Source organism: Desulfovibrio sp., assembly GCF_047607245.1.
In the GTDB taxonomy this organism is placed as follows: domain Bacteria; phylum Desulfobacterota; class Desulfovibrionia; order Desulfovibrionales; family Desulfovibrionaceae; genus Desulfovibrio.
Map to the genome: position 1 here is coordinate 1 of NZ_JASGDK010000104.1, position 57480 is coordinate 57480.

53 protein-coding genes and 1 tRNA gene (1 of these 54 only partly in view) are annotated in these 57480 nt (G+C 55.7%); 27 read left to right on the top strand and 27 right to left on the bottom strand.

Annotated features, from left to right (window positions below):
- From QM579_RS08400 to QM579_RS08415, 4 genes are all read right to left on the bottom strand, one after another.
- Window positions 1-236: nucleoside-diphosphate kinase (locus QM579_RS08400; protein WP_414998719.1), on the bottom strand; the 236-nt coding region annotated here is incomplete at its 3' end.
- Between the two features lie 185 nt (window positions 237-421).
- Window positions 422-2011: a divergent polysaccharide deacetylase family protein gene (locus QM579_RS08405; protein WP_414998720.1), complete on the bottom strand. Its 1590-nt coding sequence runs from the start codon at window positions 2009-2011 to the stop codon at window positions 422-424.
- Between the two features lie 22 nt (window positions 2012-2033).
- Window positions 2034-3377, bottom strand: coding sequence for a S41 family peptidase (locus QM579_RS08410; RefSeq protein ID WP_414998721.1), 1344 nt, complete (start codon window positions 3375-3377; stop codon window positions 2034-2036).
- Between the two features lie 501 nt (window positions 3378-3878).
- A complete protein-coding gene (locus QM579_RS08415; RefSeq protein ID WP_414998722.1) occupies window positions 3879-4382 on the bottom strand; it encodes a rubrerythrin family protein in 504 nt (167 codons plus the stop codon).
- 294 nt (window positions 4383-4676) lie between these two features.
- Here QM579_RS08415 and QM579_RS08420 point away from each other — a divergent pair, with 294 nt between their 5' ends.
- On the top strand, window positions 4677-5282 hold the full coding sequence (locus QM579_RS08420) for a cupin domain-containing protein (RefSeq protein WP_414998723.1): 606 nt from the start codon (window positions 4677-4679) through the stop codon (window positions 5280-5282).
- Window positions 5279-5914 (top strand): YigZ family protein, encoded by a 636-nt coding sequence (locus QM579_RS08425; protein ID WP_414998724.1) that lies wholly within the window; start codon window positions 5279-5281, stop codon window positions 5912-5914. Before QM579_RS08420 ends, QM579_RS08425 begins: the two co-directional genes overlap by 4 nt.
- Before the next feature lie 58 nt (window positions 5915-5972).
- On the opposite strand, the gene QM579_RS08430 is transcribed toward QM579_RS08425, so the two are convergent.
- Window positions 5973-7139 carry an efflux RND transporter periplasmic adaptor subunit gene (locus QM579_RS08430; protein ID WP_414998725.1) on the bottom strand — a complete coding sequence of 389 codons (1167 nt, stop codon included), beginning with the start codon at window positions 7137-7139 and terminating at the stop codon, window positions 5973-5975.
- A gap of 256 nt (window positions 7140-7395) precedes the next feature.
- Between QM579_RS08430 and speA the strand changes: the two genes are divergently transcribed.
- Window positions 7396-9312 carry a biosynthetic arginine decarboxylase gene (gene speA, locus QM579_RS08435; protein WP_414998726.1) on the top strand — a complete coding sequence of 639 codons (1917 nt, stop codon included), beginning with the start codon at window positions 7396-7398 and terminating at the stop codon, window positions 9310-9312.
- A gap of 394 nt (window positions 9313-9706) precedes the next feature.
- Here speA and QM579_RS08440 read toward each other — a convergent pair whose 3' ends face one another.
- The 6 genes from QM579_RS08440 to pyrR form a co-directional block, all read right to left on the bottom strand.
- Window positions 9707-11116 carry a diguanylate cyclase domain-containing protein gene (locus QM579_RS08440; RefSeq protein WP_414998727.1) on the bottom strand — a complete coding sequence of 470 codons (1410 nt, stop codon included), beginning with the start codon at window positions 11114-11116 and terminating at the stop codon, window positions 9707-9709.
- Between the two features lie 1012 nt (window positions 11117-12128).
- Complete coding sequence (locus tag QM579_RS08445) at window positions 12129-13016, bottom strand: NAD(P)H-hydrate dehydratase (protein ID WP_414998728.1); 888 nt, start codon at window positions 13014-13016, stop codon at window positions 12129-12131.
- The gene (locus QM579_RS08450) at window positions 13004-13672 is read right to left on the bottom strand and encodes a DUF3343 domain-containing protein (protein WP_414998729.1); all 669 of its coding nucleotides are present in this window, start codon (window positions 13670-13672) and stop codon (window positions 13004-13006) included. The genes QM579_RS08445 and QM579_RS08450 overlap by 13 nt, the downstream gene beginning before the upstream one ends.
- 218 nt (window positions 13673-13890) lie before the next feature.
- Window positions 13891-14109, bottom strand: a complete 219-nt coding sequence (locus tag QM579_RS08455) for a sulfurtransferase TusA family protein (protein WP_183718005.1) — start codon at window positions 14107-14109, stop codon at window positions 13891-13893.
- A complete protein-coding gene (yedE, locus tag QM579_RS08460) occupies window positions 14109-15203 on the bottom strand; it encodes a YedE family putative selenium transporter (RefSeq protein WP_414998730.1) in 1095 nt (364 codons plus the stop codon). Before yedE ends, QM579_RS08455 begins: the two co-directional genes overlap by 1 nt.
- A 301-nt stretch (window positions 15204-15504) precedes the next feature.
- Entirely contained in the window at window positions 15505-16044 is a 540-nt protein-coding gene (gene pyrR / locus QM579_RS08465; RefSeq protein ID WP_414998731.1) for a bifunctional pyr operon transcriptional regulator/uracil phosphoribosyltransferase PyrR, read from the bottom strand.
- A gap of 138 nt (window positions 16045-16182) precedes the next feature.
- Between pyrR and QM579_RS08470 the strand changes: the two genes are divergently transcribed.
- The 12 genes from QM579_RS08470 (at window position 16183) to QM579_RS08525 (ending at window position 29701) form a co-directional block, all read left to right on the top strand.
- The gene (locus QM579_RS08470) at window positions 16183-16497 is read left to right on the top strand and encodes an IscA/HesB family protein (protein ID WP_183718008.1); all 315 of its coding nucleotides are present in this window, start codon (window positions 16183-16185) and stop codon (window positions 16495-16497) included.
- A gap of 98 nt (window positions 16498-16595) precedes the next feature.
- Window positions 16596-16916 carry an IscA/HesB family protein gene (locus QM579_RS08475; RefSeq protein ID WP_414998732.1) on the top strand — a complete coding sequence of 107 codons (321 nt, stop codon included), beginning with the start codon at window positions 16596-16598 and terminating at the stop codon, window positions 16914-16916.
- Between the two features lie 228 nt (window positions 16917-17144).
- Window positions 17145-17492: a hypothetical protein gene (locus tag QM579_RS08480; RefSeq protein WP_414998733.1), complete on the top strand. Its 348-nt coding sequence runs from the start codon at window positions 17145-17147 to the stop codon at window positions 17490-17492.
- A gap of 176 nt (window positions 17493-17668) precedes the next feature.
- A complete protein-coding gene (mfd, locus tag QM579_RS08485; protein WP_414998734.1) occupies window positions 17669-21124 on the top strand; it encodes a transcription-repair coupling factor in 3456 nt (1151 codons plus the stop codon).
- Between the two features lie 77 nt (window positions 21125-21201).
- On the top strand, window positions 21202-22458 hold the full coding sequence (locus QM579_RS08490; protein ID WP_414998735.1) for a SurA N-terminal domain-containing protein: 1257 nt from the start codon (window positions 21202-21204) through the stop codon (window positions 22456-22458).
- A 94-nt stretch (window positions 22459-22552) separates the two neighbouring features.
- Window positions 22553-23488 (top strand): SurA N-terminal domain-containing protein, encoded by a 936-nt coding sequence (locus QM579_RS08495; protein ID WP_414998736.1) that lies wholly within the window; start codon window positions 22553-22555, stop codon window positions 23486-23488.
- 136 nt (window positions 23489-23624) lie between these two features.
- Window positions 23625-24620, top strand: a complete 996-nt coding sequence (locus tag QM579_RS08500) for a helix-turn-helix domain-containing protein (RefSeq protein ID WP_414998737.1) — start codon at window positions 23625-23627, stop codon at window positions 24618-24620.
- Window positions 24617-25369 carry a DNA repair protein RecO gene (recO, locus tag QM579_RS08505; RefSeq protein WP_414998738.1) on the top strand — a complete coding sequence of 251 codons (753 nt, stop codon included), beginning with the start codon at window positions 24617-24619 and terminating at the stop codon, window positions 25367-25369. The genes QM579_RS08500 and recO overlap by 4 nt, the downstream gene beginning before the upstream one ends.
- 615 nt (window positions 25370-25984) lie before the next feature.
- Complete coding sequence (glyQ, locus tag QM579_RS08510) at window positions 25985-26863, top strand: glycine--tRNA ligase subunit alpha (protein ID WP_414998739.1); 879 nt, start codon at window positions 25985-25987, stop codon at window positions 26861-26863.
- 4 nt (window positions 26864-26867) lie between these two features.
- Entirely contained in the window at window positions 26868-28952 is a 2085-nt protein-coding gene (gene glyS, locus QM579_RS08515) for a glycine--tRNA ligase subunit beta (RefSeq protein WP_414998782.1), read from the top strand.
- Window positions 28953-29166: 214 nt separating this feature from the next.
- On the top strand, window positions 29167-29433 hold the full coding sequence (gene rpsT / locus QM579_RS08520; RefSeq protein WP_183718017.1) for a 30S ribosomal protein S20: 267 nt from the start codon (window positions 29167-29169) through the stop codon (window positions 29431-29433).
- 191 nt (window positions 29434-29624) lie between these two features.
- Window positions 29625-29701 (top strand) — tRNA-Arg (locus tag QM579_RS08525).
- Window positions 29702-29954: 253 nt separating this feature from the next.
- On the opposite strand, the gene QM579_RS08530 is transcribed toward QM579_RS08525, so the two are convergent.
- From QM579_RS08530 to QM579_RS08555, 6 genes are all read right to left on the bottom strand, one after another.
- A complete protein-coding gene (locus tag QM579_RS08530; protein WP_414998740.1) occupies window positions 29955-30758 on the bottom strand; it encodes an ABC transporter ATP-binding protein in 804 nt (267 codons plus the stop codon).
- Window positions 30737-31501: an ABC transporter permease gene (locus QM579_RS08535; protein ID WP_414998741.1), complete on the bottom strand. Its 765-nt coding sequence runs from the start codon at window positions 31499-31501 to the stop codon at window positions 30737-30739. Before QM579_RS08535 ends, QM579_RS08530 begins: the two co-directional genes overlap by 22 nt.
- Before the next feature lie 201 nt (window positions 31502-31702).
- On the bottom strand, window positions 31703-32797 hold the full coding sequence (locus QM579_RS08540) for an ABC transporter substrate-binding protein (protein ID WP_414998742.1): 1095 nt from the start codon (window positions 32795-32797) through the stop codon (window positions 31703-31705).
- Window positions 32798-32928: 131 nt separating this feature from the next.
- On the bottom strand, window positions 32929-33876 hold the full coding sequence (nifB, locus tag QM579_RS08545) for a nitrogenase cofactor biosynthesis protein NifB (protein WP_414998743.1): 948 nt from the start codon (window positions 33874-33876) through the stop codon (window positions 32929-32931).
- Window positions 33873-34649, bottom strand: coding sequence for a 4Fe-4S binding protein (locus QM579_RS08550; RefSeq protein WP_414998744.1), 777 nt, complete (start codon window positions 34647-34649; stop codon window positions 33873-33875). Before QM579_RS08550 ends, nifB begins: the two co-directional genes overlap by 4 nt.
- Window positions 34639-35493 (bottom strand): substrate-binding domain-containing protein, encoded by an 855-nt coding sequence (locus QM579_RS08555; RefSeq protein ID WP_414998745.1) that lies wholly within the window; start codon window positions 35491-35493, stop codon window positions 34639-34641. The genes QM579_RS08550 and QM579_RS08555 overlap by 11 nt, the downstream gene beginning before the upstream one ends.
- Between QM579_RS08555 and QM579_RS08560 the strand changes: the two genes are divergently transcribed.
- Window positions 35459-35794 (top strand): hypothetical protein, encoded by a 336-nt coding sequence (locus QM579_RS08560; protein WP_414998746.1) that lies wholly within the window; start codon window positions 35459-35461, stop codon window positions 35792-35794. The two genes, QM579_RS08555 and QM579_RS08560, sit on opposite strands and share 35 nt — an antisense overlap.
- Window positions 35795-35866: 72 nt before the next feature.
- Window positions 35867-36001 carry a hypothetical protein gene (locus QM579_RS08565; protein WP_414998747.1) on the top strand — a complete coding sequence of 45 codons (135 nt, stop codon included), beginning with the start codon at window positions 35867-35869 and terminating at the stop codon, window positions 35999-36001.
- 398 nt (window positions 36002-36399) lie between these two features.
- On the opposite strand, the gene focA is transcribed toward QM579_RS08565, so the two are convergent.
- From focA to QM579_RS08585, 4 genes are all read right to left on the bottom strand, one after another.
- Window positions 36400-37287, bottom strand: coding sequence for a formate transporter FocA (gene focA / locus QM579_RS08570; RefSeq protein ID WP_414998748.1), 888 nt, complete (start codon window positions 37285-37287; stop codon window positions 36400-36402).
- A gap of 755 nt (window positions 37288-38042) precedes the next feature.
- On the bottom strand, window positions 38043-38984 hold the full coding sequence (locus QM579_RS08575; RefSeq protein WP_414998749.1) for a symporter: 942 nt from the start codon (window positions 38982-38984) through the stop codon (window positions 38043-38045).
- Window positions 38985-39442: 458 nt separating this feature from the next.
- Window positions 39443-40291, bottom strand: a complete 849-nt coding sequence (locus tag QM579_RS08580) for an AMIN domain-containing protein (RefSeq protein WP_414998750.1) — start codon at window positions 40289-40291, stop codon at window positions 39443-39445.
- Window positions 40292-40332: 41 nt separating this feature from the next.
- The gene (locus QM579_RS08585) at window positions 40333-41649 is read right to left on the bottom strand and encodes a tetratricopeptide repeat protein (RefSeq protein WP_414998751.1); all 1317 of its coding nucleotides are present in this window, start codon (window positions 41647-41649) and stop codon (window positions 40333-40335) included.
- 93 nt (window positions 41650-41742) lie between these two features.
- On the opposite strand from QM579_RS08585, the gene QM579_RS08590 reads away from it, so the two are divergent.
- Entirely contained in the window at window positions 41743-42087 is a 345-nt protein-coding gene (locus tag QM579_RS08590) for a hydrogenase maturation nickel metallochaperone HypA (protein ID WP_246387973.1), read from the top strand.
- Window positions 42088-42281: 194 nt separating this feature from the next.
- A complete protein-coding gene (gene hypB, locus QM579_RS08595) occupies window positions 42282-42950 on the top strand; it encodes a hydrogenase nickel incorporation protein HypB (RefSeq protein WP_414998752.1) in 669 nt (222 codons plus the stop codon).
- A gap of 447 nt (window positions 42951-43397) precedes the next feature.
- Here the strand turns inward: hypB and QM579_RS08600 are convergent, their stop codons facing one another.
- Window positions 43398-44381 carry a peptidoglycan glycosyltransferase gene (locus QM579_RS08600; protein ID WP_414998753.1) on the bottom strand — a complete coding sequence of 328 codons (984 nt, stop codon included), beginning with the start codon at window positions 44379-44381 and terminating at the stop codon, window positions 43398-43400.
- A gap of 182 nt (window positions 44382-44563) precedes the next feature.
- Here QM579_RS08600 and QM579_RS08605 point away from each other — a divergent pair, with 182 nt between their 5' ends.
- The 6 genes from QM579_RS08605 to QM579_RS08630 all read left to right on the top strand — a co-directional run bounded on the left by QM579_RS08605 (window position 44564) and on the right by QM579_RS08630 (window position 52623).
- Window positions 44564-45331 carry an SPOR domain-containing protein gene (locus QM579_RS08605; protein ID WP_414998754.1) on the top strand — a complete coding sequence of 256 codons (768 nt, stop codon included), beginning with the start codon at window positions 44564-44566 and terminating at the stop codon, window positions 45329-45331.
- 159 nt (window positions 45332-45490) lie between these two features.
- A complete protein-coding gene (locus QM579_RS08610) occupies window positions 45491-46948 on the top strand; it encodes a catalase (RefSeq protein ID WP_414998755.1) in 1458 nt (485 codons plus the stop codon).
- Between the two features lie 483 nt (window positions 46949-47431).
- The gene (gene hlyD / locus QM579_RS08615; protein WP_414998756.1) at window positions 47432-48430 is read left to right on the top strand and encodes a secretion protein HlyD; all 999 of its coding nucleotides are present in this window, start codon (window positions 47432-47434) and stop codon (window positions 48428-48430) included.
- Entirely contained in the window at window positions 48427-50217 is a 1791-nt protein-coding gene (locus tag QM579_RS08620; protein ID WP_414998757.1) for an ATP-binding cassette domain-containing protein, read from the top strand. The genes hlyD and QM579_RS08620 overlap by 4 nt, the downstream gene beginning before the upstream one ends.
- Window positions 50218-50278: 61 nt before the next feature.
- A complete protein-coding gene (locus QM579_RS08625) occupies window positions 50279-51406 on the top strand; it encodes an ABC transporter permease (RefSeq protein ID WP_414998758.1) in 1128 nt (375 codons plus the stop codon).
- Window positions 51406-52623 carry an ABC transporter permease gene (locus QM579_RS08630; RefSeq protein WP_414998783.1) on the top strand — a complete coding sequence of 406 codons (1218 nt, stop codon included), beginning with the start codon at window positions 51406-51408 and terminating at the stop codon, window positions 52621-52623. Before QM579_RS08625 ends, QM579_RS08630 begins: the two co-directional genes overlap by 1 nt.
- A 194-nt stretch (window positions 52624-52817) precedes the next feature.
- On the opposite strand, the gene QM579_RS08635 is transcribed toward QM579_RS08630, so the two are convergent.
- Window positions 52818-53675 (bottom strand): ion channel, encoded by an 858-nt coding sequence (locus QM579_RS08635; RefSeq protein WP_414998759.1) that lies wholly within the window; start codon window positions 53673-53675, stop codon window positions 52818-52820.
- Between the two features lie 342 nt (window positions 53676-54017).
- Between QM579_RS08635 and QM579_RS08640 the strand changes: the two genes are divergently transcribed.
- Window positions 54018-54515: a hypothetical protein gene (locus QM579_RS08640; RefSeq protein ID WP_414998760.1), complete on the top strand. Its 498-nt coding sequence runs from the start codon at window positions 54018-54020 to the stop codon at window positions 54513-54515.
- 423 nt (window positions 54516-54938) lie between these two features.
- Here QM579_RS08640 and QM579_RS08645 read toward each other — a convergent pair whose 3' ends face one another.
- From QM579_RS08645 to QM579_RS08660, 4 genes are read right to left on the bottom strand one after another with little or no spacing between them, the layout of a single operon-like run.
- Complete coding sequence (locus tag QM579_RS08645) at window positions 54939-55562, bottom strand: flavodoxin family protein (RefSeq protein ID WP_414998761.1); 624 nt, start codon at window positions 55560-55562, stop codon at window positions 54939-54941.
- A 22-nt stretch (window positions 55563-55584) separates the two neighbouring features.
- Window positions 55585-56424: a WcbI family polysaccharide biosynthesis putative acetyltransferase gene (locus QM579_RS08650; protein ID WP_414998762.1), complete on the bottom strand. Its 840-nt coding sequence runs from the start codon at window positions 56422-56424 to the stop codon at window positions 55585-55587.
- A 29-nt stretch (window positions 56425-56453) separates the two neighbouring features.
- Window positions 56454-56861 carry a 6-carboxytetrahydropterin synthase QueD gene (queD, locus tag QM579_RS08655; protein ID WP_414998763.1) on the bottom strand — a complete coding sequence of 136 codons (408 nt, stop codon included), beginning with the start codon at window positions 56859-56861 and terminating at the stop codon, window positions 56454-56456.
- Complete coding sequence (locus QM579_RS08660; RefSeq protein ID WP_414998764.1) at window positions 56861-57028, bottom strand: hypothetical protein; 168 nt, start codon at window positions 57026-57028, stop codon at window positions 56861-56863. Before QM579_RS08660 ends, queD begins: the two co-directional genes overlap by 1 nt.
- A 146-nt stretch (window positions 57029-57174) precedes the next feature.
- Here QM579_RS08660 and QM579_RS08665 point away from each other — a divergent pair, with 146 nt between their 5' ends.
- On the top strand, window positions 57175-57480 hold the start of the coding sequence (locus QM579_RS08665) for a DUF1848 family protein (RefSeq protein ID WP_414998765.1). It continues 753 nt past the right edge of the window; the window shows 306 of its 1059 coding nt (coding positions 1-306); it begins with the start codon at window positions 57175-57177; the stop codon falls past the right edge of the window.

The following is a 57480-nucleotide window of genomic DNA, read 5'->3' on the forward strand; positions in this document are numbered from 1 at the left end:
GCGGCCTGATCCTTGGACAGATGCAACCTTTTAAGGGCCACAATCTTGAGCCCGGCCGCTTCCATAGCCGCCAGTATTTCACCGGTAAACAGGCTTGAAACGGCATCGGGTTTGATAATGGCAAAGGTGGATTGCATCATGACACTCTCCTTAATCTGTATATGACAAAGGCGGGGCGCCGCATACGCCCCGGCGCGCCCCTTGCGGCGCGCTGCCCGTCCGGTGCGGCTCCCCATCGGAGCCAGCGGCGGGCAAATCTGTACACCAACTGTGCAGGGCAGTTGCTGCGTGAAATTAGCCTGAAAATTCTGCTTGTGCGCGTTTGCAAGTGTTTCCGTATATTCTCGCGTGCTCGCGTATGCGCTGGCATACTCTGGTATGTGCAATCCGCGGCGCGGATATGCCTCGCCAGCCGAACGCCTTACTGCGTTACAGCTTTCAAGGCTGCGGCAGTTCTTTCCTGCGCGTCTTTCTGGGCAAGATGCCAGACAAGCCTACGTAGCGGTACCAGAGCAACCTGTGCCTTGTCCTGCCAGGTGCGCAGGGCGCGCAGCGTTTCATCATACGGGTGCCCTATGGCAACGGCGTAACCTTTGCTGCGGGCCTTTGCCGCCGCATGGTCCAGAGCCTCCAGAATGGCGGAGGTATCTTTGCGTGTATCAAGAAAAACGTCGCGCGTGGCGCTTACCATGCCCAGAGTACGGGCCTGCGGGCCCAGCTGCGAGTCGGGCGTGGTAAGGCTGTCCAACACAAAAAAGCCCATACCTTCAAGCCATGCGCACAAAAGGCGGCAGGAAGCCGTATTGCTTGTAAAGGCCGAACCCATATGGTTGTTCAGGCCAATGGCCGATGGCAGCGCCGAAAGATTGTCTTTCAAGGCAGCCCGGAGCTGCTCAGGCTGCATGCCTGTCCACAAGGCCCCTTGTCCCGGCTGCGGGCGTTTACCGTCTGGCCGGGGCAACGGTTCCATTGGCACATGGGCCATGACGTCGAGCCGCCGTTGTGCTGCCAGATCCGCTGTAGCCTGTGCGTGCGGCGCATGCGGCCATATGGCCAGAGTAACCGGATAAGGCAGTGCCGCCAAGGATTCAGCCGCGTTCAGGCTTTGTCCCATATCATCAATAACCAGCACAAGGGCCGGGTGGGGCAAAGGCCTTGCCAAATCCCTCAACTGGGCCTCGCGCCCGGGAAAGATAAACCGGTGCGTCAGGCGGCCATTGTCAAAAATATCCAGTTGGCCAGCATCGGTCCAGGCAAGCCGGATTTTTCCGTCCGCCAACTCCGGCGTGCCCGTCAGGTTTGGCAGCTCCGGCTGACGAAGCCTTGTGCCGAGTTCAGCCACGGCGCCTTGCCCGCGCATCGTGGTTTCGGCACGCGTTTCGGTTACAGGGAGGCCTTCGTGCCCGAGTTTTTTTCTTTCCGCCAGAGCCGTGGCGCTTGGCGGAGTGAGCCTGTCCAACAGCCCCAGGCCGAGGCGCAGGGGCGCGCAGGGACCAGTGACGGTATAGACGCGCACCATTGGGGTTTCTGGGGCAACTTCAGTGGCTGGCGGAGCGGGGTGACCAAGCGCACCATGCGAAGATCCCGTAGCTGGCTGTACCTGTTCTGTCTTGCCGCCGAATACCTCCGCATCACCGGGCGCTGCCTCAAGCGCTGGAGAAGTCAGTTCACGCTGCCAGCGGGCCGCGGGCAGCGTTTGCGGTAAAACTGCTTCCACCAGACGATCCAGAGCTTCCAGCCGGGCCTGCGTGGCGGCTTCGTCTTTTGCTGCCGCAGCCCGATCTACCGCATTTGCAAGGGCATCAACCCGCGTTTGTGCGGAATCACCAGTCCTTACACGGTACGGGGCGGAAAAGGGCAGGGGCTCATTACGGCCAACCCACAGGACAAAAATCAGACTGGCTACCAGCCAGAGCCCTCCGCCCAGGGCCATGCATACAGACGCGGAAAGCCTCCCGCCCGGCCCCGTGGGACCAGTCTGGAGGCTTTCCTTATGTTTATTATGGTGCATGTGCTGCAGTGTGATGCGGGCGTCAGTCCGCCTTGATTTCACGCATCTTGGGCAGGCTCTTCACCATCTGCAGGCCCATGCGCAACTGGTTGTCGCGCGCAAGCTGTTCCTGAGCATCGTTGGTTGCGTTCTTGCCCTTGGCCGCTTTCTTGTCCTGCTTGGTTTCAAGATGGCGGTTCAGGTCCTGTTCACGCAGCAGCATGCGCGGGTTATCCTTGTCATCGGTCCGGGGAGCCTCAAAGGGTATTTCGAGGTCAGGTACAATACCTTCGGCCTGAATGGAGCTGCCGTTGGGCGTGTAGTAGAGGGCCACCGTAAGCTTGAGGCCGGACCCGTCAGCCAGGGGAATGATATTCTGTACCGACCCCTTGCCGAACGAGCGTTCACCCACAATAAGAGCGCGCTTCTGGTCGCGCAGAGCGCCAGCCACAATTTCAGAGGCCGAGGCCGAGCCAGCGTTGATGAGCACCACCATAGGCACGCGCACATCATCGCCCTGCTTTTTGGCAGAGTATACGCGCTCGGTGTTTTCGCGGCGGCCCTTGATGGAAACGATGGTTCCCTTGTCAAGGAAGGCGTCAGACACGCTGACGGCCTGATCCAGCAGCCCGCCGGGGTTGTTGCGCAGGTCAAGCACAATGCCCTTGATGCCGCCATTGGCCTTGCTTTCTTTTTCCGCAGCCTTGAGGGCGTCTTTCAGCTCGTCGGTGGTGCGTTCGGAAAAGCGTGTGAGCCGTATCCAGTAGTAGCCGTCTTCAAGCTTTTTGGACTTGACGCTGATAAGAGGAATGGCGTCACGCGTGATGTGCACGGTTTGCGGATTTTTGGAATCGTGGTGCAGGATGACAAGTTCAACTTCCGAGCCTTTGGGGCCGCGAATGCGTGAAACCACTTCCTGAAGCGAAAGCTCCTGGGCGGGCTGGCCGTTGATGGACAGAATGATGTCGCCAGGCTGCAATCCGGCCCGGAAAGCCGGGGTGTCTTCAATGGGCGTCACCACGGTAATCTGGCCGTTTTCCTGCGAAATCTCTATGCCAACACCAAAGAATTCGCCGGAGGTAGTCTCCTGCATTTCTTTGTATTCATCGGTGTTCATGAAGGTAGAGTGCGGGTCAAGCCCTTGAAGCATACCCTTGACAGCGCCATTGATAAGGTCGCCCTGGGGCACATCGCGAACATAGTAACGCTCTACCAGATCAAGAACCTGACTGAAGCGCTTGAGTGCATCGAATTTACTGGTAGCTTCCTTGGGCTGCTCTTTGGGCTGTTCCTTGGCGTCGGCGCTGTGCGTAACGCCGGGGCAAACCAGGGCGGCACCGAAAAGCAGCGTGAATCCTAATACATATGAACGAAAAAGAAGACGCATATTGACGTTCTCCACATAGACTGGATGGTCGGAAGGGGCACCGCAACATGGCGGCCCACGGCGCATAAAAAACAGGGGCGCGCCCCCGTAACACTGGACCAGGGCAGAGAACCCAAGCCTGTGTACATCAGTCCATACTGAACTTTTTTGGGGGAAAAGGCAAACCAAAAGGCGTGCATTGTCGCATGCCAGATCTACCATTCAGCGGCGGATAAATAGAAAGAAATCAGGTCGGATAGGGGTTGCGGCCTTGGGTGGTGGCAAGTTGCAGTGGCGCCGCGCGAGCAGCCCGTCTGGTTTGAAAAAGGGTTGCTGACCAGAAAAGTCAGCAACCCCCGCCCCTTGGGGCTCCTCAAACCATCGTGATTTCACCGTTGGCGGTCTATGGACGTCAGGCACAAAAGTTCGCCATAAAATCTGAGTGTGTAACTCTTGCGCACAAACGGCAGAGAATGTCACTCTGTCAGGGGCAAGTGCGCTCGCGTCCAACAGGGCTGCTGGTTAGTTGCAGCACTCACTGGCATTGAAAAAGGCAGCCGTGCCCGCGCCGCACACGGGGCAGGTGTCACAGGGGCCTTCATGCGTGTAGCCACAGACCTTACAGATGTAGTAGTCGGTCTGGGGCAGGCCAGCGGGATTTTCCAGAGCCTTTTTGTACAGGTTGGCATGCACTTCTTCCACCGTATTCACGAAGTCGAAATACTTGGCAATGGCTGTCTTGCCTTCATCCTGCGCTTCCTTGATCATTTCAGGGTACATCTTGGTGAATTCGTAGGTTTCACCTTCAATGGCCGACTTGAGGTTGGCAGCGGTGTCGCCGATTTTGCCGGCATTGCGCAGATGGGCATGGGCGTGGATTGTTTCGGCAGCGGCAGCGGCACGGAACAGTTTGGCAACCTGGGTCATGCCTTCCTTGTCAGCGATCTGCGCAAAGGCAAGATACTTGCGGTTAGCCTGGGATTCACCAGCAAAGGCCGTCATAAGATTTTCCTGAGTTTTGCTCATGGTAGTCTCCTTCTATGTATATTTGTTGTTGCTTCTTTTTATCAAGAACAATTCCTATTTAATCAATCACTCAGTTATTGTAAAGCTTTTTTGCCAATTATTTCGTCAATTCGCAAGTTTAAAGCTTATATCTGCCTGAATATACAGCTTTTACGCCGTATTTCTCTTTGAAAAGCAGGTCCGCGGGTTTAGTCTCCTGCAAGCCTGGCGTGCCAACACGGTCTTCACTGCTTGTGTGCGGCCTAGCCTCGCATCGGCGTTGCCTAAGCCCTCGCCTGCGGTTACACTATCCGCATGGACGTACAGCACATCATTGACAATCTCGGTCTCGCCCCTCACCCGGAGGGCGGCTATTATCGCCGGACCTACCAGTGCGAGCGGATGCTGACGCCACGAGATATGCCCTGCGGATTTGACCAGCCCCGTCCCGTATCCACAGCCATTCTTTTTCTTTTGCGTGCAGGCCAGTGTTCACGCCTGCACCGTATTCGCCAGGATGAGCTTTGGCATTTTCATCTGGGCGGCCCGCTGCGGCTGGTATGGATAGACCAGGGGGGCCGCGCCCGCGAAACCCTTATGGGGCCGGATATTCTTAACGGGCATGCGCTGCAATGCGCCGTGCCCGGCGGCTATTGGTTTGGGGCTACGCCAGCGCCCGGTTCAGATTTTTCGCTGGTGGGCTGCACTGTGGCCCCCGGCTTTGACTTCAGCGATCTGCATCTTGCACGGCGGCGTGAACTGGAAAAACGCTTTCCGCTGGCGCTTGACTGCATTCGTGAATTTTGCCCGCCTGACGCGCCTGTAAACACGCTGGACGCAGATATGTGCGGGTGTTCGCAGGGCGGCGGCAATAACCACGCTCAGGGGCGGGTTCCATCCCCCAAGGGCGGATTGGCATGAGTCGTTACGCTGTGCCTGCCGCCAGCACCGATCAACCGCACTGTACGGAAATCATCATCCGGCGCAGCCGATTTCTTGCACTGTGCGCACACACGCCGGGGCCAGCAGCGGCCCGTGCTTTTGTAGAAGAAATACGCAGGCGTCACGCGGACGCTACCCACAACTGCTGGGCCTATGCAGCGGGAGCGCCAGGGCATACCGCCCAGATCGGTTCTTCTGACGACGGTGAACCCCACGGAACCGCAGGGCGGCCCATGCTGCAGGTGGTGCTGCACAGCAATGTAGGCGAGCTGTGCGTTGTGGTAAGCCGCTGGTTTGGCGGCGTCAAACTTGGTACTGGAGGCCTTGTGCGCGCCTACCAGGACAGTGTTCGGGAAAATCTGGTTTCACTTCCTCTGGTGGAACGCGTGCCGCAGGTCCGGCTGGCGCTCACTGTGGAATATGCCCATGTGGACGCCCTGCGCCGGCTTTTGCCAACCTTTGAAGCGCGGCCTGTGGCTGAAGAGTATGCAGCACAGGCGCACCTTACGCTCTTGCTGCCAGAAGAACATTTGTCGCAGTTTGAGCTTGCTCTGGCTGGCCTCAGCAATGGCTCGACCCTTTGCCGCCAGATAGAGGGCGAAGAAGCCTAGCCTGCTATAGCATCTGCATTATCAGACTTATGTTTACATAGGCCTGTTCGTCAGGCGTTTATTCCACCACCTTCACAGGCAAGCCGGGTGCAAGGCGCACCTGTCCTTCAATAACCACCTGTTCGCCTTCCGCCAATGATCCTTCCACAACGCTGGTTCCCTTGTGCTCAAACAGGGGCTTTACCGCGCGGTACGCAGCGTGATTGTCTTTGTCTACCACATATACATACGATTCGTCCCGGCCAGACTGCACAGCACGTGAAGGTACGGTAAGCACCTGCTCGCCCACACCCAGCGGCAATTCCACCTGCACAAACTGGCCGGGCCACAGGTGGCGGTCGGCATTTTCAAATGTGGCCCGCAGGCGGATTGTACCGGTGCGCGTATCCACCGTATTGTCCACCAGGGTCAGAACGCCATGTTCAGGCTGTGCGCCTGTGGGTGTGGCGGTAACGGTAACGCTTTCAACTGCCATACGGTCCAGTATGATGGGCAGGTGGGCCTCCGGCACAGAAAAACCCACATAGATGGGCGAAAGGGTGTCGATGGTCACAATGGGCGTAGCGTCAGAGGATTTGACCATATTGCCTTTGTCCACGCTGAGCGCGCCCACGCGTCCGCTGATGGGGGCCACCACCGTACAGTAGGCAAGGTCAAGGGCCGCGCTTTCCTCGGCGGCTTTGTCAGATTGCACTGTCGCCCGAAGTGCGGCGGCCTGGGTGGCGGTTTGTTCATAGGCTTCGCGGCTCACATAGCCGTCGCCCACCAGCTTGCCGTAGCGGGCCATGTCGTCCAGAGCCTTGTTGAGCTGGGCCTGCGACTTGGCCAGCATGCCGCGCTTTTCACGCAATATGGCTGCAAAGGGGCGGGGGTCTATGGTAATAAGCGGCTGGCCTTCCTGCACGTCCTGCCCTTCAGTAAAATGGACCTGCTGTATTTCGCCCGCCACGCGAGGTCTGACGCCCACTGAAGCCGAAGCCCTCACGTTGCCCACCACATGCAGCAGCCGCGGCACGTCGGCACGGTCGACAGTTGCTGTACGCACTGGGGCCGGGGCAGGGCCAGAGGCCTTTTGGTCGTTGCCAAAACAGCCGTTGAGGGCTGGAAGCAGCGCAAAGGCCAGAGCCAGCAGAACAAGCCGTGTGGAAGCGATGCCCCGTAAAAAGCAGGCAAGGGCGGTACAGGAAAAAAATGGCATCCGCAGGCGGTTGTCAAAGGGCTTCATGGATATATCCTTAAAGAGTGCGTGAGCAGAGCAACGCAGGCCACCACAGGTGCGTCCTGAACTGAAAGCAGAGGTAAACTGTTAAGCTAGGTTGAAGCAAGGACAGCGCGGCGTCAAGAGGATACCACCTCCAAGCGGCAGTCTATTTTGGCATACTTGCCAATATTGACTTTCACCCCCTTCCCGGCATAATTACGCCTCTTTTTTGATGGCAGAATTTTAACCTTCGTCCTTTGGGCGATATAAGGAGTGCGAGTTGGCAAAAAACCGCGCATTGCAGCAGTGGCGGGTGGAGGATTCCATCGAACTGTACGGTATCCGTAATTGGGGTGCCGGATATTTTGACGTTTCCGATGCGGGCGAAGTTGTTATTTGTCCGCAGGGTCCCAAGGGGCCGCAGGTTTCCATACCGGAAGTTATTTCTGGCCTGCGGGACAGAGGACACGACATGCCCGTGCTCTTGCGCGTGGAAAATATTTTGGACTCGCGCATCGCGAATATTCACGAAAGTTTCCGCAAGGCCATCAAAAATCTCGGCTATGCCGGGGCCTATCGAGGTGTTTTTCCCGTCAAGGTGAACCAGCAGCAGCAGGTGGTGGAAAAGATCGCCCAGTTTGGGGCGCAGTTTCATCACGGGCTTGAGGTCGGCTCCAAGGCTGAACTTGTGGCTGCGGTCTCTCTTATGCAAGACCGCGAAGCCTGCATTATCTGCAATGGTTACAAAGACGAAGAGTTTATGGACCTGGGCCTTCAGGCTCTGCGTCTGGGTTTCAATGTTTTCTTCGTGCTTGAAATGCCCAGCGAACTTGGTGTGCTGCTTGAGCGCAGCAAGGCCCTTGGCGTGCGCCCCAGCATCGGTGTGCGTGCCAAGCTGGCTGTAAAAGCCAGCGGCCACTGGACAGATTCCGGCGGTGAGCGGTCAACCTTCGGGCTTTCACCCGCCCAGATTGTGGACGTGGTGGATACCCTCAAGGCCCACGACATGCTGGATTGCTTCAAACTGCTGCACTATCACCTGGGATCTCAGGTTTCCAATATCCGTGACATCCGTACTGGCGTTATGGAAGGCGCGCGTCTTTACGCGGGGCTTATCGAAGAAGGCGCGCCAATGGGGTATCTGGACCTTGGCGGCGGTCTGGCCGTGGATTACGACGGTTCGCATACCAACTATATTTCGTCGCGCAACTACAGTCTGGACGAATACTGCACAGACGTTGTTGAAGCCATCATGAGCACCCTGGATGAGGCAAGCGTGCCCCATCCGCACATCATTACCGAATCTGGCCGCGCTACGGTAGCCTACTATTCGGTGCTGCTGTTCAATGTGCTGGACGTGAGCGTGGTGGAAGAAGTGCAGCTGCCTGAAAGCCTGCCCGAAGGCACGCCCGAACCTGTGATAAACCTGCGCGAAACACTGTCCAACATCAGCCTGCGCAACTTGCAGGAATGCTATAACGACGCCATTTATTACCGCGACGAGATGCGGCAGCTCTTCTCGATGGGCCGCGTGAATCTGCGGCAGCGCACTTTGGCCGAACGGTTTTTCTGGGCTATCATCATGCGTATTGCCCAGGAGAAAACCCGTCTCAAGAACGTGCCGCGCGACCTGGCCGATATTGATGTGAGCCTGGCCGACATCTACTACGGCAACTTCAGCGTATTTCAGTCCTTGCCTGACACCTGGGCCATTGACCAGCTTTTCCCGGTCATGCCCATCCACAGGCTCAAGGAATTTCCCTCACGGCACGGCATCATATCTGATATTACCTGCGATTCGGATGGCCGCATCGACCAGTTTATCGACCCGCAGGGCATGAAGCCCACGCTGGAACTGCATCCCCTGCGTGACGGCGAGGAATACTATCTCGGCGTGTTCCTCGTGGGCGCGTATCAGGAAACCCTCGGCGACCTGCATAACCTCATGGGCGACACCAATGTGGTGTCCATCCGTGTGGCCGATGATGGAAGTTACGAGTATGTGCGCGAAATTCGCGGCGACTCTGTGGCAGATATTCTAAGCTATGTGGAATACGACCCTCGTCGTATTCTTGAAGATCTGCGTGACACCGCCGAACAGGCTGTGCGTCAGGGCCGTATTTCGCCCAGCGAAAGGTTTTCCATTATGCAGGCCTTTGAAGATGGCTTGCGCGGGTATACCTATTTTGAAAGATAGCCTTGCAGTGTAAAAAATACGCTGTGTTGAAGTAACTAAGAACAGGCGGCGGGCATCTAGCCCGCCGCCTGTTCTTAGTTGATCTCTGCCTCTGTCTGAAATAGATGAACTGTGCAAATATACATCTGTATTTTGCAGTTTTTACAAAATAGCGGTGCGCAAGCATATTACACAGCGCATTACCAAAGCGCATGACACGGCGCATTGAAACGTCGTAGTACGCTGGCGCGTCTCATGCTGGGCTGCACAAGTGCGCCTCACAACTGCGCTGCTCCGACATCTTGTACGGACTGTTGTTCATAAATCTTGTCCAGGCGGCTTATCCAGATGTTGGTATAGATACGAAAATTGGGTGCCGCTTGGCCTGTTGAGCAAGCATGGTAAATAAAAACTTCTAATCAGTACGCGGCGTATTGCGTACGCTCCCGTGAGACTGCTTATCCCTGTACATCGCCTGGTCGGCCCGAGCGAATAGGGCGTCCAGATCCGAACCGTCGTCGGGGTAAACAGCCGTGCCAACGCTGAAAGTAATGGCCACGGGAATTCCTTCGTGGGGCAAGCCCTCCGATAGTTTCTGACGGGCATTTTCCAAGGCTTCCAGCGTTTGAGCCGCATCATTCTCTTCGGGCAGTATAAGAATGAATTCGTCGCCGCCTATGCGGGCAAGAATGTGCGGGCGGGGAGCGTATTTGCCCATTGTGGCCGCAAAGTGTTGCAGTACCCGGTCTCCGGCCTTGTGCCCGTAGTTGTCATTGATAGGTTTGAATTTGTTCAAATCCAGATAGTACAGGCTGAATTTCTTTTCAGGATTATTTTCGATGCGCTGGCCGAGATCATTGAACAGGCCGCGTCTGTTGAAAATGCCTGTCAGGGCATCAAGATATACTATTTCTTCCAGACGGCGGTGCGCCACCATTATGTCGTAGCTGCGCTGCACCAGCAGGGCGAACAGCAGGCTGAACAGTGCGCTGCACCCTACATAAAACCATGTTTCAGTGAGCTGATACCACGCGTGCTTGGCCGAAAGTTTGAAGAACCATTGGGCGTTCAGTATCTGCATGGGCATTTCCAGATAGGGTGCGCCTTTTGATTCCGGGCTGTTTCCCACGGCAATTACCTGACGTTCGCCGTTATCCGGGTTGGTACGCCAGATTTCATAGGGCAGCTCCAGATCGTCAAGCAGCCCCAATTCCGCGTCCTTAAGCACCTCGGGAAAATTGAGCGCAATGGAAACGAGCCCCCAGAACTGTCTGCCTCCCTTCTTGTCCTTGGTATAAACTGAAAGTCTGCCCACCAGGCCCATGCCGCCTGTAATGAGCGGCACGGGGCCTGCCATGACGATGCGGCTGCTGTGTCTGGCTTTTATCGCTTCTTCACAGCCGAAGGAATATGACAACAAGTCTTTACCCATCACGGCCTCGTTGCCCTGCAATGGATATACATGGCTTACTACGCCTTTGGGCGCCATAACGATGGCCTGAATGGAGGAATCGTCAATAAGTGCGGCCGCTACCGGATCAAAAGCTTCAATCTTTCCGTTGTTCGCAATGACAAGTGTGGCAAGCGTTTGTGTTTTATAAAAAAATTTTGTCAGAACGCTAGTCAGTTTTTCTCTTTGCAGGGTAAAAACACTTTTAAGCTCTGCTGTGCGGATTTGAGAATTGCGCTGGACAAGAAACCAAGTCCCCAGGAGGGCCAGCAATAGTGATACGGCAAACGCAGCATAGAAATACCGACGATCTTTCACTTGTTTTCCCATGCGCTGCTCCATAGTTGCTGCCAGTGGATTGCTTTTATCAATCACGCACGATCAGTTGATGGCGAGCCAGCTTTGCCGGAACCTGCCACAGACGCTTCAACAAACACCGCAAAATATCGCACTCAACTCTGGCAGCGTTCAAAGCGCTGCCTGGATTTTTGTTTTGCCCTGCTGCCTGCCGAAGCTTTGCAAATTTCAAGGGCGGGCAGGCTCGCGATGGTTGTTTGTTGTTGCGAATCGTTGAACCATAGTCACGCAACTGCCATATGGAAAGAAATTGCTGTTTGAAGATGTAACAGTCCATTTATATGTAGGTCAGGCCGATTTCTTAACTTGTTTCTGTATAAAGTTGTAATATCGTTTTGTATTACAAAAGTTATGTTATATGCTAATGTCTATGTATTTTATACGTAAGCATAAAAGTGCAATGACTACATAGTAAAAATGCTTATGTTTGTGTGAAATATCGTATTTTCATGAAAATACAATACGTCATCGCTCTACAGATTAATATTTATAAAACGACAGGTCTATATTTTCGATATTCTTATGGATAACGCACAATAATAGGTAACATAGAAAAATGCTAGTGCTTATAGCCAACAGTTTTCATTGTGTAATATGATAAAATGCAATGACTTATTGTATTTGATAGTATTTTTAGCAGCATAAAACGATTCGGGTTGGCAATATTTAGCAGCGGGCTGAAACGCTTGGGGCTGTTTAAACTTGAAATATTCAGGCGGCAGCGTGATCGGCGCTACCTCTGAACCCAGCGCTTCAGATATGAAAATATTAATAATACTTTGAAATGATATAATATTTTTTGATGTGAGAATCTGCGCTGGCGGAAATTCTTGTGTAAAAGAGTCCCTCATATATAAAGCAGTTCAAAGCAATGGTGCTTTAAAAAGTGCAGGCGGTTTTTGTGAAGTGATCCGAAGCCAGGCAAGGAGGTTTGGCACAGTCGCTTCAGGAATACGGCTTGTGCTATACAAATTTTTCAAGACGTCCCAGAAAATGGGTAGGCGTGGGCGGGAAAGCAGGCAGTGCTGAATCAATCAGCCTTCAAGACTTCTTCTGCATGGCGGTGCAAAACCTGAGGCAATTGCTCCAGCAGTTGCGCTACCTGCGTGCCGGGGTCAGGCGCGCAGTGCCGTGCCAGCAGCCGGGCAAATCGTGCGGCTGCAAGGCTGGCTTTGCACAGTGGAACGTTGCCCGCCAGCAGGGCGGTGACGAGGCCTGTCACCAGATCGCCCGTACCACCGATGCACTCCATCGCTGGCTCCGAGGGTTCTTCAACTGTTGCAGTAAGGCGTCCGTCACAGACGATGTGGTCGGCACGCCCCTTGATAATGAGGTTGGCGGGGCAGTTGCCGTGGGTCTGGGCGCGGGTCAGCAAAGCCGGAATGTCTTCTTCCTCTGCCAGCAAGAAACCTCTGGTGTAGAACGGATGCGGAGCTTTTTCGTCAGCCAGAAAGGCCATCTCGCCAAGATCGGGTGTGAAGAGGTCATAAGCGTCGGCATAGCCGCTCATTTTGGCCACGTACATGAACCCGGCGTCCGCCACCAGCAAGGGGGCTGACGGCATTGCCTGTATGGCCATGAGCACCCGGTTGTGCCAGTCAACGTCCGGAAAAAGATAGTGAAAGGTCAACCCGCTGGGGGCCAGGCTTTCAACATGCTCTGTGAGCCACGCGTAGAGGGTACGGCTGCCTGCACCGGAACCTGTGTCTCCTGCCAGCAGAAGGCGTGGAGGCTCATAGCCCAGGGTTTCGCAGGTCAGCAGGGCGGTGGCGGCCAGCGCAGCAGTGCCGCGCTGGACAGGGATGGATTTTCCGTCGGCCAGATGCAGCATGCCCCCGCGCACATGTGCCGGAGCTTGGGCCGCCGCCTCGCAAAGGCCCATATCCTTATCTGGCAGTGTTCCGGCTATATACCACACGGATATTGCCTCCGCAGTTCCTCGTAGGCTTTTTGCAGGCTGTAGCAGCAGAGTGTCTGTCCGAGGCTCCGGGGCTCCGGGGCTTCCTCCAGCCGCAGGCCGCACAAGCAGTGCGCAAGCCAGGGGACGTCCGGGCAGCCGCCGCCGGATATGTTCACTATGCAGCCATCGCGCTTGTCGAGGGTAATCTTCATGTTGGCGGCGCGTACCATTATCCAGTGGTCCAGATGTTTGACCTGATAGAGCGACACTGGCTCAAGCAGCACATCGTGGGCACTGACGACCTGTTCAGGCCGAAGACCGCCCCTGGCCAGTATTTCCAGCACCAGAGCTTGGCTGACCAGTTCAAAAACCACCACCATATCGCAGCCTGTGCGCAATTGCGGCGGCGGACCTTTGACTTCAACGGCCAGTCCGGCCTTGCGCAGCAGACTTTCAGCCTTGATGACTTCACCCGTGTGAGAAAACACCAGCAGCCCACGGTCGCTGAGCGCTTTGGCTGCGCCCTGATCTACGGAAGCTTCACTTGAAGAGAGCCGGTCAGACCCACGGCCAGTCCCGTGGCCAGACCCGCCGACAAGACTGCTCAAAGCCTGGCGGAGCCTGTTCAATAATCCGCCGGATTTCTTGCTGATGTCAGTGGGGGTGTTGTTCATTATGGCCCTTTGCCGGGCGAGCGAGGCCCGCCCGGATGTTTCTGGACAGTGTCGTCACGAGCGCCTTTTCTGGTATTTCTGCGTCGAACTTCGCCTTTTATTCCGGTCGGGTACCATAAGAGTACACTCCCTGCATAAACGGCTTGTTCTCCTTGATATACCAAGGAAATCCATCTCGTGATGACACTGTCCAGTTCAAGTGGCTGGAGCAGAGGGCGTCAGGATTTGTGGATCTCCAGACGGGTTATCCCCTGTCCTTCATCGGCGGTTTCCACGCTGTAGCCCCGGTTGCGGGCGGCGCGGCTGACGTTTTCAAGGCTGGCGTCATTGTCCACCAGCACGCTGAAAGCATTTGAGGCATCAGCCTTGGCGGCATTGAGAAAGAGCAGCACAGGCTGCGGGCAGGAAAGGCCGCGGGTATCAATAAGTTCAGACATTACGCGCCTCGCTTGCAGTTAAAGAATCCTACGCACAGGCAAATGCCAAGTCCTGCCAGCGTTGCGGCCATGCCGTGGGGGCCGATGCCCGCCGTGCTCGATGCCATGCCGAAGTTGTGGGCCATAGCCGTGCCCACAATAAGGCCGACTGCAAAAACGGCGGCGTCATTGTCGCCCTCGCCAGCCATGAAAAGCTGACGGCCCGGGCAGCCTCCGGCCAGAGCAAAGGCAAGGCCAGCGGTAACCATACCCATAAAGTTCCAGAGGTTGTTGGGCTGGGCCACAGGCTGGTTTTCAAAGCCCCAGTGAAAGGAGCCAAAGCTGAGATTCATGACCAGTGCTGCTGCAAACATCGCAATAAAGCCGAGGGCCAGATACCACTGGTTGAAAAGAATGACGTCGCGCAGAGCGCCCATTGTGCAAAAGCGGCTGCGTTGGGCCAGAAAGCCCACGGCAAGACCTGCGCACAAAGAGAAGATAAAGGGCGCATGCTGTGAACCGGGACCCTTTATGGAATAGAAGAGCACGCCACTCTTGAGTTCGCCGATTATCTGCGGATCAGCGAGATACAGGGCCACAAGACCAAGCATGAGCGCAGGCAGCAGCAGACCTGATATTTTGCCCTGATTCTGGCTGCGGCCAAGCGAAAATCCCATGCGGAAGAATACGGTGCCAATGCCTACGCCAACAATAAGGCCCGCAAGCCCGAAAAGAGCATGGGCGTCACCGCCTGCCAGACGCAAGATAACGCGCCAGGGGCAGCCCAGAAATACCAGTGCGCCTATGCCGGCGATGGCTCCAAGGAAAAAGCGGGTAATGGGGGCAGAGCCGCCGCGCGGTTTGTATTCGCCAAAAAGCATGGCTGCCGCAAAGGCTCCAAGCACCATACCCAGAATTTCAGGGCGCAGATACTGCACAACTTCAGCTCTGTGCAGGCCTACCGCCCCGGCGATATCGCGGTTGAAGCAGACTACGCAAATGCCCATATTGCCGGGATTGCCAGCCTGTTGCAGCAGTACTGCCACAACGCCAAAAATGAGTCCCACTACAACTATGCCTGTAGTGGTGGAAAGGATGTTGAAATACTGTTTCATGGGTATCCTCCTGCTCCTGCTTGTGGGCATGTGCCCGTTGCCTGGGCGGCCACTGGGGCCGACAGAAAGCGGACGGAGGATTACCTCGTGCTCAGGTTTGCCGCGCCATGCTCCTATACCGCAAAACGCGCCACCGCCCGCATACACTCCACACCGTGAAGTTGCCGGGGTTGCGTCAGGTTTTGCGCTTGGGCATGCTCGATCCTTGTTTGGCCGCACAGGTGCTGTCTGTGGGGGTTGACGGCTGAAGTCGCCGCCGGATCATGTGGATATGCGGGCGAGGGCTGTGCCTCGCCAGACTCTATGTGGAACTTGTCGTCAGATGAACGGCGTCTTTGCCATCTCTTTCAGCCAGCAGCACGTCCACACGCTCCTGGCGGCTTGTATTGACAGCTCGGCCCACATAGTCCGCATGTATTGGCAGTTCACGATGTCCACGGTCAATCAGGGTGAGCAGTTCCACAGCCTGGGGGCGGCCATAGTCCAGCAGGGCTTCCAGAGCGGCGCGTATGGTGCGGCCTGTGTAAAGAACGTCATCAACAAGAATGATAACGCGCCCGTCAACGCTGGCGGGTATGCGTGACTGCCCGATGTGTGGCTTGCCTTCAAGGCTGGTCCAGTCGTCACGATAGAGGTTTATGTCCAGTGTGCCCAGCAGCACAGGATGCCCGAGGCGCTCTTCAAGCCGGGCGGACAGACGGTGGGCGAGGTCTGCGCCACGCCGTTCTATGCCGACCAGCATGACATGGTCGCAATGGTCGTGACGTTCCAGAATCTGGGACGCCAGACGCTCCAGCATTCGCGCCATTTCGTGTTGCTCAAGCAGCAGGGTAGTGCTCATGTATCCTCCGTAACGTCTACCGTAACGTCTACCTGCCCAAAGCCTAACGCTTTTTGTGGTTGAAGAAAAGTCCCCCACCAATTGACAAGGTAGAAGCATGGCCTTAGTTACTATGGCACCAGAAATATGGAGGACATCATGATTCAGTTGACCGACAACGCCCGCAAGGAACTTGATACCTTCTTTGCGGACAAGAAAAAGGATCCGATTCGGATTTACCTCTCGGCTGGTTGAGGCGGACCGCGCCTCGCTCTGGCTCTGGATGAGCCTAATGACCAGGATACGACCGAGGAACAGGCTGGGTATACCTTCTGCATGAGCAAGGCCTTGCTGAATGAAGTGAAGGGAATTACTGTTGATTTAACGTATATGGGCTTTACGATCACCCCAGACGTGCCCCTTGCTTCAGAAGGCGATGGTTGCAGCAGCTGCTCAAGCTGCGGAAGCCACTAACCAAACGGGTCTGGTTCCCCGTGAGCCGATGAAGCATATCAGCCTGTTTTTCGGAATATAAATCATATAATATGCCCGAAAAAAATCATGGAGGAACCATGCTCGAACTTACCGAAAGCGCCCAGAAAGAACTGGCAGCCTACTTTGAAGGCAAGGAAAAAAGCGACATTCGCATTTATCTTGCTCCCGGCGGCTGCAGTGGTCCCCGTCTTGCGCTGGCTCTTGACGCCGCCACAGATGAGGACCAGAGCGAAGAGCAGGGTGGCTTCACTTTCTGCATCAACAAAGATCTGCTGGCCCAGATTGAAGGCGTGAAAATCGACCTCACCTATATGGGCTTTATGGTGGAACCCACCATTCCCTTGCCCCAGAGCGAGGGCGGTTGTTCCGGCTGCTCCGGCGGCTGCGGCACCAATTAGCAAGCAGGCAGATACAGTTGACCGGGGGCGGCTTTAGAGCCGCCCCCGCGTCTGTTTTGAGAGCGTGGCTTCACGCGTCTGCGCATGCTCAAAATGTCAAGACGCGGCTATTGGGAGTTGATAAGGCAATTCCTTGATGTGCCAGGGCTTTTTTCTGCTTTGGGCTATAGGCAAAAGCTTGCTTGAGCCGTTGGTGAATTGCCTTACGGAGTGAACAGTAGAATTTCGATGACGCGAACCGCGTCACTGAGCAGCCGTGCTGATGCGCTTGCTGCTTACGCGGCAGCCGCTGACGAACTCGCAGACTTCACGAATGGCGGCAGCGGTTGCGAAAAACTGGCAGCGTTGTTACGCTTGCTGCCTTTATCCGCAGTTTCGCGGCAACCGTTACCCGAAGGGCGTCCGGCTGGTGACAGGGATTGTATGGAACTGGCGGTGTCGTCATATATGCTGTCTTCAAACGCAGTTTTGCGTCACAACGCTCAAAGCCTGCGCCGCTACGCTCAACGTCTGCGTCGCTACGCTCAAAGCCTGCGTGCTACGCTTAGTGCGCGGCTGTCAAAGCTGTCTCGATAGCCAGCCGAACAAGGGCGAATGAACCTTGAGGATGGCGGTAACGCTCTGGCAACATTGTCACAGGATAAAGCGGCTTTTTCAGATTTCGTAACTTTTCAGCAAAAGCTTTGCGGGATTCGCCCGCGTGCGCAGCATGGCCGGGCAAGAACATCGGCCAGCCATATGGAAACAGGTTAATGGACAGTTTTACCACAGTACTGGCAAGTCAGGAAAATCAGATTTACATCGAGCGCAGCGGCATGGCCACGCGCTGTCGTCTCGCAGTCGAAGCAATGGCTCAGGGGCGCACTGTTGTTCTGGTGGCGCGCGAACGCGAAGAATACAATCTTGCCCGTGCGTTGCTGACGCTCTTTACCCCCGAGCTTTCGCTTGGCGACAAATCGCTGTCCGAACCCTTGTGGCGCAGCCCCTGTCTGGCGCTGCCTGCCTTGAGCCAGTGGCAGGACAGGGCCTCATGGGCGTCACGTCTGGCTGCTCTTTATGGCCTTGGTCTGGGCCAGCCGCGCTGTCTGGTTTGCAGCGTCGAGAGCCTTTTGCTGCGCCATGTGCCCCTGAATTTCTTCACCTCACGCAACCTTGATCTGCGCAAGGGCAGCGACTACGCGCCCGAATTGCTGCTGGACCAGGCTGTTGAGTGGGGGTATGAGCGCGTGGCAATGGTCACGCGGCCAGGCGAAATGGCCCGCCGGGGCGATATTCTCGACATTTTTCCTGCGGGATACGCCAAACCTGTGCGTCTGGAATTTTTTGGCGACACCCTTGACGAAATGCGGGTTTTTGATGCCGAAAGCCAGCGCTCCTTGCAGGGTTGCGACGAACTGACTCTCCTGCCTGCCAGCCCGTTGTCTCTGGAGGCCAAGGCCCTGGCTGCGGCACGGGAACGCTGCGACCGCATGTTCGCAGAAGGCCGCATTGGCGAAAACGAATGCTATTCTTTCAAAAAATCACTGGACAGCGGCGGTCTTGGCCTTTTACCCGGCAGCGTGCTTGAAACGACGAGTTTCATCGAAGACTGGCTGCCCAAAGACAGCCTGTGGCTTCTGCCCGGCGAGGCCGATAGCGCCGACGCTCTGCGCAATAGCCGCCTGAGCCTCAAGGAAAGGCTGGAAGCCCCCGATTTGCCTCTGCCGCAGCCAGCGGCCCTTGCCCTGCGCAAAAGCTCGCAGCCCGCACCCTGGAACAACTTTCAGCGCGTGTACGCAGAACCTCTGGTCATGGGCGTGGAAGAACGGGGCCTTGACCTCGCCGAACGCCCCCTGCATTCCTTTACCGATCTTTTTCCCCTGCCGGGCGCGCAGGATCGCCCCTGGCAGCATCTTGCCGCTGCCCTCAAGGAATGGCGCGGCAGCCGCCGTCAGGTGGTGCTCAGTTTTTCATCGGGCAGAAGCCGTGCCAGATTCTTGAAACTGGCTGAACAGGACGGCATTGTGCCCGCTATGCGCTATGCGCCGGAACAGCGAGGCCTTTTTGCCCTTGTTTCGCCGTTCAGATCCGGTGCGGATCTGGTATGGGACGACGCGCTGGTTCTTGGCGAAGACATCCTTTACCCCAAGGCAGAAAAAACGCCGCGTGTGTCGTCCCGCGTATTCAAGGGACTGGACACTTTTGACGACCTCAAGCCCGGCGATCTTCTTGTGCACCGCGACTACGGCATCGGACGTTTCGCCGGTCTGCACCATATGGACATCAATGCCGCGGCCAACGACTTTCTGCTGGTGGAGTATTCCGGCAAGGACAAGCTCTATGTGCCTGCGGACAGGCTTGGGCTTATTCAGCGCTTCAAGGGCACAGAAGGCGTAGAGCCTGCCCTTGACCGTCTGGGCGGCGCAGCCTGGGTTGCTGGCAAGGAAAAAGCCCGCAAGGCCATTGAAAAAATCGCCGCAGACCTTGTGGAAATGTATGCCTACCGCAAGGTAACCAAGGGGTTTCGCTACGATCCGCCCGGTGAACTCTATCACGAATTTGAAGCTACCTTTGGCTTTGAGGAAACCCCCGATCAGGCCAAGGCCATTCAGGACGTGCTGGACGATATGGACAAAACCAGCCCGATGGACCGCCTTGTTTGCGGCGACGTGGGCTTCGGTAAAACAGAGGTGGCGTTGCGCGCTGCCTTCCGTGCCGCTTCCGAAGGGCGGCAGGTGGCCATGCTTTGTCCCACTACGGTGCTGGCCGAACAGCATTACCAGACGTTCAGGGCGCGGCTGGCGGGATTTCCCGTTAACGTGGGCCTGCTCAGCCGTTTTGTGTCGCGTCCAAAGCAAAAGGATGTGCTCAAGGCCGCAGCAGCAGGGCAGATAGATATACTCATAGGCACTCACCGCCTTTTGTCCACAGATGTGAAACTTCCCAACCTGACCCTGCTCATCCTTGATGAAGAACAGCGTTTTGGCGTGCGCCACAAGGAAAAACTCAAGGCTCTCAAGAAAAATGTGGACGTGTTGACGCTTACGGCTACGCCCATTCCGCGTACCTTGCAGCTTTCGATGTCCGGCATACGCGAGCTTTCAATTATTGAAACCGCGCCGCAGGACCGCAAGCCTGTAGCCAGCGCCGTGCTGCGCAGGGACGATAACGTGCTGCGCAAGGTAATGGAGCGCGAAATGGAGCGCGAGGGCCAGATATTCTGGGTATACAACCGGGTGCAGGGGCTTGAGCGCGTGGCCGAGTATGTGCGTGGGCTTGTTCCTGCCGCACGGGTGGGCATGGCTCACGGCCAGATGTCTGAAACCGAGCTGGAAGACACCATGCACAAATTCTGGCATGGTGAGCTGGATGTGCTGGTTTGTACCTCCATTGTAGAATCCGGTCTGGATTTCCCCCGCGCCAATACTCTGGTGGTGGATCAGGCCCAGATGTTCGGGCTTGGGCAATTGTACCAGTTGCGTGGCCGTGTTGGCCGCAGCGACAGGCAGGCCTATGCCTTTTTTGTTGTGCCAGATGCAGAGCGTCTGACTGCCATAGCCGAAGAGCGCCTGCGCATCATTATGGATATGGATTACTTGGGCGCGGGATTTCAGGTGGCGATGGAAGATTTGCGTCTGCGCGGGGCTGGCAATATACTGGGTGAAGTGCAGTCGGGCCACATGTGCCGCGTTGGTCTGGATCTGTATCTGGAAATGCTTGAAGAAGCCGTGGGCCGCCTCAAGGGCATGCCTGAAAGTCTGGTCAGCGAAACTGAACTGACACTGGGGCTGCCGGCGCATATTCCTGCTTCGTATATTGATGACGGGCGTGAGCGCCTGCGCTGCTACAAAGCGCTGACTTCGGCCTCGGGCGGAGCTGCACGGGAAGAAACTGCCCTGTCCATCCGTGACCGCTTCGGGCCCTTTCCCGAAGAACTGGCAAACTTTCTGGCAGTGCTCGACCTCAAGCAATTTCTTACCGAGCTTCAGGTGCAGAAAGCCGACGTGCATCGGGACTATGTACGCCTGACCTGGCCCGACGGCCAGACCGCCGTGCAGCCCGAACGTATTGTAGCCCTTGCCGCGGCCATGCCGGGCGCACGTATGCAGCCCCCTGCGGGGCTTACGCTGCCTCTGGAAAAAGACGCTTCTTTTGCACTGGGACTTGACAGACTGCGTCAGGCACTGGAAGACATACGCATGCCCATTGCGGAACAGGCTTCGGCCTGATCTGACAGGGCGGCACATGTGCCGCCCTTGACCGTTTTTCTCTGGCCAGTTTTTGCCGGAAGAGGAAGTCTATGCTCTTGTTGTTTTCAGCTGAACACGGCGGCCACAAAAAGCTGCCGCTGTCGGTTCCTGCCCGGATGGCCGGAACACCAGAACAGCTGCGCGGGCATGTGTCATGCTCCGTGCCGGGGCTGACGGCTGCATTTTTACCTCGAATGGCGCATCTGGTGCTGCTTGTTTGCTGCTTCATGCTGACTGCCTGTTTCGAGACGCGCTTGCCCGAGGGCGTAGTGGCCACGGTCAACGGCGAACCTGTTTACCTGCGTACCGTGCAGGCCCTGCTGGACAGCCGCTCAGCGGCTTTGGGCACCATGCAGCGTCCTTCATTGGAAAATATGAAGCGGCAGTATGGCGACGCGTTGAGCACGCTGATTATTTACGCCCTGGTGCGGCAGGATTTGCGTGATCTGCAAATCCCTGTCACGGACGCTGCACTTGAATCTGCGGTGGCTGCAATCAGGGCAGACTATGGCGGTCAGGAAGGATTGGCGCGCTTTCTGGCCGACGAGTCGCTGGACGAAAATGAATGGCGGGTGCTCATGCGCGATCACCTGGCCATGCAGAGCTTTGAAAAGCGCATTCTTTTGCCCGGCATTCGGGTTTCGCTGGATGATGTGCGCACGTATTACAAGGAACACGAAACCGAATTCAACCTTCCAGAAACGCTGGACGTTTGTCTGATTTCAGCCGTAGAACGCCAGTTTGTAGACGGCTTTTGCACGTCCTTCATTCCTGGCCGCCCGGCGCGTGAAGAGCAGGCCAGAGACCTTTTATTGCAATGTCAGGAAATGAGTTTGGCCCAGCTGCCGCCCGAGTGGCGGAAAAAAACTGAAAAGCTCGCACCCGGGCGATGCGCTTCTCCTGTTCAGGAGGACGGTCGCTGGTACGGGCTTGCACTGGCAGGGCGCAACCCTGCCCACACGATGGGAGTGGCTGAGGCCTATCCGCTCATTGAGAACATTTTGCGTCAACAGCGTAAGGAAGCCGCCTTCGAAAGCTGGCTGACAGCGGCTCTGGAACGCGCGCAGGTGCGTGTGAATCCTGACCTTATGGCTGACCTGCTCACGCCGCCCTCTGCAAGACCCGCAATGCGGGAAGATGGCTCCGGCGCGGGTAATGGCATTTCCTCGCACGGCGGCGTCAACGGTTCCGGTGATGCCGGGCCCGGTTCGGCAGATGGAGAGGAAGGAGCGGATACCCCCGGGGGCGGGGGAGCAGACGGACCATATGAAAAAACGGGGACGCCCGACAGGCAGGACAGGCAGGACTTGTAACCTCGCCGGACGGTCATTGCATGTCGTTCTGTTTTGGGCTAAAAATCTGACGATAAACAGGCGCACCTGGCGCTTTGTATGAGGGAGAATACCTGTGAGGAAAACTCTTGTTTTGCTGCTGGTGATTATGCTTACGACCGCATGCGGCGTGCAGGCCGCCCAGCTCAATAAGGTGGCTGCGGTGGTCAATGGTCAAGTCATCACCATGTTTGACCTGCAAAAAAATGCTCTGCCAGACTTGATGCGGAATGGTCTTAATCCGGATAATCCCGCCAATGCCAAGCAGGTGGACACGGTTTTTCGTAAGGTTCTGGACCTGATGATTATGGATATTCTCATCGCCCAGGAAGCTAAAAGACTGAAAGTCTCCGTTTCCCCGTCGGATATCGACAACGAGATTGCCAAGATCATGCAGGGCCGCAATATGACCAAGCAGCAGTTCGAAGAACAGCTCGTTCGTCAGAAGAGCAGTGTGGCCGAACTGCGCGGCAATATAGAAAAGACCCTGTTGCGCCAGAAGATCATGAGCATGGAAGTGGGCCGCAAGGTTGTGGTTACCCCCGAAGAAATTCAGGCCTACTACGACGCCAACAAGGCCACCATGTATGACCGCAGCGGCCTGCACATGGGCGTTATGGTCTATTCGCCCAAGGTCAATGCTGCCGCCATTGCCGCCCAGATACGATCCGGGGCCTTGACCTTTGAAGAAGCCGCGCAAAAATACTCCATTGCGCCCAATAAGGAAAAAGGCGGCGATATGGGCCCGGTGGAATGGGACCGCCTGAATCCCGAATGGGAAGGGCGCCTTACCAAGATGAAGCCCGGCGATGTGACGGAAGTTTTTGATCTTCAGGGGCACAAGGCGCAGGTGCATCTTTTTCGTCCCGGTGGCGGTGGCGTAAAGATGCTCTCCTTTGAAGAGGCCAAGCCGCAGATCGACGCCATTTTGCGTCAGCCCAAGGCTATGGAGCGCTTTGACGACTATACGGGGCAGCTGCGCAAAAAAGCCGTGATCGACATTCGGCTGTAGCGTGATTGTTCTGGCGTGCGCGCGGCTTGTGCCGCGCCGCGTCTTTCCGGTGGCGAACAGTTTTCGGCGTAAGGCCGGGATGCGCTGCTGGTAACAGCCGCCCGCGGGGCGGCAAAGACCTTTACCGAGGCTTTGCATGACCTTAGAGGAATTGGGTGCGGTCCTTCGCGCTGAGCGTGAAAAGAGGGGTCTGAGCATCGAAGATGCGGCTAATCATTTGAAGATTGGTGCGCGTCTTTTACGCGCGCTTGAGGCCGGGGACACATCTTCTCTGCCCCATCTGGCATATACCAAGGGCTTCATTCGTTCCTATTCATCTTATCTGGGGCTTTCTGCCGAAGAAATCAGCGCTGCGCTGACTGCTCTGGAAGCCGATAGCGAAGAAGTCACTGTGCAGCAGGCACCCCTGCCGGATGTCTCTCTGGCCCCGCGCCGCAGCATGAAGCCCTTTTTTTCCGCTTTTGTGGTTGTTTTGTTGGGGCTTGGTGCTTATGCCGCATGGCAGCATGGAGCATTGGAATTCCTGACCAGTCAGACGCGCCGCATGGCCCAGCCTGCACCCATGCAAAGTCCGGATACCGCCGATACTTCCTCCCTTGGCGCAGGCTCCCGCAGTGTTGCCGCCAATCGTGAATCCCGGGGAACCAACGCGGGGCAGCCTGCAACGGCTGCGCCCGATAATGGTACGCAGGCAGGCCGTTCTGCCACTCCCGCCACACCCGGTGCGGCTGCCACTCCCGCCGCGTCTGCTGCATCTGCCACTCCTGTTGCTCCCGGCACGCAGAGAGGCGAAGCTGTGGGTACACCCACACCGCCTGCCGCCCCTGTTGCTCCTGCCCCGCCAGTTGCGCCCACCGGGGCCGCAGCAGCGCAAACGCCCATTGCGGGGCCGCACAAGCTCATCATTACTGCTACGGAAGAATGCTGGGTGCATTCCAATGCGGACAATACGGATACAAGGCAATTTTCTTTGCGCAAGGGCGACACCTTTGCTCTTACCTTCAATAAAAGCCTTGAGTTGAAGCTCGGCAATGCGGGCGGGGTGCGCCTCCGCTACGACGGCGAAGAGCTTTCACCTGCAGGCGCCAGTGGTCAGGTGCGCACGCTGACCTTCCCGCCGGCACTCCCATGACCGAATGGGCCGATCACGCGCTTGTGCTGCGCATGGGGCACTTTCGTGAGTCGGACCTCTGGCTGAGAACCCTTTGTCGCAAGCACGGCCTGCTGACGCTGTTCGCCTTTGGCGGAAGCAGAAGCAGGCGTCGCTTTTGTGGCTGCCTCGACGTGCTCAACAGTCTGCATTGCCGGGTCAAAGCTTCGCCACGGGGCGGTTTTCTTAACCTCGAAGAGGCAGTGCTGCTGGGTGGTCCCCAAACGCTCAGACGCGATTGGCGTCGTATGGGGCTGGCTGCCAATTGCCTGCGGTTTGTCGAATCTCTTGGCGTGGGAGACGAAGGGGCGGATGAAGCCTTTACTCTGGTGGAGGATATGCGGCGAACGCTTGAAGAGGCTGCCACTCTGCCCGCGCTTTTTCCTCTTTTTTTCCGGTTGCGTCTGGCGGGTGCTCTTGGGTTCGCGCCAAGTCTGGATATCTGCGGCGTGTGCGGCTGTGCGTTGCATGGCCCCGGGCAGTTCGTGGTGGATGAAGGGCATGTGCGTTGCCCCTCCTGCCGTGCGGAAGCAGGCCCTGTGCGTTATGGCGTGGAATTGAGCTCAGACGGACTTGACCTTTTGCGCCATGTACAGCAAGAATTGCCATCCGGCTGGCACGCGGAAGAATTGCCTTCAGCGGACAGGCGGGCCTGCTCACGTGTTATTGACGGTTTTGTGCAATACCATCTGGGGCTGGCGTGGGAGGGTGGTTTTTTCCGCCGTGTATAACAGGAAGGGTTTCGCCTGACCTGTTACTGCGGTTTAAGAGCTTGGTTCAATTGCTTTTTTGCGCGGCCAGGCTCTCGGGGCACTGCATAACAAGGGAATCATTGACTGACGGCTCTCTTGTCTTCGCCCAACTGCCACTGGTATGCGGGCTTTTTTTGAGCAGTTTAACCTTGAAAAAAGATAAATGCTCAAACGCTGCACAGGAGTGCAGTGAGGCGCAACGTAGTGTGAATTCTGCCAAAACTGTAATTTGGGCAGAATGACAGCTTTGGAATGTGAAGCATTTCAAGGCTAATCTGCTCCGAAGCAGAGCCACCTGAAAGTATTTCGGGATTGCAGGGCAGGGCTCCCGTAACGGGCGTGCCATAAACTTTGAGAGAGCACGCTCTCAAAGTTACTCTGCTAGAGCTGGCAACGCGTCAGACTGGCGCTCAAAGGCAGGCAAGGCCCGCCCGCGCCTGAATCTGCGCTTGGCAGCGGCAAGGGTTTGAAGACGAATCCTTGCGGGATTTTCAAGTGTGCAATGCTTCAAAAGGTCGAGGTGCGCGCCGTGCGCGTTCTTGGCGGGGCAAAAGCCGTGAGCCATTTCAATCAGCGTTTCCTAAAGGACAGCACATGTATTTTCAGGACGTGATACTCACCCTACAGGATTACTGGGCCAAGCAGGGCTGCGTCATTGAGCAACCCTCCGGCGTAGAGTGCGGGGCTGGTACTTTCAACCCCCATACTTTTTTGCGGGTCATTGGTCCCGAACCCTGGAGCGTGGCCTATGTGGAGCCGTCACGGCGTCCCACTGACGGTCGTTACGGCGAAAATCCCAACCGCCTGCAACGCTACTTCCAGTTTCAGGTCATCATGAAGCCCTCGCCGGACAATGTGCAGGATCTCTATCTGCAAAGCCTCAATGCTTTGGGCATCAATCCCGCGCAGCACGACATCCGCTTTGTGGAAGACGACTGGGAATCACCCACGCTTGGCGCCTGGGGGCTTGGTTGGGAAGTATGGCTTAACGGCATGGAAGTAAGCCAGTTCACCTACTTTCAGCAGGTGGGCGGCATTGATCTTTCGCCTGTGAGCGTTGAGCTGACCTACGGCCTTGAACGCCTGACAATGTATCTGCAAGGTGTGGAATCTGTTTACGATCTGGCCTGGAATAAAAACGTGACCTACGGGCATATTTATCACCAGAACGAAGTGGAGCAGTCGCGCCACAACTTTGAAGCCAGCGACGCGCAGATGCTGCTGCGTCATTTCAACGATTTTGAAGGCCAGTGCAAGGCCATGCTGGAACTGGGCCTGCCCTGGCCCGCGTACGACTATTGCCTGAAGTGTTCGCATACCTTTAACCTGCTGGATGCGCGCGGGGCCATATCCATCACCGAACGCACCGGCTACATCGGCAGGGTGCGTACCCTGGCGGCGGGCGTGGCCCGTCTGTATGCTGCTCAGCGCGAAGAACTGGGCTATCCTATGCTCAAAAAGGATGCGAGGTAAAGCCGTGGCCACCTTTGTGCTTGAAATTGGCAGCGAAGAACTGCCTTCCCGTTTTCTGGCTCCCGAAGAGGCGGAGCTTTCTGCCCGCTTTACCTCTGCCCTTGATGAAGCTGGTCTGGAGCACGGCGCTCTGCGCGTGATGAGCACGCCGCGTCGCGCTGTGGTCATGATTGAAGATCTCAACCCCGTGCAGGTTGAGCGCGAAGAAATCGTCTCCGGCCCGCCAGTGCGTGTGGCCTACGACGCTGAAGGCAAGCCCACCAAAGCCCTTGAAGGCTTTGTGCGCACCAACGGCTGCACCCTCGACGACGTTTTTCAGCAGGAGACGGAAAAGGGCGTTTATGTGGCTGTGCGCAAGCACACCGGCGGCGCGCATGCAAGCGAGCTGCTGGCGGCCATTTGCCCGGCCATCATTACGGCTCTGCCATTTGCCAAGCGCATGCGCTGGGGCGATTACTCCCTGGCCTATGCCCGTCCCTTGCGCTGGATACTGGCGCTGCTGGACAGCGATGTGATTTCCTTCGAAGTTGGCCCCAAGGCTTCGGGACGCGAAACCTGCGGCCACCGCATCCACGGCTCCGGTCCCTTTGCCGTGGCGCATGCCAATGAATTTTTTAAGACCCTGGCTGGTCCCTGCGCCATTACTCTTGATCCGGCAGAGCGCCGCAAGATCATCATTGAAGGCGGCAATGCCCAGGCCGTGGCGGCCAATGGCAAGGTTCTCTGGAAAGACAGTCTGCTTGACGAAGTGCAGGGGCTTGCCGAGCATCCTGTGCCGTTGCTGGCGGATTTTGATCCGGCCTACCTTGAAGTGCCGCGTGAAGTGTTGCTGACCAGTATGGAAAGCCATCAGAAAAGCTTTGGCATTGAAGACGCCAATGGTCAGCTGCTGCCGCACTTTCTGACAGTTCTCAATATCACTCCAGAAGATATGGAGATTGTCAAACGCGGGTGGGAGAGGGTGCTGCGCGCCCGGCTGGACGATGCCCGTTTCTTCTGGAGAGCCGACCTGCGCGAACCCTTTGAGCATTGGCTGCAAAAGCTGGATACGGTCATCTTTATCGGCGGCCTTGGCAGCATGGGCGACAAGACACGCCGCCTTGAAGCGCTGTGCCGCTGGCTGGCAGAAACCTGCGCTCCTGAGCTGGCTTCTGACGCGGCGCGGGCCGGGCGTCTTTCCAAGGCGGATCTGGTCAGCGGGCTTGTTGGCGAGTTTGATACGCTTCAGGGCATTATGGGCGGCATCTACGCAGGCCGCAAGGGCGAAAACCCCACGGTGGCCCAGGCAATGGCTGAACAGTATCTTCCTGCCGGACCGGATTCTCCCTTGCCGGGCAGTACGGCAGGAGCCCTGTTGTCTCTGGCCGACAAGGCCGACACCCTCGCGGGTTGCTTCGGTCTGGGAATGATCCCCACTGGCGCTGCGGATCCCAACGGTCTTCGCCGTTGCGCGCTTGGCATCATACGTATCGTGCTGGATTTCGGCCTGCCGCTGGACATGCGTCAGGTTTTCGCCAAGGCGCAGGAGCTGTATGGCGACAGGCAGTGGAAACTGGCCCCCAACGAGGCTTTGGACAAACTTATGGAATTTTTCGCAGCGCGTCTGCGTAACTATTTCATGAGTCAGGGACAGGACACACTGCTGGTCGACGCTGCCCTTGGCGCAGGCTCTGCACAGGTGAAGGAATGCGGCGCGCGCTTGAGCGCACTGGCGACCTTTAGCCGTGAAGCCGGTTTTGCCGAGGCCGCCCAAACCTTCAAGCGTGTGGCCAACATCTTGCGCAAGCAGGGTCAGACCGAAGAAATTCCTGCCCAATGGAAGGCGGAACTTTTGCAGGAAGACGCCGAAAAAGCCCTGGCCGCCACGCTGGATCAATTGTTGCCCAAGCTTGATCAGATGTGGGCTGATCAGGATCATGCGGCTGCCTTGGCCTGCCTGAGCGAAGTACGCCCTGCCGTGGATGCGTTCTTTGATGGTGTTATGGTCATGTGCGAAGACACTGATCTGCGCCGCAACCGTTTGGCAATGTTGCAGGCTCTGGGAGGGCGCTTTGCCCGCCTGGCTGATTTTGCGGCCTTGCAAATGTAGCTTTGTGCGTATATGTTCCTGCTCCGGTTGCTCCGTTCTGCCGAAACGCTGAGCGGAACAACCGGAATGGTTGATTGAAAAAGATATGCCGCCGGAAATCCGGCGCGGCGCTTGACAGCCATACGGGGCTATGCTAACAACCCGTCTTCGCGATAGCGCAATATAATTCAGAGTCTCGGCTTGCCAATGCAAGCCCAACATAGTGGAGGATACCGTGGCCAACCATAAGTCAGCCATCAAGCGTCACAGGCAGAGCTTGCAGAAGGCCGGTCGCAACCGCGCCGCCCGTACCCGCGTGAAGAACGCCATCAAACAGGTGCGCTCCGCCATCACGGCCACCGACAAGGCTCAGGCTGGTGAAGCTCTGGTGGCCGCTACTTCCGTGCTTTCCAAGGCCGCCAGCAAGGGCGCCATGCACTGGAAGAAGGCTGCGCGCAAGATTTCGCGTCTGGCCCGTGCCGTTAACGGCATCGAAGCCTAGTCTACGTGTCTTTGAGGCAGTTTTTTTCTGCCGCCAGTTTATTGTTTCTTGACAACGCGTAGCGTTGATTGTAATCACTCCATCGGGTGAATACTGTTTTGAAAATTTCAACTAAGTTCGCAGATTTTCAAAAAATATTTTGAAAAAAGCTTGACGGCAACTGCAGCTTAATATAGATTCCCCTTCGTTGCGCGCTCGTAGCTCAGCTGGATAGAGCAACAGGCTACGAACCTGTAGGTCAGGAGTTCGAATCTCTTCGGGCGCACCACTAAAGAATCAAGCCCTTACGATGAAAATTGTAAGGGCTTTTTCTGTTTTTAATCACAGTTAGCCAGTTGAGCGCGGTAGCGCGTAAAATAAAGCCCCACCCGCATAGTGGGTAGGGCTGATCGTTCTTTTCTGCTGGGTAAGCCAATAGGGGCTTCTCATTCTTGAGAATCAACCTCACATAGATGATCGTTTCAAAATATCAGCATTCGGTAGCTCGCGAACGGCCAGAAGGCCTTAATCCATAGGGGGCGTTATCCCGCCACTGCATCGTCCTGTTGCTCCAGAAGCGTCAGAATACGGGCAACCAGCCCCGCATAGGCAGGGTCATCTCTCCGCCGCGGGCGGGGCAATTGTACGGCAAATTTGTCCACAATGCGCCCTGGGTTCGTGCCCATAACAATGATTTCGTCCGCAAGGTAGACGGATTCGTCCACACTGTGCGTGACGAACACGATTGTCTTCCGGCTTTGTTCCCAAACTTCAAGCAGCCTTTTTTGCAGCGTAATGCGTGTAAACGCGTCAATGGCTCCAAAGGGTTCGTCCATTAGCAGCACGTCAGGCGCGTTGGTCAGGGCACGCGCAATGGCCACTCTTTGCCGCATGCCGCCGGAAAGTTCGTGCGGCATGGCCAGAGCGAATTTCTCAAGCCCAACCATGCCAAGATAGCGGCGTGCCTCCTGTTCGCGCTGATCCTTGCCCATGCCGTTGAATTGCAGTCCAATCCCCGTATTATCAAGCACATTCAGCCAGGGAAAAAGCGAATACTCCTGAAAGACCATGCCGATTTGTCGGCACGGGCCTTGCCGCTGTTCGCCGCGAAAGCGTATTTCTCCCTGTTCGCAGGGGCTCAGGCCTGCCATCATGCGCAGCAGGGTTGATTTGCCGCAGCCAGAAGGCCCAACTATGCAGACAAAGTGCGCGCGCTCCACAGTCATATTTACGTGGTGCAGGGCTTCAATGGGGCCGCTTTTGGTCACAAATATTTTCGATACGTCTGCGGCCACGAGCTCTGGAGGCTGTAAAGCAGCGTCTATTACTTTGTCAGTCGTTTCCATACAAATTTCCTGTCTTCGTAGAACCTGAATGATCTGTCCAGCAACGCACCCACAAGTCCGATACTTATCATGCCCGCAATGACAACGTCCGTTCGGCCCACGGTGTAGGCGTGTGTGATAAGATACCCCACCCCTGAAAGGCTGCCCGGTAACATCTCGGCTGAAACAAGGCACATCCAGGACACGCCAAGGCCAATGCGCAGGCCATTGATGATGGATGGCGCGGCATACGGCAGCAGCACCTTGCGGAAAATATCGACCTGACTGGCTCCCAGAACTCGTGCCGCATCCGTGAGTGTTTGAGGCACCATGCCTACGCCGTGTATGGCGCTGGTGAGTATGGGATAAAATCCGCCGATAAAAATGATAAAAATCATAGATACTTTGATATTATGAAAATATGGATATGCGGCTCCGATGGGCACGGAAAAAATATCGGCCAGGCTCAGCATGCCAAACCACGCCAGTACCAGGGGAACCCAGGCCAGAGGAGGGATGGAGCGAAACAAACCAAGAAAAGTGTTCAGGGCGGTATTTACGTCAGGCTTGTAGCCCATGATGATTCCCAGCGGAACAGCCAGAAGCACCGCAATAATATAGCCCGCAAAAACCCGCGCCAGACTTATGAGCGTGTTGGCGGGCAGGGTGCCCATTGAAATAACGTCATCACCGGGGCTGGACAGCAGGCTCCACACCTGCGGAATACCCGGCAGAATAATGTCGTTTTTTACCGCATGTGCCATCAGGTTCCATAGCAGTAAAAATAGCAGAGGAAATATGAGTGGCAAAAAGAATACTTTAATATTTTTCATTGGTTATGACCGCAAGGTGAAAGCGTGCGTTGTATAGCAACTAGCGCCGGGCTGCGTGGCTTGAAGCAGCTTTATCCCTTTTCAGTCTGCCCCGGCATGCTGGTGCAAGCCGGGGCAGACAATGGGTAAAGCTTATTTACCGTTCAGAAACTGCGGGTCCACAAGAAGGCTTTCTGCCTCTTTAAAGGATTTATCCTTCAAGGCGCCCTTGAAGTATCCGGCCTTGTTCAGGTCGCTCAGATAACCGTTTGCGCCTTCTTTCCAGCCGTCAGTAAAACTTTGCAAAAAGCGAAGATTGGAATTTTTGCCGATCTCTTCCGGCAGGCCGATCCATTTGGAGCCAAGAATTCCGGCGCGCTGCGGGTCTTCATTGCACCAGCGGCCAATCCCGGCCATAAGCTTTACGAAATCCCGCACCAGTTCAGGGTGCCTGGCAATGACCTCGTCGCGCGCGGCGATAACGCAGCAGGGGTAGTCCGTCCACTTGCCTTCAGGCGGAAGGTTGCGGAGCATGCTGATGTCGCAGCCAGCGCCCTTGCCCTCGGCTGTCTGGGGGAAGGGTTCCGGTCCGACCACCGCGTCAACCTGCTTGCTGCTCAGGGCGGGAATGAGGTTGGCCATGCCCTTCAGGTCTACCAGCACCACTTGCGCCTTCTGATCCAGCGGATTGCTCGTATAGGCGATGCCCTCTGATTTGAGCGCGCTTTCAAGAATAATGATGGGCGCGCTGCTGGGCGAGTGGTAGCCAATGCTCACGGGTTTGGAAGATTTTTTGATGTAGGCAACAAACTCCTGCCACGTTTTGGCTGGAACGTCGTTGGATACGACCACGCCGCCACTGGCCAGCACCAGAGGGGACACAATCTTGATAGGGATGTTTTTGTCGATGCCAGCCATAATGGCGGTTATGGAGGCCAGGCCGATATCAAGCTGCTTCTGGGCAAACAGGGTCGCAGTTTCAGAGCCGCTTTTGATAACAACAATATCAAGCACCGCCACGGGCTTGCCGTCCTTCATGAGCTGGTACTTTTCTTTGGGCACTATGGGCTGCATCCACATGCCTTCAATAGGCAGCTTTTCGCCCATATCCATAGCGGCCATGAGAGGCGTGTGGTTGGTGGTAAAGATATAGCCGACTTTCAGCCGGGGCAGTTCTGCCGCGTGCGCGGCAACACCAAGGACAAGCAAGAGTGTTGTTGCCAGCATTTTACCAAACAGGGTGCGCATAGTACCTCCATAGTCTTCTTGTATTTAATGAAAAAATTCTTATTACATCCTTTGCACATATATTTGCGCGGCGTTTCAACCACATCGGTCAGCCGCCGCGAGCTGTTGGCAAACGGTTAAAATGGGGGGCTTTATTGCCTGCTGACCGTATTCATTAGCCTTGTCTTTTGCGCTTGTATTTGTGCCTGCGCCCGTGCCTGTGCCCGTATCTGCGGCTGGGCCTGGGGTTGAGCGCCGCAGACGTCTTCAAGCTGGCCGTCTTCGCCCAGAAGGCCCAGAGCATCAGCACGGCAGCGCGTGCAGTGGCGCATCTGAGGAATTACTTCGCCAGCCTCAGCCCGGATGCTGTGCATCAACTGCGCTGAAGGCGGAGAGACGATGGCAAAGCGCGTATCCGCCACAGGCAGCAAGGGGATGCAGTTCATGAGGTCTGCTCCCCACGAGGCCACGGCCTTGGCTATGTCCAGCATGTGCGTATCGTTTACGCCGGGTATGACCACCGAGTTCACCTTGATGGTGACTCCCAGCGATTTGAGCAGGCGTATTCCTTTTTCTTGCCTTTCGAGCAGTAAGGCTACCCCTTGCTGCCCGGAAAGACGCTTGCTGCCGTCATCCACCCAGTTATAGACGGCTGCGCCAACGTCGGGTCTGACCGCATTGACTGTTACCGTTACATGCCCGACGCCGAGGTCAGCCAGAGTTTGCGCGTGCAGCGGCAGCGCCAGCCCGTTGGTGGAGAGGCAAAGCAGAATGCCGGGCAGTGTTTTGCGCAGCTCTGCAAGGGTTTCGATGGTTGGCGCAGCATTGGCCAGAGGATCGCCGGGGCCCGCAATGCCGATGACGCTCAGATGCGGCATGCGGGCCACAGCACGCAGGGCTGCGTCCACAGCCTCATGCGGCGTGAGCAGGCGCGCCGTCACGCCGGGGCGGGATTCGTTAACGCAGGAATAGCGGCGGTCGCAAAATCCGCACTGCACGTTGCAGCTTGCCGCTACGGGCAGATGTGCCCGGCCGAACGCGCGGTGCGCTTCCGGGTTGAAGCAGGGATGCCGCGCACTGTCTGGTAGAGGTGTGCTCATTCCTTGCCCCTTGGCTTCAGCCCAAAACGTATGCAGTCTTTGGGGCACGATCCCACGCAGTCGCCGCAGTTGGTGCAGTTTTCTTCGTCCGGTCTGGTGCGCATGAGGCAAACTGTGCGGCATTTGTCGCAGTCGTTGCATTCGGTGGTTTTGTAAAAGCGAAAGAGGGTGAAACGCCGCACCAGTTCAAGAGCTGCGCCAAAGGGACAGGCAAATCGGCACCAGCACATGAGGATGCCCAATCCCAGCGCCAGTATGCCCACTGTGAGCACAAAGCGCAGTTGCCACATGGGAAAGGCATGTTCCCACGTAAGCCACACCGAGGGCCAGAATTCGCCTACCCGCAGGGGCACGTTCACCCTTGGCTGGCCTAGAGCGAACCATGCCAGCAACGCGGCGGCCAGCATGAGATATTTTGCCCACCTGTAGTTGCGCACGCCCACGGGGTTTGGGCCGAATTTGAAGGGATTAAGCGCCAGAACGCGGTTGGTCAGGTTGCCCGGGCAAAGCCAGCCGCAAAAAGCCCTGCCGAAAAAAAGGGCCACGGCCAGCCAGACGCCCCAGAATCCCCAGAACAGACGGGACAATTGCCCCGGGCAGGTCATGACAGGGCAATTCTGGCAACTGACAAAGGGAACGACAAAAGGGCAACGAAATACGCCGTACAGGCCCCACTCGCCAATAAAAATCGTGGAAATGACGAGTACGGCCCTGTTACACCAGTGAAGCGCCCGCAGTTTGCGGCTGGGACGGGCAACTATTTCATGCAACATCTTTTACCCCCAACTTTTCAATCAGTTCCTGTCCCTTGGGGGAAAGGGCGGAAATAAAGCCGGAATTTTCAAAAAAAGCCTGTCCCTGCGGGCTGGTAAGCCAATCGATGTACGCAACGGCCCTGTCTTTGTCAGTCGCGTCCGCCATAAGACCTACAGTAAAAGTCAGAGGCCCGGCGGGGAAAAATTTTTCGGGAATTTCCACTGCTTCCAGCTGATCGGCAAAGCGTTCCATACGGCAGATTCGCCGTTCAACAATCATAGCGTCAGCGTTGCCAGTTGCGACGTCTTTCACTGATCTCTGCACGCAGGTTCCCTGTTCCGGCACGTTGGCCAAAACCTTTGGGGTCAGATCAGCTGCTTTGAGTATGCCCATAACAGCCTGACCGCCGGGAGCGGAGGCTTCCTTTGCCATAGCCACGCGCACGCCGGGCCGGGCAAGGTCTTCAATACTGTTGATATTGGCAGGGTTGCCCTTGGGCACTGCGACTACGTAGCTCGTAAAGCATAGCGGTTTGAAATAGATCATCTTGCCAGATTTGCGCAGATTCTGTGCAAGAGCGAGCACGCGTCCGGCAAAGACTTCTGTATGCCCGCTGCCGGAAAGCAGAGATTTGCCAAGAGCAGCGGCAAAAGCCCCTGTATAGACGATATTGACGCCGGATTGCCGCGTATACTCCGTATGCGCCGGGCACATAGCTTCTGCCAGCCCGCCGCACGACCATACTTGCAGCGTTCCACCGTTTGCGGCCCTTGCAGTCTGCGGACTTATGAGCGCCGGCCCGGCTGCGCCCAGTGCCAGCGATTTGATGAAACTGCGCCGTCCGTTTTCTTTTGTATCCATACCAGCCTCCCTCAACGGGTTGAAAAATCGTGATCTGCATGCCTGCGTGCAGGCAGCTGTACTTGCCTTGCAACAAAACAGATCTGCTGCATCTGTAGTTTCGCGCCAACTGCTTTTGCCATGCCGGAATTTACTATTGGCGCTCTGTCGCTATGCGTTTTTTCAGCAGAAAATATGCCGCGCTACGCCAGCCCGGCCTGCTTTCGCTGTTGCAAATAAGCGTGCAACAGGCCGAAGTGGCAGGAAAAAGCTGTCAAAAATAAAAAAAGTTTCGCATGATTATGCGAAACTTGCGCTGTGAAATATGGTTGTGGCAACCCTGTCAGGCAGGGCGGAAATGGTCGGATTACGTGCTGGCCCTGCGTGAAGGATAATGCGAGACAACCTGCCTCACAGCGCCACAACGTCAGGTGCCACCACTGGCGAGTTTGCCCTGCTGCATATCGCGCGCAGCAGAAAAAGCCCGGTGGGATTTAAAAAGATTCAGTGCAATGAGTGTGCTATGTAGTTTCATGCCATTCGAACGTATTTTGCTTTTTCGCGAATAAAGCGGAAAAAAGCTGTTTGCAGTGTTTTTTATTCACCAGATTGTTTTTCAATAAGGGTAGTGTGAAAACAAAATTGCATCAAGGCTAATGTGCGCAGAAGATCATTGTCATTTTTCGAAAATATTTTTCAAAGTGCAAACGCTGGTGATTAGCAAGGGGCTGTGTGCTTGCCAGATTGTAAAAATAATGTGCTCCCCTGCAATCAGTTTTTGCAAGGGAGCACATGGTTGCCTTATGGCGGAGTACCTGGGTGCTTGCAGCTGTTTTGCCAGCCTTTCTGCGGCTGCGGCAAATTTTTGTTATAATCGGCTTACACGCTGTTCTGAAAAATCGAAAAAATATCCGGGGCTGCCCTGTATCAGCCTGCGTTTGGTTCATCGAGGCTTTCGTGGGAAGGTGTTGCTACGCTGGCTTCCTGGGCATTTTCACGCGCAAAAACGAGCCAATGGAACAACCCCACAAGCACGCCGCCGCCCAGTATGTTGCCCAGCGTCACCGGAATAAGATTTTTCAGTACAAAGTTCTCCCAGGTGAGCAGGGAGAGTGTATGAACCGGATCCGCCAGTTTGGCCGCCACTTCTGGGGGCATCATGCCGCTGCACAGTATGCCGATGGGAATCATGAACATGTTGGCGATGCTGTGCTCGAATCCACATGAAATGAACAGCCCCACGGGAAAAAGGCAGGCGGCCATCTTGTCAAAGAGCGAACGCCCCGAATAGCCCATCCATACGCCAAGGCAGACCATCAGGTTGCACATGACCCCAAGAAACAGAGCCTCGGTGAAGGTGTACGTCAGTTTGTATTCTGTGGTTTTAATATAATAAAGGGCAATGCTGCCGCCGTCTTTCCAGGGGTGCCCGCTAAGAAGAATAAGGGCAACCAGCGCAATGGCTCCAATGAAGTTTCCGGCATAGACAACGCCCCAGTTGGAGAACATCTGCCGCCAGGTAATCTTGCGGCTGGCGCGCGGAACAAGCGTCATAGTGGTTGAGGTGAAAAGGTCGCCGCCCAGCACCACAACAAGCATAAGGCCAAGACTGAATACAAGCCCGCCAACAATTTTTCCTGCCCCTGTAACGTTTGCCACGGCGCAATATACAAAACCCAGCCCGATAAACAGGCCCGCCATCACTGCCAGCAAAAAAGCCTGACGGGGAGGCCTTGTTGCCTTGATTATCATTGTTTCTACAACCTTGCCGTACATCTGGCGAGGATTCAGCGCTTCAAAAGACGCTCCGGTCATGAACGTTCTCCTTTGGGAGGAATCAGGTTGGCAAGGCGTTTAAAGCTACAGGGCAATCACGTGAATGACAAAAAGTTCGCCACCATAAACCAGTTGCGAACAATTTTCCATAATGGCATTTTTGAATGTGTATGTAATGATATGCAAAATTAGAGATAGATTTATTGTTTATATGCTTTCTATAGCAGCAGATAGTGTTTAATGTTTGTATGGTTTATAATTCAATTATTTCATTATAATACTTTTTTTAGAATGTATGATGACTTATGGCGTTTTAATTTTTTATTAATACACAATTTAATAGTGCTGTTAGTGTTCTTATGTCTTTTAAATATACTAAAATAGTAGAATAACGTTTGTTGTCAGTTTGTTTTTTGCCAACATGAATATTGCTGGAAATATTAAAAAAAATGAAACCAGATTTTGTTGTAAACGAGAAAAATCTGTTTTCCTGCGGGTTGAGCGAGTCGTCATGTCCAGGTTTTGGCGGATTGAGAAGGCGCTCGGCTGCTGTTAATCATCGCTAATCACCGTGTAAAAGGCGAAAGTAGATTTGTTTTGGGCCGTGTGTTGCCTGAAAGGCGCTGCCTGTGGAGTTTTAGTTTCAAACCAGAAGTTTTTTGTAGCTTGCTGAATGAAGTATATCTTACGGGAGAGGGTGAGGAGGAAGAATCCTTCACTGAAAAGGTTTCCTCCTCATAAAGCAAGCAAAGTATACCTGAGCTGGAGACCACGCATCTCTTCAAATGGTAGCATTATGCGTGCGCCGGCTCCCGGGTAAGATGGCGGTAGTAAAATAAAAGTACGTAGAGCGGGGCCAGATAGGCGGCAGCCATCAGCGCTTCTGTCGCGCTAAAGAATTCCATACATACGATCATCAGCAGCACATTGTTGATGACGCCAAAGGAGATCAGAAAAGCCATGCGTGTCTGCCGCGTCATGTGGCGGGTGATGGGCAGTGCCGCCAGTGTCATCAGCACGCACAGCAGGCAGGCTGCACCCAGCGCCTGAAGGATGAACGATGGCGATTGCCGCAGTAACCCGCCGTAGTTGCTGAAAATTGAAATGTTGGAAACAGCTATGGCGACAGTCAGCAAGGGAAACTGGTGGCGCAGCAGAGAACAGCGCAGGCTGTTCCAGTACGTGCGGGTGAAATGGGCGGCAACAAAGGGCACCAGAATGGTTACGGCAAGCGAAAGGCCCATATGCCCCAGGTCCAGATGTGGCGGCAAGCTCAAAGGTGCAAGCCCAAGCAGCCGCAGTGCGCTGTCGGTAAGTGAAAGCATGGCGGGCAGGCTCAGGGGAAGCAAAAGGGATGTGGCGATGTTTGCCACAAGAATGAGTGCAGTGTTGGCTCCAAGCATAAGAGAAAAAACTGCGGCCATTACACCTACCGGAGCCGCGCCCAGCAAAAATGCCCCCAAAGCAAACTGGGGCATGATCAGGCGAAAAACAGCCATGCAAAGTATTGGCAGCAGCGCCAGGCGATAAAGCGTCAGCAGGCACAGCGGCGCTGCCATTGTGCGGGTTTCTTTTCGCAGTTCTTCTGCGCCCACAGCCAGAAAGCTCATGAATAGCATAAAGATGAGAATAAGCCGCGGCATGGCTGACAGCGGAGCGGCCAGCTGCGGCAAAAAAACGCCTGCCGCCATTGAAGCCAATGAAGAAAACACCATTATGAGGTCGCGAGGATTCATTAAACCACCTGTTTTTTGCACCTTGCCCAGAAGGCGCTATAAAACTCAAGCTGAATGTTGGGCCGCTGATCGTGGCATCAGTGATGTCTGGTATTTCTGAGCTGACAGCCTGCGGCCGGCGTGATGTTGGCAGACATGCCGCCAACCGTGGTTGCATGCGGCTCGTGTGCAGCTGTTTTTACGGCGGCTACGATTTCATATCCTGCTTATATTTCAGGCGTTATCATTACACTTGACTGGGGCACAGCCCTGCGCAAAGGCTTTCACCGTCAACCTTCCGCATATGGATTGCGACAGCACCCGGGGCAAGATGCGGTTGGGGCTGACAGACTCATATGGTCAAAACGCAGTGAAGTACGTTTGGCTCTCAGGAAAGATCTTTGAAACGGAAAGGCCTCGGCACATGCCGAGGCCTTTCACGCAGAATACTTTATACTCGGTACAATAACAGCTGATGGCTATTGATCCACCCGAATGTCCAGAGAAAGTTTGTCTTTGGAAAGAACGTAACGAACGTGCGCAGGCTTGCCCGAAAGGTCAATGACAACCCTGGTCTTGTCGTCCATTTTGCCCAGACGAATGTTGGTGACCAAAGGATTTTTGGGCACGCCCGGAGCCTTGACCTGCCACTTGCCTTCCAGATCCAGCACCAGCCTTTCGGGGCCGTTGAGGGTCATGCTTTTGTAGTTGAGGGGGGCTGTGCCCACAATCCGTATGGTGGCGCCCTTGTCACGGGCAAAAACTACAAACCGTGTGACTTCCTGTTTTTGCGGCGCAGCCTTGGCCGCCCTTTCCGTATTGCTGGGGCTGGGCTTGTCCTGCGAGGTTTTTTCTGGCGCCTTGGGTTTTTCCGGGGCCGCAGGAGTCGCAGGTACGGCGGGCGCAACAGGAGCAGCAGGCTTGGTGGGGCTGGTGGCCTTGTCAGCTTCGTTGGCGGGCTCAGGCTTGTGCTTTACCGGTTCTGGCAGCGGAGCATGAACAGAAGCAGCGTCAGTGCTACGCAGGGCATTACCCTCCAATTGAGGAGCCCGGTCTGCCAGGGCAGGGCTATGTCCAGATTCCACAGGCAGTGGCGGAAGATAAGGCTGATCGGCAGGGCCGCCAAGCTTTGCAGCCTGCCCGGTATCGCCAAGAGGCGGCAATCCCATGTCAGGAACTGTCGGGGCATCTGCACCGGGATCGGCGCCCTGGTTCAGAGTCGCCTGAACAGGCGCTTGCTCTGGTTTGCGCAGCTTTTCATTAAGCATAATGAGGGCCATGCCCAACACGCAGACTGCCAGAAGAAGACTTAGTATCACTTTATTCATGCCTAAAGGCTCCTGCCGAAACTAGTTTGTCCTGAATATATTCAGCGGCCATGGGAACTGGATTGTCCCTGGTTTTGCAGCTTTTCTTTGCGGATATGTATCAGCATTCGAAAATATGTGGGGTCTTCGCCGCCTACAGTCATTGCTGCGCGAATGTGGGCGGCGGCCTCGTCAAACTGGCCCAGCAGACAGAGAATACGGGCAAGATTGAAGTGGGCGTGGTCATCATCCGGCGCAAGTTCCACAACTTTGCGGCTGAACAAAAGGGCCAGCGCCGGTTGCGAACTCTGGCGCAGCCTGACGCCAAAATCCCTGAACATATGCTTGTGCATTGTGCAGATATCTTCTGTGGCCCCGGCCAGCTGCTCAAGGGCACTCAAGGCTGCCTGACGCTCACGTGGGCGTCTGAGGCGCAGCAAGGTCTGACGGAATGTTTCGCGCAGTCGCGATTCTGTCATTTTGGCCTTGCGCATGGCCTCCAGACTCATCGGACTGCTCGCTGCCGCAGGGCTTGAGCCCGGTAGCGGCAGCTTTGCGTCCATGTCTAGTTCCGCGGCGAAAATCTTATTTCCCGCCAGGCTGGCCCCTTGGCCCAAAGCGCTGGAGATAGCAGGTGCTCCCTTGGACGGGGCCGCAGATACTTTCTGAAAGGCCAGGCCCTGGTCTTCCCCGGCAACAACCATTCGAAGTGGCGGAGAAGATATTTTTTGAGCTGGCTGCAAACGTTGCGCGCCGGGTTTTGCTGTAACGGCGGCGGCAGGGTCGCCGGGCTGGTTGAAAGAAGCTGCGTCTGTGCGCGGCTGGGGGGGGCGCTGCCCGGCGTTTGTGACTGCGGCGGCGGATTTGCCCGCCTCAAGTACAGAGGCCTTCGCTCCACGCGGTTGAATCTGCGTAGATACCTTTGCTGCGCTTTGCCCAAGCGGTTGGGAGCCACGTTGCGGGGCTGCCTGTGAGGCCCCTTGGGCTACGGCGGCTACGGCATTGGGCCGGGCAGCACTGGCAGCTGGTTTTTGGGAAAGCGACGGGGAAATGCCAGAAGATTCCGCGCCTGCCTCACCAGCAGATGCCTCCTGCTGTACAGCATCTGCACTGCTGGCGGTTTTTTCTTTATTTTCGAAACGCGAAAGATCCGGCGTAGTGACGGGCATTGCCAGTATTTCTGGTTCTGCCCTGAAGTTTTTGGCAAATGATCTGGCGCTGATTCTTTCTGGTCCGGCTAACGGCTGGAACGCTTTGTTGAGTTCCTGTACTGCAAAAGCTCCGTCCGGGAGTTCCCATACGAAGTAGTGGTTTTTGCGGCGATTTTCCGTCCAGTCGGTGGAAAAAGAGTACACACCTGAAAATTTTGAGCGACGCATGGCTGAAATGTACATTATTTACGCCGAATGGCAAGAATGCCTTCCTGGCTTTACGTTGCCGGGGGTTTGCGTTAGTATAGTTTCATGCATGAAATGTCCATTGCACAAAGTTTGCTGAAGATGTCGGAAGAGGAAATCTCCCGTCAGGGTTGCACGCGTCTTGAGGTTGTAAACGTCAAGTATGGCGCTCTTGCCGGAATTGTGCCCGAGTCTCTTCAGTTCTGCTTTGAAACGATGATTCAGGGCACACCTCACGAGGGTGCGCGCCTTGAACTGGAAGAGTTGCCTTTGCAGTTGCACTGCCCGTTCTGCGGCGCTGATTTTGGCGGCGAAGGGCAGGACGCTCTTATACAGCCCTGCCCCGGTTGCGGCGAGCAATTCGGGCATGTGGTAAAACAGGGGCGTGAACTGTATTTGAACCGCCTTGAGGCCAGCTAGTTTCGGCTAACCTCTGTTTATATCATCCGGCGGCTTGAGCAGTGAGTTGTCCCCAATAAAAAGCAGCCGTACTACGGCATTGTATTCCGATGGCAGGTGCGGCTTTGCTGTCGGACGTTTTTTTGTCGATATTGTCCCCACATCAGCCCACTACTTCAGACAGGACTCCGCCAGGAGTCTGCAAGGAGACCGGCATGCAAATTCCCGTGGTTCGCAATGTACTGGAAGCCAACGAAAAAATGGCGGCCCATGTGCGCAAGCGTTTGTCTGATAATGGGATTCTGACACTGAATCTCATCAGTTCGCCCGGTGCGGGCAAGACAACATTGCTCGAACGCACGCTGACCGATCTGGCGGGAGAGTTTCGCATGGCCGTGGTTGAAGGCGATCTGCAAACAGATAACGACGCCCGCCGTGTGGCTGCCACTGGCGCTCAGGCTGTGCAGATCAACACCGATGGCGGCTGCCACCTCGACAGCAATATGATCCTGACCGCGCTGGACAGCCTTGACCTCACAGGCGTTGATATTCTTTTTATTGAGAATGTGGGTAATCTCGTATGCCCTGTGGAGTTCGACTGTGGTGAAGACGCCAAGGTTGCCTTGCTGAGCGTGGCTGAAGGCGACGACAAGCCTGAAAAATATCCTCTGCTTTTCAATCTGGCGCGCGCCCTTGTGCTCAACAAGGTGGACCTGCTGCCCTATGTGGATTTTGACATGCAGCGCGCACGCAACTTTGCCACCAAGCTGAACAAGGATCTTGATATTTTTGAAGTTTCCTGCCGTCAGGGCCAGGGGCTGGAAGAGTGGTACACTTGGTTGCGCGACAAGCGGGCGGCCAAAAAAGAAGGGCGTCCCGTCTAGAGCAGTTTGGGCGTTGTTCAATGGCAGAACAGCGCTGCTAGCTGAATTTATTTATAAAAAATCCCGGTATGGACTCGTCCATGCCGGGATTTTTTGTGGAAAACTTCTCGTTGCCGCAACTACCCAGATATGGTGTAGCTTGGCCAATGCCCCACTGCTACAGGGCGATCAGAATATTTTTTGGTCAGAACATTGTTGCACTTGAAATAGTCGCAGACGAGCAAAATTCGCCTGCGACTATTTCAGGGCAAGGATTTGCGTACAGATCCTTGCAGAACAGTTGGCTCGTTTCATTCGTAAACTGCTCTGAAGCAGATTGTTCCTGAGCAGACTACAATTGCTGCGAGAACGAGCCCTTTGTGCAGAACGTGTGCTCCGTGGCACTCGGCTGAAATAAAGGGTGAAGTTCAACGTAGCGGCAATAGAGCGGCTCCTGTTAACCCCTGTCTAGCGACCGCCTTCGCTGGCCTGATAGGCGGCTACATCCACCACCAGATTTTTTGAACTGTGGCGCAGGGTCAGTGTAAACAGCTGAACGTCGCTTTGCGGCTTGTCGGCATCGGCCAGTTTGGGCAGCATAGCCGCTGGGGCCAGCATTACCGTGGCTTCGCCCTGGCCGGAAGACATAAAATAGTCCAGCACCTGCTGTAATATTTCTTTGTGTCTGCCGCTGTCGCTCTTGGGCATTTCAACAAAATTCATATCCAAACCGGGCAGCTCGGCCTGCCAGGGGGCATAGCCCTGGGCGTACAGGGTTGTCAGCAGTTTGTTCAGCGTGGCGGCGTCCAGCTTGCGGCGCAGTTCCATATGCTCAAGGCGGTCAGGGCCAGCCGACCGGAATATGCCGGACTTGCTGTTTTCCGACTGACCCGGCAACAGCCGGGCTGCCCAGACCATGCCTGCAAAACCAAGGCTGGTAAGTACGGCGTCATTGTCATCGTGGGGCGGGCTTTGATCCAGCAGGGCGCAAACATCCTTCATGTACATGCCGGGGCGAAACTGGTCCAGAGCGCAGACAGGCCCACTGTTTTCATCCGGCAAAAGGCTGCGCATGCGGGCGCTGAACTGGCGGCTGTCTCCCTTGCCCGTAACAAGGGTCAGTGTGTCGGGCTGCGGGCCAAAAGCCAGGCTTGCAGCCTGTGCCAGGGGAATGCGGCTGAAGGTCCACAGGGCCAGTCCTGTGTCCAGCCGCAACTCAACCGTGCCGCCGGGGTTTTCAATTTCTTCGCTGCCGCCGGGCGGCATATCAAGACGCATGAACTGCGTAACCTTGCCCCGCTGCAGATGAATATTGAGCAGATCTTCACCCGTGTTGTTGGCAATGGACAGGTTTTGCGGAGCTGCGGCCATGCTGGCTGTGCTCCACAAAAGGAATATGAAGCCGGCGAGGACCAAAGGCAGGCCACGCCGCGAACTATTATTGATGATCATGAGCAAACTCCCGAAGTCTTTGTAAGACACAAGACCTATACCAGAGCGCGGGGCGTGCCCGCAAGTCAGCCGGGCAGGGCTTTGTTGCCGTACTTTACGCTTGAAGCTGTGCCTGCTATGTTAAGCATGTTTGAACTCCAATAGAAGTATATATATCATTTATCAGGATTAAGGGAAAAGATATGCCTCCAGCTTTGCATAATTCGCCGTCAAGCCAGGAAGATTCACCAAAACGCCTGTGCCTGCGGCCCACCTCATTGCTGGCGGCCAGTTTTCTGGTTGTGGCGGCCATAGCGCTTGCCTATGTGGGCGGCGTCATGAGCGGCAGGGCATACTGGCGTTCTCACGCTGCGCAATCAGTTGTTGTGGGGGACGCTCAGGGCAAGGGCGTCATTGTTGAGCCAGTAGATGAAACTGCGCCCAAACAGCGCATTCTTGCACCTGAAGAGTTGCGGTTTGCCCGGTTGTTGCGTGGTGAAACTTTGCCGCCAGGAATGACTGACGGCCCGCAATCCCTTGCACCCGCTGCGGGGGGCGCGCAAGCATCTGCCCAGCCCGGTGCAAAGGCTCCGGCGGGTCAGCCTGCGCCCGGTGCACAACGTCAGCAGGGCGGCACGCCTGTAAATGCTTCCGCAACGCCTGCCGGGCAGGCGGCGCCAACCACTCAGGAAAACCACCCTGTTGTGCTGAACAGCCTGCAACCAGTGGGAAATATGTTTGACTACGTTTTTCAGGTCGGAGCCTTCAAGGATGAAGAGAGTGTTGACGGCTTACGCCAGCGCCTTGAAGGGCGCGGCCTGAGAACTCGCCTGCAGCGGTCGGGCAAGCTGCTGGTGATCCTGGTTCTTTTGAGGGGCAATGAGGCCAGGGCTGCGGAAGTGGTGCACGCCTGCGAGAGTTTGAATCTGGGCAAGCCCATTTTACGCAGCAAAACTCCAGTGAAACAATAAATTGGTGATGATGTTCAGAGGGTTCGGAGAGATGTTCAGCTTATTTGAAAATAGTAATTATTACTGTTTACAAACTCGTCCCATTCATGACATAGTCTGAGGGAGGGCAGGCAGTAGCTGCCCCTTGGCACCCCCACAGGCAAACCAAGGAGAGACACAATGCCGAACGATCAAAGCAAGCTCACTAACAATGCCGGTGCGCCGGTGGCTGACAACAACAGAGTGCTCACTGCCGGGCCGCGTGGTCCCATGCTTTTGCAGGATGTGTGGTTTCTCGAAAAACTGGCCCATTTCGACAGGGAACTTATTCCTGAAAGGCGCATGCACGCCAAGGGTTCTGGCGCGTACGGAACCTTTACAGTCACACACGACATCACGCGTTTTACCAAGGCCTCGATGTTTTCTCAGGTAGGTAAAAAAACCGATTTATTCATCAGATTTTCCACTGTGGCTGGCGAGCGTGGCGCTGCTGACGCCGAGCGCGACATCCGCGGCTTTGCCATGAAGTTTTATACTGATGAAGGCAACTTTGACCTTGTCGGCAACAACACCCCCGTCTTTTTCCTGCGTGACCCCCTCAAATTTCCCGACCTCAACCATGTGGTGAAGCGCAACCCGCACACCAACATGCACAGCGCTCATGACAACTGGGATTTCTGGTCTCTGCTTCCCGAAGCGCTGCATCAGGTCACCATTGTCATGAGTGACCGGGGCATTCCCGCCTCCTACAGGCACATGCACGGTTTTGGCAGCCATACCTTCAGTTTTATCAATGCCAAAAATGAGCGCTACTGGGTCAAGTTCCATTTCAAGACCCAGCAAGGCATCAAAAATCTCACCGACGCCGAAGCCCAGGAACTGATCGGGCGCGACCGCGACAGCCATCAGCGTGACCTGTTCGAGCATATTGAAAAAGGCGATTTTCCCCGGTGGACTCTTTTTGTACAGGTTATGCCCGAGCTTGATGCTGAAAAACTTCCCTACCATCCTTTTGACCTCAGCAAGGTCTGGTACCACAAAGACGTGCCCATGCATGAAGTGGGCGTGCTGGAACTGAACCGCAATCCTGAAAACTACTTTGCCGAAGTGGAGCAGGCTGCTTTCAATCCTGCCAACATTGTGCCCGGCATCGGATTTTCGCCGGACAAAATGCTTCAGGGACGTCTGTTTTCCTATGGCGATGCCCAGCGCTACCGCCTGGGCGTGAACCATCATCTTATTCCGGTCAACAAGGCTCGTTGCCCCTTCCACAGCTATCACCGTGACGGCCAGATGCGTGTAGACGGCAATTATGGCGGCTATACCAACTATGAACCCAACAGCTACGGCGCGTGGCAGGAACAGCCCGACGCTGCCGAGCCGCCGTTGAAGATCAACGGCGACGCTGATCACTGGTCTTATCCTTGCGACGACGCTGACTACTACGAACAGCCCGGCAAGCTGTTCCGCCTCATGGCACCCGAGCAGCAAGAAGCCCTGTTTGGCAATACCGCTCGTCAGTTGGGCGATGCGCCCAAGACCATAAAGCTGCGCCACATCCGCAACTGCGCCAAGGCTGATCCGGCTTACGGGGCGGGCGTGGCCCGCGCCTGCGGCATAGACCCTTCAGAAATATAGAGCACAGCTTCAGTGTTGTTGGTTAGCCCCTGCTAGCCCCGCGGCAGTACAAACTGTCATCAAATATCCCGCCCCGGTTTGCAAAAGCCGGGGCGGGCACGTTATGGGCTGGCGTAATGTTTCATTAGGCTGTTCATTTCCGGCAAACTGACAATGCTGGAGTTGCCGGACAACAGCAAAACAAATGGGACGAAGGCAAGGCGAGGTAGACAGCGTGAAAAATTGCCAATGGTAAATGGCGCTCACTCGCAAGATCTGCTGGTTGATCCCAACCTGCCATATTTGCATTACTGTTAGTGCCTTCACAAAGCAGCTGTTGTGGACAAGGCTCGCGGCACTGAGTATGTTTTGCACCTGCTGCCGCACATTCCATGTGGTGGCTGTATGTGACACGGCGGGCAGGGCAGTGAAATTTAAAGCCCAAGGGCTGTCCGCCAACCACCGGAAGACGAATACTGAACGTCCCAGGGGATCGGAGGGCCCATGCATATTTCTCGCAAGGTTGTGGGCATAGCTGCCGTGGCAGTTATAGTGCTGACGGCCTTTTTTTTATGGCGCTGGCTGGACAACAGGCATACTGGAAGCCTCACGCTCTATGGTAATGTGGACATCCGCCAGGTTGATCTGGCTTTTCGCGTGGCAGGGCGCATAAACGCTGTTCTTGTGGACGAGGGCGACAGTGTGACCGAAGGGCAGGCGCTGGCGCAGCTGGACGCCGACCTGTTGACCCAGCAACGGGATGAGGCCGCTGCCCGCCTTGAGGGAGAAAAGGCCTCTCTGGCGCGGCTTGAGCGCGGCTACCGCGTCGAAGAAATCGCTCAGGCCAAGGCGGCGGTAAGCGCCGCAACGGCTTTGTCTGAAAACGCCGCCATCAATCTGCACCGTGTTACGGCCATGCGCACATCCAACGCCATTTCCCAGAAAGAGCTGGATAATGCCCGCGCGCAGTCCCGTGAAACTGCGGCCAGACTCCGCTCCGCCCAAGATCAGCTGGATATGCTGCTTTCCGGCTACAGAGAAGAGGATGTATTGGCCCAGCGCGCTGCCGTAGCTGCTGCCGAAGCCGCTCTGAACCGGGCAGAAATTCAGTTACAGGACAGTGTACTGACGGCCCCGCAAAAGGGCGTTGTTCTTACCCGCGCCCGCGAGGCCGGAGCCATCGTGCAGACAGGGCAGACTGTCTATACGCTCACGCTCACAGATCCGGTCTGGCTGCGGGCCTATGTTGATGAACCTGATCTCGGGCGCATCAAGCCGGGTATGGCGGTGCGCGTGCTGGTGGATGCGGCTCCTGGCAAAAGTTTTCCCGGCAAGGTGGGTTTCATTTCACCCACGGCGGAGTTCACGCCCAAGACTGTGGAAACCCGTGAGGTACGCACTGCACTGGTCTATCGGCTGCGCGTGCAGGCCGAGGACCCGGAAAATCTCATGCGTCAGGGCATGCCCGTCACCATCATTGTTGAAGAGGCAGCCCGGCCATGAGCGCGTCGGTGACGGCTCAAACCTCGGGTGTTGAGGGGAAGCCAGCCGTACAATTGCGCGATCTGGGCATGGTTTTCGGCAAGGGAAGTCATGCCGTGACTGCTTTGAACAGCATTTCCGCAATGGTGCCCGCGGGATGTATAACTGGCCTTGTGGGGCCGGATGCAGCGGGCAAAACTACCCTTATGCGCATTCTGGCTGGGTTGATGCTTCCAACGCACGGCGAGGCAATGGTTTTTGGCAGGCCGCCACAAAAACTTGTGAGCGAGAGCGCCAACAGCATAGGCTACATGCCGCAGCGCTTTGGCCTGTATGAAGACATCAGCGTAATGGGCAACCTGCTGTTGCACGCCAGCCTGCGTGGTCTGGAAGGGCAGGCACGCCAGAACATGTTTGACCGCCTGTTGCAGTTTACCTCTCTTGCGCCGTTTACTGGCAGGCTGGCCGGGCGTCTTTCCGGCGGCATGAAGCAAAAACTCGGTATTGCCTGCGCTCTTTTGGGCTCGCCACGCCTGCTGCTTCTGGACGAGCCGGGGGTGGGGGTTGACCCGCAATCGCGCCGTGAGTTGTGGCGTATGGTGCAGGATCTCAGCCGTGATGGCATGACTGTCATTTGGGCCACAGCCTATCTGGATGAGGCCGAGCGCTGCACACAGGTTATTGTGCTGGATGAGGGTAGCGTGCTCTACGCCGGAGCCCCGGAGGATTTCACCAAACGGGCGCAAGGGCGGGTTTTTTTGCTTAAAACGCCTGCCGGAGCCCACAGGCGGGAACTGGCCGCCTGGAGCATGCGCCCCGGTATTGAGGATGCACTTGTGCAAGGCAGCCGCATTCGCTTGGTATTGGCTGAAAGCGCCTCCCCGGAACTGCGGCGCGAGGTTCTTGAAAAGGGCGGCGAGGCCGTGCCCCCGCGGCTGGAAGATGCCTATATGAGCGCTGTGGGCGGCATTGATCAAAATCCTTCACCCTACGGAAAACTGCATGTGGGCGATGGGGCAGGCCAGCTAACAGGGGGGCCTGATTCAAATGTTCCGCCCCAGCCGAGCATTGAGGCCAAGGGCCTCACCAAAACTTTTGGCGACTTTACCGCCGCCCGCGACATCACTTTTGATGTTCGCCCCGGAGAAATTTTCGGTCTTCTTGGGCCCAACGGAGCAGGCAAATCCACCACGTTCCGCATGCTCTGCGGCCTTTCGCGTCCTACTTCCGGCCAATGCGCTGTTGATGGCATGGACCTGCTCACGGCGGGCAGCGAGGCCCGCGCCCATTTGGGCTATATGGCACAAAAATTTTCTCTGTACCCGGATATTCCGGTGCTGGAAAACATAAAAATATTTGCGGAACTTTACGGGCTGAGCCGCAAGCGCCGCGATGCCTTGCTGCCTGTGCTGGCTGACGCCCTGAATTTGCAGAATTTTTTGCGCAGCCGTACCGCTGATCTGCCACTGGGACAGAAGCAGCGCCTGGCCCTGCTGTGCGCCACCCTGCACGAGCCGCCCGTCCTTTTTTTGGACGAACCCACTTCCGGCGTTGATGCCCGTACCCGCCGCGATTTCTGGAAGCATATTTCGGCAATGACCACTGCCGGGGCCGCTGTTCTGGTCACCACGCATTTTATGGAAGAAGCCGAATACTGCGACCGTATTGCTCTTATTTACCGTGGGGCTATGATCCGTATGGGCACGCCTGACGAACTCAAGGCTTCCTGCAAGACTGTGGAAGATCCCACGCTTGAGGAAGCCTTTATTGCCAGTATTGAAGATTACGACAGGCAGCATCCCCAGTAGCGCGTGCGTATACGGACCACAACGCGCGTCAGCACGGCGCGTCTGCTTTTTGTGAAGATGTATGAAGCAAAACCTCTGGCTCCAGCAGCTGTTTGCCCTTGTCCGAAAGGAATTTCAGCAGATTGTGCGCGACCCGTCCTCCTATCTGGTGGCGGGTGTTTTGCCGTTGATCTTTCTGCTGCTTTTCGGATTCGGCATCACGCTGGATGCGGGCGTGCTGCGCCTTGCTGTGCTCAATGAAAGTGGCGGCAGGCATTCTTTGGACCTTGCGGCCAACTTTGCGCACTCCCCCTGGTTTTCAACGCAGAGCGTCGGCAGTATGGACGAGGCCGCCCGGCTTATGCGCGATTCGGGTGTGCAGGGAATTCTGGTGTTCAGGCAGGATTTCGACGCAGCGCTGGAGCGCGGCGGGGTGGGGGAACTGCAGGTTCTGGTGGACGGATCTGAACCCAATACGGCCCAATATATCCAGAGCTACAGCCAGGGCCTTGTGACCCGATGGCAGACTACGTCCTTGCCCGGTGGCGTGGCGGCGCAGCAGCCCATTAACCTGCAAACCCGCTTCTGGTACAACCCGGCAGCCAAAAGCGTGCAATTTCTGGTGCCAGGGGCCATTACGGTTATCATGACGCTTATCGGCACGTTGCTGACTTCTCTGGTTTTCGCCCGCGAGTGGGAACGCGGCACGATGGAGGCTATGTTTGCAACGCCTGTCAGCCGCATGCAGTTGTTGCTGGGCAAGCTCATACCCTATTTCTGTATGGGCATGTTCAGCATGACCTTGTGCGCTGGGGCGGCGGTGCTGCTTTTTGGGGTGCCCTTTCGCGGTTCCTGGTGGGTGCTGTTGTTGCTCTCTTCAATCTTCATGCTCAGCGCACTTGGGCAGGGGTTGCTTATTTCCGTAACTTTGCGCGGGCAGCTTGTGGCCGCCGAGGCGGGCCTGTTTTCCGGGTTTCTGCCAGCGCTGCTGTTGTCTGGCTTTGTTTTTGACATCAACAGTATGCCTCCCGTTTTGCAGGCTCTTACCCGTCTGTTGCCCGTCAGTTACTTCAATACCTGTCTGCGCACCATTTTTCTGACAGGCGATGTGTGGGAGATTTTCGGCCCCAGTCTGGCTTTTATGGGGCTGCTGGCTACCGTCTTGCTGGGGCTGGTTTATAAAAATCTCGTCAAAAGGCTGGATGTGTGATGGCGGGGCGCGGCGTTGCATCGTCTGCTTCCACTGCGGCCAAGGGGTTTTGGACGCGAGTGGCTGCCCGTCTTGGCGAGTTTTTTCCACGCCTGAACGTACGGCGTATGGCCGTCATTGTGCGCAAGGAACTGCTGGTGTTGCTGTGCAATCGCGTTTCGCGCATGCTTATTATTGTGCCGCCCCTCATGCAGATCGTGATCTTCGGCTGGGCAGCCACTATGGAAGTGCGCAATGTGGACGTGGCTGTACTCAATTACGACAGCGGGCGCTGGAGCCGCGACATCGTGCATGCTATTGAAGGATCGCCCACCTTTCGCGGCGTGGGGCATTTACAGGGCGAAGGACAGATACGCCCTGCCATAGATCAGCAAAAAGCGCTTTTTGTTCTGGTTTTTGATGAGGAATTTTCGCGCCGTATTGATAAGGGCGAACCGGCGCAGGCGCAGGTTATTCTGGACGGAAGGCGCTCCAATGCTGCGCAGATTGCAGCCTATTATCTTGAGCGCATGGTAGCCCAGGTAGCAGCAGCCACGCCGCGTGGTCAGGCCATGCAAAGCGATGCTGCCGAAGTTCCCCGGCTGGATATTCGCATGCGCTGCTGGTTTAACCCCAACCTGGAATTTCAGTGGTTTTTTCTGCCCAACCTGATCGGCATGCTGAGCTTCATGCTGGGGCTGGTGGTCACGGGGCTTTCCGTAGCGCGTGAACGTGAAGTGGGCACTTTTGACCAATTGCTGGTTTCGCCCGCCATCCCTACCGAGATTGCTTTGGCCAAGCTGGTTCCCGGCTGTCTTATTGGCATGGTGCACGGCACCATATTCTTGCTTATTTCAGTGTTTGGTTTCGGCGTGCCCTTCACCGGATCAGTGGTGCTGCTCTATCTGGCCATGCTGGTATTTGCGGCGGCTGCAGGCGGGGTGGGACTTATGGTGTCTTCACTGTCAGCCACGCAGCAGCAGGCGTTTCTGGGCGCGTTTACGGTGGGGGTGCCCTGTATACTTATTTCGGGCTCAGTGACGCCCGTTATGAACATGCCGCTGTTTTTGCAGCATGCCAGTCAACTGAATCCCCTGCGGCATTTTACGGCCATCACGCAAGGGGTTTTTCTCAAGGACATCACAGTGGCCGCCGCAGCGGTGAGTCTGGGCAAGATAACCTGCATCAGCATTGTGACTGTGGGCGTGGCGGTGTGGATGTTCCGGCGTAAGGCATAGGCAATTTCAGGCGGCAGCCGCCCGCCGGGAGGTGCAGGTACAGCCCGTCTTTGTCCCTTGTTATCCGCCGTGTAAGCAGAATGACGGTACGCCAGAGTTGGAAGCAAAATATGTAAACGTCGGCCGGTTTGCAGACCAGCCGACGTTTTATAGCTTTATGCGGCCCGGTAAGGCCAACTTTGAGCAACGTATTGTCAGGATTGGCTGTGGTCGGAACCAGAGCCTTGGGCAGCATGTTGCTGCACAGAGTCGTGGGACGCCTGATCTGCCGTATGTGTTGCGGCCTGGGCATTGCCCTGAACAGCCGTCTGTGTGTCCTGCGTGGCTGCCGCTGCATGAGAAGCAGAGGATGCTGCCTTGGGTATGCCGCTGTTTTGCCCGGTTGGGGCGGGGTGCGGCACGCGCTGCACTCTGCCCACAATGGTGGCTATGACCACAATGGAATACACGTAGGCAATAAAGCCCACCAGCACGACCGCGTTTTTAGCGATCCAGGTATTGGGCGTGATGTCGCCGTAGCCTATGGTCAAAATGGTGATGTAGCTGAAATAAAAAAGATTGTTGATGGCATTTTCGCCTTCGCCCAGCCCATTGAACGAGCCGGGGGTGGCAAATTCGATGGCCAAAAAAAGATAAAAACCGCAGTAGGCGATGAGCATGAGGCCGCACACAGCCGCGTAAACTATGCGGGTGGTGACCATATGGGCATGGGCTATCTGTCGAAAAACCTCAAGAGTCACGCTGCCAAAAAAACAGATGTAGAGCAGCAGCACTTCCGCCAGCAGGCTGCTGGCAAAAAAGAGGTTCAGTGATCGACAGATCATCAGCAATACGCCAAAAAGCACAATAAGCCAGATGACGCGCTTTTTGAATTCAAAGAGCACCAGCCCGGCCAGCAACTGAAACGGCAGGTAGATGGACTGGGCCATGCCGCCGTATATATTGTCGGGGAAAAAAATGTTGAAAATAAAAACGCAAAGTAGGGAAGCCATCAGCAGCTCAAACCGGTAAACATAGAGCTTTGCGCGATAAGAATTCAGTTTTTGCAGCATGGTACCCTCACTGGGAGGCGATATTACAAATATTGTTATCGTCGGGCAAGGGGTGGCGAAGGCCTTTTTGTGGACACGAAAGCCCGTGGTCCGTAAAGTGATTCAGGTAAGCTCTGTCAGGGCAAATTGCCGTTAAGAATTCGTATGTTAAAAACCTGAAAGCGCTCTTTCTGCCATTTGTTGGTATAAATAAACAATGCTGCTGCCCTGCTTGTGGACACTTCAACTGCCATATCAGGCACGCCTCTGAGCGGCTGATGCTTCCTGCGCTTGGCGGGTAGCTGCTCAGGCTGATGCAGAGCAATTTCAAAATACTTGCTCAAGAAAATAATGGAGAACGCCATGCTTTTTTTTAGCCGTTTAAAAACTACATGGGTGCTGTTTTGCCTTCTGGCTCTTTGGGGCCTGTCGCCCTTGGTCAGCAGTGCTCAGGCAGTGCCTGTGACTACAAAATACTACAGCATTGAACTGCCCGCGGACTGGGTAATTGTTAACGGCCCAGGTAAAGTGAAGGATGCCATTCAGGTTCTGCTTGGCCAAAAGGACCATAAAGCCTCGATACTCATAATCGTCGGCCCTGCCAAGGCTGGAGAAGCCGAAGCCGCGGTCAAGGCCAATGCGCAGCGCCTGGGGGGAAGTACTCCGGTACAGCGTCAGGGCCAGTGGGAGTTCACTTTTGAGCAGCAGGGCGTCAAAGGCTACGGGATTGTGCGGGAAGACAAGGCTTCCGGGGTGCTGCTCATGATGCTGGTCAGTGGTGATCTTAAAATGGCCAACTTTGTGTACAACATACGCGGACCTTACAAGGCCCTTATGCCTTTGAAGCCGCAACAGCCTTAAGGATTTTTTAATAATCCTTTTTGTCCAGCTGGTTGCGTAAAAGATCATTTTTCCCTTGTCTCTGGCGCAAGAGCATCTTTCTGAAGATTACCCGGAGATTGTTTCAAAAGACGTCTTCTCCCTGTTCTGCCCGCAACCGCTTTACTTGTGGGCCGGACATGTAAGGGGAGCGTTAAAGCAAGCTGGATTATCTGTTATGGACGCCAACTCATTCAGCTGGTGATAACCGCGAAAGGGTTGCAGTTCATTGTAAAAAGCCCGAAGACATTTGCGTCTTCGGGCTTTTTACATTCTGTTTTTCAGGGAAGCCGTTACGCGGAAATCCTTGAAGCAGCTTAACGTTAATCCGCTTAAAGCAAATTACAGATAAAAGGCTTCAAGCAGTGTCGTCACTAACCGAAAAGGCGCTCGTGACAACCCTGTCTAACGGATAAAGTTGGTAGCATCCCAGGGTTCAGGCGTGGGCGGGTTGATTCCGGCGGCCTTGCCAGCGGCAATGCATTTGACAAGCCACGCCATATTGTCGCCAAGGGTACGCATGATCTGCATGCCTTCCTTGTCCTGCACCACTTCTTCGGCATTGTTGCCGTGCACGGAGTTCCAGTACTGTGAAGAAACTACGGGCATGCGGGCAATGGTGAAGTATTTGTTCAGCCTGTCAAAAGAGGCGCTGGCTCCACCGCGGCGGCAGCTTACGATGGCTGCTGCGGGCTTGAAGGCATAGGGCGCGGATTTCATGAAGAACACACGGTCAAGCAGCGCGCAGAGTGTGGCGTTGGGGCCGGCATAGTACACGGGGGAGCCAACAACCACGCCATCAGCGGCGCGCAGCAGGTCAATAACTTCATTGACCTGATCATCTTTGAAAATGCAGTAGCCCGTATCTTTGCATTTACCACAGGCAATACAGCCGCGAATGGCTTTGGAGCCGATCTGGATCATCTGGCTTTCGACGCCGTTTTTTTCCAGTTGGGTTGCAACAGTAGACAGCGCCGTGAAAGTACAGCCCTTGGGATGCGGGCTGCCATTGATAAGAAGCACCTTCATAAAGAACTCCTTTTTTCGCCGTTCAGGCATCATGCTCGGGCGGCAGATTTTTTAAAAAAGTTAACAGATCCGTGGTGTTGTGATTCCTGCATGCCAGATAACAGCCAGTATATTGCGCATGGGTCAGGCTGGTCTGGTATGCGGGGTAGCGCCGTGTGCCGGAGGCAAAGGGCAATTGTAAAATTGCTCCAGCTTTGGGGTGTATGGGCAGCCAGAAGTCTTCAAGCGGGTGCACGTAGGCGCGCCGGGTTTCTTGCGGCAGACCGCCCAAACCCAGCAAGCGCAACAGGCTGTCAGCCATATGAAACAGCAAGGTGCGGCCAGGGTGGTTAACGGTGATGAAAAGTTGCTCTTGCTGCCACAGCTCACGCAATAATGGTGCACAAACAATAGGGCTTTCGGCCTGTTTTTCTTCTTCGCGCCGCAGGCTTTCTTCCGCCTCGGCGGCCACATCGCCCATAATGGCTGGCGTGGCGCGCAAATATACGTGCAACGCTTCTTCCGGTGTCAAACCACGCGCAAGCAGGCTTTCAAGCAAACTGTCGCCAAAGTTGATGTCCGTCTTGTTGGTCCAGAACGGCCAATATCCTTTAAAAAAAAGATTTGGAATTTCAATTGACTGACAATTCTTTGGCAGGCGAGGCAGAATCTGCCCGGTGGAAATGTCGCCCCATTTGGGGGCAAGGCGCTGATAAAGAAAGAGCGCGCACTGGCTCAGATCGCCGTCGTCAATATTCTCCCGCGTGTAATTGACGTAATGGCGGATAGCAAAGCGCTTCGCAAAGGCCGGGGTGTTCTCCAGCAATGGCCGTAGCGCCTCGCCCTGACAATTGGCGTGCAGAAGACAGAGAGCCTTTGGCATGGGAGTTTTCCGTGGCGGGTAAGGCTGGCCTAGCTTGTTTCCAGATAGGTTGCGCTTTGCGCGCCTTTTTCAGAAACAGTAACGCTGTACAGGCGTACAAGCTGTGCCTGCGGGTCGGTGTGAGCTGCCAGCAACGCTTCCATGCCCTGCCAGATATGGCGCGCCAGATTTTCCGATGAAGGATTGATGCGGTCAAAGGGCGGAGTCTCGTTGAGCAGGCGATGGTCCAGAGCGTCCAGCACTGCCTTGAGGCCTTTTTTCAACACCTTGAAATCGAGCAGCATTTCGGTGCCAGCAGCAAGCTTTTCGCCTTCTACGGTAAGCTCAACAGCAAAATTATGGCCATGCATGCGCTCGCACTTGCCTTCGTAGTGCCGCAGCGCGTGCCCTGCGGAAAAATCATCACGCACCGTGAGACGCCAGAGTTTTTTTGACATCAGGACAATATCCTGTAGACCACGAAGGCCGATAAAATGACAACAATGATGGCCAGCACAATACGTGCGTTCTGGTTCCACTGAAAGCTGGAAGGTTCGATGTCCAGATCAGGGTCGCCCGTGGATGGAGGAGTGAAAATGCGCTGCAGCCAGGAGAAAAAAGACATGTAATACCAGCATTTTTAGGGTTTTGCCCTCGGGCTTTTCTTTTGCGAGAATAGCAACTGCGTGAGATTTGTCAAAACAAGCTTACGGGCCGTCAGCCGTTCAGAAGCGTATTGACGCCTGCCCGCGCCCTTGCCACACTGGCTTCATGAAATGGCCCCTTGTTACCATCAATACCGGATCCGGCGCAGTGCGGGCCGTGGCCCCCTTGCTGCTGGCGGTGAGCCGCGCCACGGATGTTCCGGCTTTTTACATGCCCTGGTTCATGAAAAGGCTGGAGGCCGGGTACGCGTGCTGGATCAATCCATTCAGCGGCAAACCGCAGTATGTGTCGTTGGCCCGGGCCCGCGCCGTTGTCTTCTGGAGCAAAAATCCCGAACCCCTTATCCGGTATCAGGCAGAGCTGGAGGCTCGCGCTTTTGCCTACTACATGCAGTTCACGCTCAATGATTAT

Bases quoted from the DNA above. Each gene is read 5' to 3' on its own strand.
- QM579_RS08405 (WP_414998720.1), bottom strand. From the start codon at position 2,011: ATGCACCATAATAAACATAAGGAAAGCCTCCAGACTGGTCCCACGGGG.
- QM579_RS08420 (WP_414998723.1), top strand. From the start codon at position 4,677: ATGGACGTACAGCACATCATTGACAATCTCGGTCTCGCCCCTCACCCG.
- focA (WP_414998748.1), bottom strand. From the start codon at position 37,287: ATGACCGGAGCGTCTTTTGAAGCGCTGAATCCTCGCCAGATGTACGGC.
- QM579_RS08645 (WP_414998761.1), bottom strand. From the start codon at position 55,562: ATGAAGGTGCTTCTTATCAATGGCAGCCCGCATCCCAAGGGCTGTACT.
- nifB (WP_414998743.1), bottom strand. From the start codon at position 33,876: ATGAGCACACCTCTACCAGACAGTGCGCGGCATCCCTGCTTCAACCCG.
- QM579_RS08575 (WP_414998749.1), bottom strand. From the start codon at position 38,984: ATGAATCCTCGCGACCTCATAATGGTGTTTTCTTCATTGGCTTCAATG.
- glyQ (WP_414998739.1), top strand. From the start codon at position 25,985: ATGTATTTTCAGGACGTGATACTCACCCTACAGGATTACTGGGCCAAG.
- QM579_RS08555 (WP_414998745.1), bottom strand. From the start codon at position 35,493: ATGGATACAAAAGAAAACGGACGGCGCAGTTTCATCAAATCGCTGGCA.
- QM579_RS08535 (WP_414998741.1), bottom strand. From the start codon at position 31,501: ATGGCACATGCGGTAAAAAACGACATTATTCTGCCGGGTATTCCGCAG.
- QM579_RS08480 (WP_414998733.1), top strand. From the start codon at position 17,145: ATGACGCGAACCGCGTCACTGAGCAGCCGTGCTGATGCGCTTGCTGCT.
- QM579_RS08500 (WP_414998737.1), top strand. From the start codon at position 23,625: ATGACCTTAGAGGAATTGGGTGCGGTCCTTCGCGCTGAGCGTGAAAAG.
- QM579_RS08530 (WP_414998740.1), bottom strand. From the start codon at position 30,758: ATGGAAACGACTGACAAAGTAATAGACGCTGCTTTACAGCCTCCAGAG.
- QM579_RS08560 (WP_414998746.1), top strand. From the start codon at position 35,459: ATGAAACTGCGCCGTCCGTTTTCTTTTGTATCCATACCAGCCTCCCTC.
- recO (WP_414998738.1), top strand. From the start codon at position 24,617: ATGACCGAATGGGCCGATCACGCGCTTGTGCTGCGCATGGGGCACTTT.
- QM579_RS08565 (WP_414998747.1), top strand. From the start codon at position 35,867: ATGCGAGACAACCTGCCTCACAGCGCCACAACGTCAGGTGCCACCACT.
- QM579_RS08620 (WP_414998757.1), top strand. From the start codon at position 48,427: ATGAGCGCGTCGGTGACGGCTCAAACCTCGGGTGTTGAGGGGAAGCCA.
- QM579_RS08450 (WP_414998729.1), bottom strand. From the start codon at position 13,672: ATGAACAACACCCCCACTGACATCAGCAAGAAATCCGGCGGATTATTG.
- QM579_RS08640 (WP_414998760.1), top strand. From the start codon at position 54,018: ATGCTTTTTTTTAGCCGTTTAAAAACTACATGGGTGCTGTTTTGCCTT.
- QM579_RS08580 (WP_414998750.1), bottom strand. From the start codon at position 40,291: ATGAATAAAGTGATACTAAGTCTTCTTCTGGCAGTCTGCGTGTTGGGC.
- QM579_RS08630 (WP_414998783.1), top strand. From the start codon at position 51,406: ATGGCGGGGCGCGGCGTTGCATCGTCTGCTTCCACTGCGGCCAAGGGG.
- QM579_RS08550 (WP_414998744.1), bottom strand. From the start codon at position 34,649: ATGTTGCATGAAATAGTTGCCCGTCCCAGCCGCAAACTGCGGGCGCTT.
- QM579_RS08610 (WP_414998755.1), top strand. From the start codon at position 45,491: ATGCCGAACGATCAAAGCAAGCTCACTAACAATGCCGGTGCGCCGGTG.
- QM579_RS08425 (WP_414998724.1), top strand. From the start codon at position 5,279: ATGAGTCGTTACGCTGTGCCTGCCGCCAGCACCGATCAACCGCACTGT.
- QM579_RS08540 (WP_414998742.1), bottom strand. From the start codon at position 32,797: ATGCGCACCCTGTTTGGTAAAATGCTGGCAACAACACTCTTGCTTGTC.
- yedE (WP_414998730.1), bottom strand. From the start codon at position 15,203: ATGAAACAGTATTTCAACATCCTTTCCACCACTACAGGCATAGTTGTA.
- QM579_RS08650 (WP_414998762.1), bottom strand. From the start codon at position 56,424: ATGCCAAAGGCTCTCTGTCTTCTGCACGCCAATTGTCAGGGCGAGGCG.
- QM579_RS08410 (WP_414998721.1), bottom strand. From the start codon at position 3,377: ATGCGTCTTCTTTTTCGTTCATATGTATTAGGATTCACGCTGCTTTTC.
- QM579_RS08590 (WP_246387973.1), top strand. From the start codon at position 41,743: ATGTCCATTGCACAAAGTTTGCTGAAGATGTCGGAAGAGGAAATCTCC.
- QM579_RS08600 (WP_414998753.1), bottom strand. From the start codon at position 44,381: ATGATCATCAATAATAGTTCGCGGCGTGGCCTGCCTTTGGTCCTCGCC.
- QM579_RS08455 (WP_183718005.1), bottom strand. From the start codon at position 14,109: ATGTCTGAACTTATTGATACCCGCGGCCTTTCCTGCCCGCAGCCTGTG.
- mfd (WP_414998734.1), top strand. From the start codon at position 17,669: ATGGACAGTTTTACCACAGTACTGGCAAGTCAGGAAAATCAGATTTAC.
- hypB (WP_414998752.1), top strand. From the start codon at position 42,282: ATGCAAATTCCCGTGGTTCGCAATGTACTGGAAGCCAACGAAAAAATG.
- QM579_RS08660 (WP_414998764.1), bottom strand. From the start codon at position 57,028: ATGTCTTTTTTCTCCTGGCTGCAGCGCATTTTCACTCCTCCATCCACG.
- QM579_RS08635 (WP_414998759.1), bottom strand. From the start codon at position 53,675: ATGCTGCAAAAACTGAATTCTTATCGCGCAAAGCTCTATGTTTACCGG.
- QM579_RS08415 (WP_414998722.1), bottom strand. From the start codon at position 4,382: ATGAGCAAAACTCAGGAAAATCTTATGACGGCCTTTGCTGGTGAATCC.
- QM579_RS08605 (WP_414998754.1), top strand. From the start codon at position 44,564: ATGCCTCCAGCTTTGCATAATTCGCCGTCAAGCCAGGAAGATTCACCA.
- pyrR (WP_414998731.1), bottom strand. From the start codon at position 16,044: ATGAGCACTACCCTGCTGCTTGAGCAACACGAAATGGCGCGAATGCTG.
- QM579_RS08625 (WP_414998758.1), top strand. From the start codon at position 50,279: ATGAAGCAAAACCTCTGGCTCCAGCAGCTGTTTGCCCTTGTCCGAAAG.
- hlyD (WP_414998756.1), top strand. From the start codon at position 47,432: ATGCATATTTCTCGCAAGGTTGTGGGCATAGCTGCCGTGGCAGTTATA.
- queD (WP_414998763.1), bottom strand. From the start codon at position 56,861: ATGTCAAAAAAACTCTGGCGTCTCACGGTGCGTGATGATTTTTCCGCA.
- QM579_RS08585 (WP_414998751.1), bottom strand. From the start codon at position 41,649: ATGCGTCGCTCAAAATTTTCAGGTGTGTACTCTTTTTCCACCGACTGG.
- QM579_RS08475 (WP_414998732.1), top strand. From the start codon at position 16,596: ATGCTCGAACTTACCGAAAGCGCCCAGAAAGAACTGGCAGCCTACTTT.
- QM579_RS08430 (WP_414998725.1), bottom strand. From the start codon at position 7,139: ATGAAGCCCTTTGACAACCGCCTGCGGATGCCATTTTTTTCCTGTACC.